At 46.4% G+C, this 57,671-nt stretch carries 48 protein-coding genes and 3 tRNA genes (2 of these 51 only partly in view); 36 read left to right on the top strand and 15 right to left on the bottom strand.

The window, feature by feature from the left end; all coding sequences use genetic code 11:
- Both dacB and EL262_RS04110 read left to right on the top strand, forming a co-directional pair.
- Positions 1 to 628, top strand: the 3' end of a protein-coding gene (gene dacB / locus EL262_RS04115; protein ID WP_025837258.1) for a D-alanyl-D-alanine carboxypeptidase/D-alanyl-D-alanine endopeptidase. Its footprint begins 851 nt before the window's first position; only the last 628 of its 1,479 coding nucleotides appear in the window; the start codon falls outside the window, past its left edge; it ends in the stop codon at positions 626 to 628.
- Positions 629 to 710: 82 nt separating this feature from the next.
- Positions 711 to 1,433 (top strand): 2-phosphosulfolactate phosphatase, encoded by a 723-nt coding sequence (locus EL262_RS04110; RefSeq protein ID WP_025837260.1) that lies wholly within the window; start codon positions 711 to 713, stop codon positions 1,431 to 1,433.
- 67 nt (positions 1,434 to 1,500) lie between these two features.
- Here EL262_RS04110 and ispG read toward each other — a convergent pair whose 3' ends face one another.
- From ispG to rsmA, 4 genes are read right to left on the bottom strand one after another with little or no spacing between them, the layout of a single operon-like run.
- Entirely contained in the window at positions 1,501 to 3,225 is a 1,725-nt protein-coding gene (ispG, locus tag EL262_RS04105; protein WP_025837262.1) for a (E)-4-hydroxy-3-methylbut-2-enyl-diphosphate synthase, read from the bottom strand.
- 18 nt (positions 3,226 to 3,243) lie between these two features.
- Positions 3,244 to 4,776 (bottom strand): glycoside hydrolase family 10-like protein, encoded by a 1,533-nt coding sequence (locus EL262_RS04100; RefSeq protein WP_078735557.1) that lies wholly within the window; start codon positions 4,774 to 4,776, stop codon positions 3,244 to 3,246.
- The gene (gene mgtE / locus EL262_RS04095) at positions 4,766 to 6,130 is read right to left on the bottom strand and encodes a magnesium transporter (protein ID WP_036845163.1); all 1,365 of its coding nucleotides are present in this window, start codon (positions 6,128 to 6,130) and stop codon (positions 4,766 to 4,768) included. Before mgtE ends, EL262_RS04100 begins: the two co-directional genes overlap by 11 nt.
- 24 nt (positions 6,131 to 6,154) lie before the next feature.
- Positions 6,155 to 6,940: a 16S rRNA (adenine(1518)-N(6)/adenine(1519)-N(6))-dimethyltransferase RsmA gene (rsmA, locus tag EL262_RS04090; RefSeq protein ID WP_025837264.1), complete on the bottom strand. Its 786-nt coding sequence runs from the start codon at positions 6,938 to 6,940 to the stop codon at positions 6,155 to 6,157.
- 218 nt (positions 6,941 to 7,158) lie between these two features.
- On the opposite strand from rsmA, the gene EL262_RS04085 reads away from it, so the two are divergent.
- The 6 genes from EL262_RS04085 (at position 7,159) to aspS (ending at position 12,201) form a co-directional block, all read left to right on the top strand.
- Entirely contained in the window at positions 7,159 to 7,944 is a 786-nt protein-coding gene (locus EL262_RS04085; RefSeq protein ID WP_244919659.1) for a lysylphosphatidylglycerol synthase transmembrane domain-containing protein, read from the top strand.
- Positions 7,941 to 8,162 (top strand): hypothetical protein, encoded by a 222-nt coding sequence (locus EL262_RS10140; protein ID WP_234394669.1) that lies wholly within the window; start codon positions 7,941 to 7,943, stop codon positions 8,160 to 8,162. Before EL262_RS04085 ends, EL262_RS10140 begins: the two co-directional genes overlap by 4 nt.
- A gap of 146 nt (positions 8,163 to 8,308) precedes the next feature.
- Positions 8,309 to 8,382: transfer RNA gene (locus tag EL262_RS04080), tRNA-Asp, on the top strand.
- A 247-nt stretch (positions 8,383 to 8,629) separates the two neighbouring features.
- Positions 8,630 to 9,760, top strand: a complete 1,131-nt coding sequence (locus EL262_RS04075; RefSeq protein WP_126464353.1) for an ISAs1 family transposase — start codon at positions 8,630 to 8,632, stop codon at positions 9,758 to 9,760.
- Between the two features lie 87 nt (positions 9,761 to 9,847).
- A tRNA-Asp gene (locus EL262_RS04070) sits at positions 9,848 to 9,921 on the top strand.
- A gap of 513 nt (positions 9,922 to 10,434) precedes the next feature.
- Positions 10,435 to 12,201, top strand: coding sequence for an aspartate--tRNA ligase (gene aspS, locus EL262_RS04065; RefSeq protein WP_078735555.1), 1,767 nt, complete (start codon positions 10,435 to 10,437; stop codon positions 12,199 to 12,201).
- Between the two features lie 88 nt (positions 12,202 to 12,289).
- Here the strand turns inward: aspS and EL262_RS04060 are convergent, their stop codons facing one another.
- Positions 12,290 to 12,748 (bottom strand): PEGA domain-containing protein, encoded by a 459-nt coding sequence (locus tag EL262_RS04060; RefSeq protein ID WP_078735554.1) that lies wholly within the window; start codon positions 12,746 to 12,748, stop codon positions 12,290 to 12,292.
- A 356-nt stretch (positions 12,749 to 13,104) separates the two neighbouring features.
- Between EL262_RS04060 and EL262_RS04055 the strand changes: the two genes are divergently transcribed.
- From EL262_RS04055 to EL262_RS03990, 14 genes are all read left to right on the top strand, one after another.
- The gene (locus tag EL262_RS04055) at positions 13,105 to 13,845 is read left to right on the top strand and encodes a tRNA threonylcarbamoyladenosine dehydratase (RefSeq protein ID WP_025838544.1); all 741 of its coding nucleotides are present in this window, start codon (positions 13,105 to 13,107) and stop codon (positions 13,843 to 13,845) included.
- A 7-nt stretch (positions 13,846 to 13,852) separates the two neighbouring features.
- Positions 13,853 to 14,521, top strand: a complete 669-nt coding sequence (locus tag EL262_RS04050; protein WP_025838546.1) for an ABC transporter ATP-binding protein — start codon at positions 13,853 to 13,855, stop codon at positions 14,519 to 14,521.
- A 22-nt stretch (positions 14,522 to 14,543) separates the two neighbouring features.
- Positions 14,544 to 15,233 carry a ComEA family DNA-binding protein gene (locus EL262_RS04045; protein ID WP_036853736.1) on the top strand — a complete coding sequence of 230 codons (690 nt, stop codon included), beginning with the start codon at positions 14,544 to 14,546 and terminating at the stop codon, positions 15,231 to 15,233.
- A gap of 305 nt (positions 15,234 to 15,538) precedes the next feature.
- Positions 15,539 to 15,871 carry a zinc ribbon domain-containing protein YjdM gene (locus EL262_RS04040; RefSeq protein WP_025838550.1) on the top strand — a complete coding sequence of 111 codons (333 nt, stop codon included), beginning with the start codon at positions 15,539 to 15,541 and terminating at the stop codon, positions 15,869 to 15,871.
- A 25-nt stretch (positions 15,872 to 15,896) separates the two neighbouring features.
- Entirely contained in the window at positions 15,897 to 16,208 is a 312-nt protein-coding gene (locus EL262_RS04035; RefSeq protein ID WP_025838553.1) for a hypothetical protein, read from the top strand.
- 6 nt (positions 16,209 to 16,214) lie between these two features.
- Positions 16,215 to 18,140 carry a DNA mismatch repair endonuclease MutL gene (gene mutL, locus EL262_RS04030; protein ID WP_078735553.1) on the top strand — a complete coding sequence of 642 codons (1,926 nt, stop codon included), beginning with the start codon at positions 16,215 to 16,217 and terminating at the stop codon, positions 18,138 to 18,140.
- 150 nt (positions 18,141 to 18,290) lie between these two features.
- On the top strand, positions 18,291 to 18,725 hold the full coding sequence (locus tag EL262_RS04025) for a copper resistance protein NlpE (protein WP_025838556.1): 435 nt from the start codon (positions 18,291 to 18,293) through the stop codon (positions 18,723 to 18,725).
- Positions 18,726 to 19,153: 428 nt separating this feature from the next.
- The gene (locus tag EL262_RS04020; RefSeq protein WP_036852223.1) at positions 19,154 to 19,795 is read left to right on the top strand and encodes a redox-sensing transcriptional repressor Rex; all 642 of its coding nucleotides are present in this window, start codon (positions 19,154 to 19,156) and stop codon (positions 19,793 to 19,795) included.
- A 47-nt stretch (positions 19,796 to 19,842) separates the two neighbouring features.
- Positions 19,843 to 20,439: a hypothetical protein gene (locus EL262_RS04015; protein ID WP_078735552.1), complete on the top strand. Its 597-nt coding sequence runs from the start codon at positions 19,843 to 19,845 to the stop codon at positions 20,437 to 20,439.
- A 42-nt stretch (positions 20,440 to 20,481) separates the two neighbouring features.
- Positions 20,482 to 21,672 carry a type IX secretion system outer membrane channel protein PorV gene (gene porV / locus EL262_RS04010; RefSeq protein ID WP_025838561.1) on the top strand — a complete coding sequence of 397 codons (1,191 nt, stop codon included), beginning with the start codon at positions 20,482 to 20,484 and terminating at the stop codon, positions 21,670 to 21,672.
- Between the two features lie 15 nt (positions 21,673 to 21,687).
- Positions 21,688 to 22,173, top strand: a complete 486-nt coding sequence (gene ispF / locus EL262_RS04005) for a 2-C-methyl-D-erythritol 2,4-cyclodiphosphate synthase (RefSeq protein ID WP_036853741.1) — start codon at positions 21,688 to 21,690, stop codon at positions 22,171 to 22,173.
- Between the two features lie 286 nt (positions 22,174 to 22,459).
- A complete protein-coding gene (trmD, locus tag EL262_RS04000) occupies positions 22,460 to 23,143 on the top strand; it encodes a tRNA (guanosine(37)-N1)-methyltransferase TrmD (protein WP_025838564.1) in 684 nt (227 codons plus the stop codon).
- Positions 23,144 to 23,202: 59 nt separating this feature from the next.
- Positions 23,203 to 24,723, top strand: a complete 1,521-nt coding sequence (gene guaA / locus EL262_RS03995; protein ID WP_078735551.1) for a glutamine-hydrolyzing GMP synthase — start codon at positions 23,203 to 23,205, stop codon at positions 24,721 to 24,723.
- 124 nt (positions 24,724 to 24,847) lie between these two features.
- A complete protein-coding gene (locus EL262_RS03990; RefSeq protein ID WP_078735550.1) occupies positions 24,848 to 25,588 on the top strand; it encodes an NADPH-dependent oxidoreductase in 741 nt (246 codons plus the stop codon).
- Positions 25,589 to 25,810: 222 nt separating this feature from the next.
- Here EL262_RS03990 and EL262_RS03985 read toward each other — a convergent pair.
- Positions 25,811 to 25,885 (bottom strand) — tRNA-Pro (locus tag EL262_RS03985).
- Between the two features lie 208 nt (positions 25,886 to 26,093).
- Between EL262_RS03985 and EL262_RS03980 the strand changes: the two genes are divergently transcribed.
- From EL262_RS03980 to EL262_RS03915, 14 genes are all read left to right on the top strand, one after another.
- Positions 26,094 to 28,244 (top strand): elongation factor G, encoded by a 2,151-nt coding sequence (locus EL262_RS03980; protein WP_025838565.1) that lies wholly within the window; start codon positions 26,094 to 26,096, stop codon positions 28,242 to 28,244.
- A gap of 474 nt (positions 28,245 to 28,718) precedes the next feature.
- Entirely contained in the window at positions 28,719 to 29,408 is a 690-nt protein-coding gene (locus tag EL262_RS03975; protein ID WP_036845110.1) for a tetratricopeptide repeat protein, read from the top strand.
- Positions 29,409 to 29,860: 452 nt separating this feature from the next.
- On the top strand, positions 29,861 to 30,967 hold the full coding sequence (locus tag EL262_RS03970) for a BACON domain-containing protein (RefSeq protein WP_025838567.1): 1,107 nt from the start codon (positions 29,861 to 29,863) through the stop codon (positions 30,965 to 30,967).
- Positions 30,968 to 31,026: 59 nt separating this feature from the next.
- A complete protein-coding gene (locus EL262_RS03965) occupies positions 31,027 to 32,703 on the top strand; it encodes a BACON domain-containing protein (protein WP_223191293.1) in 1,677 nt (558 codons plus the stop codon).
- A 95-nt stretch (positions 32,704 to 32,798) separates the two neighbouring features.
- Positions 32,799 to 35,633, top strand: a complete 2,835-nt coding sequence (locus tag EL262_RS03960) for a S8 family serine peptidase (protein WP_025838572.1) — start codon at positions 32,799 to 32,801, stop codon at positions 35,631 to 35,633.
- A 52-nt stretch (positions 35,634 to 35,685) separates the two neighbouring features.
- Positions 35,686 to 36,660 (top strand): PorV/PorQ family protein, encoded by a 975-nt coding sequence (locus EL262_RS03955; protein WP_159100528.1) that lies wholly within the window; start codon positions 35,686 to 35,688, stop codon positions 36,658 to 36,660.
- Between the two features lie 31 nt (positions 36,661 to 36,691).
- Positions 36,692 to 38,065, top strand: coding sequence for a PL29 family lyase N-terminal domain-containing protein (locus EL262_RS03950; RefSeq protein ID WP_025838576.1), 1,374 nt, complete (start codon positions 36,692 to 36,694; stop codon positions 38,063 to 38,065).
- A 284-nt stretch (positions 38,066 to 38,349) separates the two neighbouring features.
- Entirely contained in the window at positions 38,350 to 41,358 is a 3,009-nt protein-coding gene (locus EL262_RS03945) for a SusC/RagA family TonB-linked outer membrane protein (RefSeq protein WP_078735548.1), read from the top strand.
- A 23-nt stretch (positions 41,359 to 41,381) separates the two neighbouring features.
- Entirely contained in the window at positions 41,382 to 42,941 is a 1,560-nt protein-coding gene (locus EL262_RS03940; protein ID WP_078735547.1) for a RagB/SusD family nutrient uptake outer membrane protein, read from the top strand.
- A 448-nt stretch (positions 42,942 to 43,389) separates the two neighbouring features.
- Positions 43,390 to 44,310, top strand: a complete 921-nt coding sequence (locus EL262_RS03935) for a transcription antitermination protein NusB (RefSeq protein WP_025838582.1) — start codon at positions 43,390 to 43,392, stop codon at positions 44,308 to 44,310.
- Positions 44,311 to 44,344: 34 nt separating this feature from the next.
- Positions 44,345 to 44,671 carry a preprotein translocase subunit YajC gene (yajC, locus tag EL262_RS03930; RefSeq protein WP_036845088.1) on the top strand — a complete coding sequence of 109 codons (327 nt, stop codon included), beginning with the start codon at positions 44,345 to 44,347 and terminating at the stop codon, positions 44,669 to 44,671.
- Positions 44,672 to 44,704: 33 nt separating this feature from the next.
- Complete coding sequence (locus tag EL262_RS03925; protein WP_025838585.1) at positions 44,705 to 45,694, top strand: CdaR family protein; 990 nt, start codon at positions 44,705 to 44,707, stop codon at positions 45,692 to 45,694.
- A gap of 5 nt (positions 45,695 to 45,699) precedes the next feature.
- Positions 45,700 to 46,305: a dephospho-CoA kinase gene (gene coaE / locus EL262_RS03920; RefSeq protein WP_159100531.1), complete on the top strand. Its 606-nt coding sequence runs from the start codon at positions 45,700 to 45,702 to the stop codon at positions 46,303 to 46,305.
- 18 nt (positions 46,306 to 46,323) lie between these two features.
- On the top strand, positions 46,324 to 46,749 hold the full coding sequence (locus EL262_RS03915; RefSeq protein ID WP_025838588.1) for a DUF5606 family protein: 426 nt from the start codon (positions 46,324 to 46,326) through the stop codon (positions 46,747 to 46,749).
- Positions 46,750 to 46,837: 88 nt separating this feature from the next.
- Here the strand turns inward: EL262_RS03915 and EL262_RS03910 are convergent, their stop codons facing one another.
- The 9 genes from EL262_RS03910 to EL262_RS03870 form a co-directional block, all read right to left on the bottom strand.
- Positions 46,838 to 48,340 carry a fimbria major subunit gene (locus EL262_RS03910; RefSeq protein WP_078735544.1) on the bottom strand — a complete coding sequence of 501 codons (1,503 nt, stop codon included), beginning with the start codon at positions 48,338 to 48,340 and terminating at the stop codon, positions 46,838 to 46,840.
- 56 nt (positions 48,341 to 48,396) lie between these two features.
- Positions 48,397 to 49,608, bottom strand: a complete 1,212-nt coding sequence (locus EL262_RS03905) for a bifunctional 3,4-dihydroxy-2-butanone-4-phosphate synthase/GTP cyclohydrolase II (RefSeq protein WP_025838592.1) — start codon at positions 49,606 to 49,608, stop codon at positions 48,397 to 48,399.
- Positions 49,609 to 49,630: 22 nt separating this feature from the next.
- Complete coding sequence (locus EL262_RS03900; protein WP_159442720.1) at positions 49,631 to 51,643, bottom strand: LptF/LptG family permease; 2,013 nt, start codon at positions 51,641 to 51,643, stop codon at positions 49,631 to 49,633.
- Positions 51,644 to 51,743: 100 nt separating this feature from the next.
- A complete protein-coding gene (locus tag EL262_RS03895) occupies positions 51,744 to 52,142 on the bottom strand; it encodes an START-like domain-containing protein (protein WP_025838593.1) in 399 nt (132 codons plus the stop codon).
- Between the two features lie 65 nt (positions 52,143 to 52,207).
- Positions 52,208 to 53,743: an NAD(P)H-hydrate dehydratase gene (locus EL262_RS03890; RefSeq protein ID WP_025838595.1), complete on the bottom strand. Its 1,536-nt coding sequence runs from the start codon at positions 53,741 to 53,743 to the stop codon at positions 52,208 to 52,210.
- A 62-nt stretch (positions 53,744 to 53,805) separates the two neighbouring features.
- On the bottom strand, positions 53,806 to 54,858 hold the full coding sequence (locus EL262_RS03885) for a hypothetical protein (RefSeq protein WP_025838596.1): 1,053 nt from the start codon (positions 54,856 to 54,858) through the stop codon (positions 53,806 to 53,808).
- Positions 54,859 to 55,262: 404 nt separating this feature from the next.
- The gene (locus EL262_RS03880) at positions 55,263 to 56,054 is read right to left on the bottom strand and encodes an SH3 domain-containing protein (protein ID WP_159442719.1); all 792 of its coding nucleotides are present in this window, start codon (positions 56,052 to 56,054) and stop codon (positions 55,263 to 55,265) included.
- A 242-nt stretch (positions 56,055 to 56,296) separates the two neighbouring features.
- Positions 56,297 to 57,322, bottom strand: a complete 1,026-nt coding sequence (locus EL262_RS03875) for a hypothetical protein (protein WP_126464352.1) — start codon at positions 57,320 to 57,322, stop codon at positions 56,297 to 56,299.
- A 25-nt stretch (positions 57,323 to 57,347) separates the two neighbouring features.
- On the bottom strand, positions 57,348 to 57,671 hold the 3' portion of the coding sequence (locus EL262_RS03870; RefSeq protein WP_025838602.1) for a hypothetical protein. It continues 168 nt past the right edge of the window; the window shows 324 of its 492 coding nt (coding positions 169-492); its start codon lies beyond the right edge, outside the window; it ends in the stop codon at positions 57,348 to 57,350.

Here is a 57,671-nt window from a genome sequence, read left to right as displayed (position 1 = left end):
CGAAAGTCGCACCTCTGGACTCCTCCCCGACGTAGACAAGGTACTTCTTTATGAGCATCTCTCTCCTACGATGATGGAGCTTGCTCGCCTCACCAATGTGCACAGCATCAATCTCTATGCAGAATCCTTGTTGCGTTGCACTTGGGTCGGGAAGGTCGCAATCGAGGGACATAATCCTACCCAGACGGCTCTCCATCAGTCCGGGCTCTACTGGCAAGGACGAGGCTTGTCGGGCAAGGAGATCAATGTCTTCGATGGCTCCGGACTTTCGCCCGAAAATAAGGTGACCGCCAATTACCTCTCTTCACTTCTTGGGAAGGTCTACCGTGGTGACAGTACACATCTGTTTATGACGACCCTTCCGATGGCAGGCAAAGAGGGTACGGTGACGTCATTTCTCAAAGGAACACCGCTTGCCGGGCGAGCTTATCTCAAAAGTGGATCGATTAAAAATGTCATCGCCTATACGGGCTATATTATAATTCCTGATGGTAAGGTGTATACAGTAACCCTGATGGCGAACAACTTCACACTGCGTCACTCAGAGATGAGAAAGGTCTTTGAGGGTATTCTCTTGGATACCTTCGCACCTGCACTTGGTCTTGAGATGGCTCAGGTGGGACGATAAGTAGGTCTGTCGTTGAAATATATTAATTGGCGCGACTTGTAATCATCTCCGTAACTTCAGACACCAACACACCCTTGTGTATATGAATACAGTAGATATTGTCCTCTCTCCTGAACTCATTGAAACTTACTCCTCCAAGCCTGTCCTCTGCATCGTCATAGACGTGCTGAGAGCGTCGTCTACAATCATCACTGCTTTTGCCAATGGCGCAAGGAGGATCTACCCTTTGGCGGATATTAAAACGGCACAGAAAAAGGCTCATGCCGGAGCTCTGGTCGGTGCGGAGCGTAATGTGTTGAGGTGCGATTTTGCGATGTTTGGTAACGACCCCGGAGAATACACGGCAGAGAAGGTCGGTGGTCAGGATATCTATTTCACGACGACAAATGGTACAAAGACCATTCGTCGTTGTCTCGATCTTGGTCATGAGGTCATCATCGGTGGCTTCCTCAACATCGATGCCGTTGTCCGTGCATGTGGGGGTAGGGATGTGCTCTGTGTCTGTGCCGGATGGCAGGGGAAGTTTTGTCTCGAAGATGCATTCTTTGCCGGAGCTTTAGTACAGAGACTCGCACAGTCTCACTCCATCGCAAGCGATGCGGGGCGGATGATGGCAGAGCTGTGGGAGCTTCACAGAGAACGTCCGTTGGACTACATCATGGGCTCCGATCACTTCGCCCGTATGGCACGTGTGGGCAAAGAGGGTGCTGTCCCTTATTGTCTGACAGAGGGAGTTATAAACATTGTCCCCACTGTTTCGGGAAGCAATGGGGACGAGATAGTATTGAGAGGACTATCTTACTGAAAAATACCGTTCGGTGACTCGGTCAGGGATTTGTACAGCTCCGACTGTGACTGCGCAGATGTGGGATCTACTCCGGATCGACCCAGTCGCCGTGAGAGCGTATCAGATCGATGAGTCTGTCTACAGCTTCGGCCTGAGGGATCTTGCGAGCCACGCACTCTTTGCCTTTATAGAGATCGATGTCACCGGGAGAAGAGCCGACATAACCATAGTCGGCATCTGCCATCTCGCCCGGGCCATTGACGATACACCCCATCACTCCGATCTTCAGACCTTTGAGGTGGCCTGTGGCTGCCTTGACTCGTGCCACGGTCTCTTGGAGGTCGAAGAGTGTGCGACCACAGCCGGGACATGAGATGTATTCGGTCCTCGTGATCCTGCGACGGGTAGACTGTAGCAGGCCGAAGGAGAGTCGAACGAGGTCGATGGCTGTCATCGATGGAGCTTCGAGCCATAGACCTGCGCACTCGCCCCTTAGGAGCGTCCCTCCGAGATAGTATCCCATACGTACGGGTACTTCGTGGGCCGGAGCAGATGTACTCAGCTTGATGACATAAGGTCGTGGTGCAACTTCTCCGATGGATTTCAGTACATCAGGGATATTGGGATGAGTGATCTCGATGACCGGAAACTTGTCCTCAGACAAGTTTTGGACACTTGAAGGATCTGCAAGGAGATCTACATCCTTGATGATCACGAGATCTTTGAGAGAGAGACAACGATATTCAGGATATTCGTCAGGGTGGTCTTGGTCCGAAAGGATGATGAAGTCGGGACGCTCGTCCGCTTTCAGACCGTTGAGTTCGGGAGTTGCCTTTGCCATCACAATGGGAGTGGGGTGCCCATTAAAGAGTTCGACCGAGCGTGTCCCCTCTCCCGGCGAGCCGAATGTGACCGCCGGAGCGTTGGCCTGCTCCGTGACACACTCCACGAGAAGGCGACCGACGGGGATCTCTGCCTCGGGAGCTTCACTGAGAGAGACACGGATGGTATCACCCATGCCATCGGCAAGAAGTGAACCGATACCGGTCGCGCTCTTGACACGACCGTCTTCTCCATCGCCGGCCTCGGTCACGCCGAGGTGCAGTGGAAAGGTCATTCCCAACTGTGCCATACGATCACAGAGGAGGCGTACGGTTGTGGTCATGACAGTGGTGTTGGAGGCTTTTATGGAGATGACGACATCTGAAAAACTTTGTGCGACACAGACCTGAAGAAATTCCATGCAACTCTCCACCATGCCTTCGGGAGTATCTCCGTAACGGCTCATAATGCGGTCGGAGAGTGAGCCGTGATTGACACCGATGCGTATGGCGGTATCGTGTTCTTTGCAATGTGCCAAAAACTCGGCAAAGGACTTCTGAAGTCCTTCGACCTCTTGAGCATACTCAGCGTCGGTATAGTCTATGGTCTTGAACTTTCGTGCAGGGTCATAGAAGTTGCCGGGATTGATACGAACCTTTTCGATGTGCTTGGCAGCCTCATAGGCTGCTTGTGGATTGAAGTGAATATCTGCAACCAAGGGAACGTGTATCCCTTCGGTATTGAGTCCTGCTCGTACTTCGGCAAGTGCCTTGGCTTCGCGTGTGCCTTGTGCTGTGAAACGGACGATGGCTCCGCCTGCTTCGACGATTCTCTTTGTCTGTGCTATCCCGGCTTCGATGTCATTCGTATTGACATTGGTCATCGACTGTACGACGATGGGTGCATCACCGCCGATGATGACTCCTCCGACCTTGACGGGATGGGTCTTGCGACGGTGATAAGCGTAAACTTTAGTATTTCTGTTCATTGAGTTTTGTAAAGGAATTTAGATGACGGCCTTGACTCGTTTACTCATCGGACTCTCGGCATTGTACCGATTGACTTGAGTAACGAAGTAACTGACCTTTGTCTTGCCGTTGAGTACCGGCAATTTGTAGAATGGGTGTTGCGTGATGGCAACAATGTCTTCGGGCGAAGCTCCGTTGGTGTCCCTGCGACTACGATCATATGCGTAGACGACATAATACTTTGTCTCTGCTCCTCCTTCGTAGAGAGGTGTGCGCCACTTGAGGTATCTTCCGTCTTCTTCCTTTTCGATCCAAACAGATTGAACGGGCTCGGGTCTGTGGGCACCCAAGGATATGCCTTCATAAGATGGTGTAAGTGCCGGATGTGACCAATACACATCTCGGAGCTGTCTGACAATGCCCTTGAAGTCTTTAAATATCTCATCCGCAGGCCACATGGCTACACCGTGGGAGGTGTCATGGGCGATGACCAACTTAGGGTGAAGCTCATTGACTTTCATCGTGCGTTCGACACTCTGACCGATATAATAGTGTGCCTTCGTGAGGTGCTTTTGCCACCAATAGGCCAGCTCGGTATAATCTGCGGCCTTGTGCCCCATCTCCCAATAGAGCTGTGGCATGATGTAGTCGACCCAGCCCATCTTGTCCCAAAGCAGGACATCGGCAAAGAGTTCGTCATAATTCTGAAGACCGTTGGTGCGAGAGCCCTTGGACCAGTTCTTTTGGTTGCGGTAGATGCCGAAGGGGCTTATCCCAAATCGGACGTGCGGCTTGTGGGCATCGATGGTTGCTTTGATCTCTTCGATAAGTTTGTTTACGTTGTCCCGTCGCCACTCGTTGATGTCCGAAAAGCCTCTCGGATGACGTCTGAATGTCTCTGCATCAGGGAAGGGAACACCTGCCACAGGATAAGGATAAAAGTAATCATCCATGTGTATGGCATCGATGTCATAACGTCTGACAATGTCTCCGACGACAAGGCAGATGTACTCTCGACACTCCTCAAGTCCGGGGTTATACAACAACTGGTTATTGTACTTCAAGAACCATGTTGGGTGTCGATGATAAGGGTGTAGATAAGAGAGTTGGTTGTTTGCACCGGTGGCTGCTCTATAGGGATTGATCCATGCATGGAACTCCATACACCTCTTGTGGCATTCTTCGATAAGAAAAGCCATAGGATCCCATTCGGGTTGAGGAGCGTTACCTTGTACCCCTGTCAGAAAACGACTCCATGGCTCGAGATCACTCCGATACCAAGCATCGCTCTCTGGGCGGATCTGGAAGATGATAGTGTTGAATCCTATGCTTTGAAGTTGATCGAGCTTGCGCACGAAGTCGGCTTTCATCTGCTCGGGTGTCATCTGTGCATACTCACTTCGGAAGACTGTCGGAAGCCAAGCCGCTCGCATCTCGTGCTTCTTTGGGATGTATTCGGCTTTGTATGATTTGGACGCTTGGCGTTCGATAAAATCCTTTCGGCTTCGGCATGAAAAGAGTGCCAGGATCATTAAAATGACGATACCGAGGTGGGTAGCTTTAGACAACATTTAGGTACGAATTGAGCAAGGTGGTGATAAGCATATAGATGAACATCCCTATGAGGTCGTTCGTGATGGTGATAAAAGGACCTGTCGCTCGTGCAGGGTCGAGGTTGAGCTTGTCCAACATGAGTGGCACAAAGGTGCCGAAGATACTTGCGAAGAGGACAACAGAGAAGAGACTGATCGAGACGGAGGCCATCACGACAATATCTTTGACGTAGAAGTAGTTGTACACAAAGACAACAAGGCTGATGATGCTCGCATTGATGAGCGATACGGCAAGTTCTTTTGTCAAGAGTCTGAACAGCCCACCGTCTTTGATGCTGTTGTTTGCAAGTCCTTGCACAACGATAGCCGAAGACTGTATGCCTACATTGCCACCGGTGCCACCGATGAGAGGGATGAAGAGGGGGAGTGTCGGGTTGGCAGCAAACATACTCTCGTATCCACCGAGGATGACAGAGTTGCCTATCCCTCCGAGCATACCGATGAGCAACCAAGGTAGGCGAGCTGCGGTCTGACGGATGACGGTATCCGAGCTCTCGACATCTTGGGTAAGACCCGATGCGAGTTGGTAGTCTTTCTCGTGTTGTTCCCTCATCTCGTCGACGACATCATCGACAGTGATGACTCCCTCAAGACGACCTATGCTGTCGACGACAGGGATGGCGACAAGGTCGTAGCGTTCGATGGCTTGGATCACATCTTCGATGGGGTCATCGACACCGATGGATATAGGATCCTTGTCCATCACGTGCTTGACCTTGGAGACCGAAGGGTTAGTGATCACCTTTTTGATCGGCAGTACCCCTTTGAGACGGTATTCATCATCAACGACATAGATATAATAGAGCTCGTCCAACTCTTCGGCTTGGTGTCGCATCTCCTCGACACACTTAGGCATACTCCAGTTCTCGTTGATGACGACCATTTCCTTACGCATGGCACCACCGGCAGTCCCTTCGTCATAACGAAGCAGGTCGATGATCTCTCCTGCCTGCTCGACATCGGAGACATGCGACAGGATCTCATCCTGCTGGTCTTCGTCCAGTTCACGCATGAGGTCTACCGCATCGTCCGTGTCCATGTTGAGGATGAAGGTCTCTGCGATCTCTTCGTTGGTCAACTTCTCAAGGACATCACGACGCTCATCCTCGTCAAGCTCCATGATGACATCCGCGGCTGCATCGCCATCAAGGAGACGATAGAGGTAAATAGTGTCCTCGATCGAGTGTTCGTCAAAGATCTCCGCAATATCGGCTGGGTGCATCTCTGCGAGCATCCTGCGCACCGCCTCATCGTTGCGGTCTTCTATATATTGTTTCAGCTGTTCGATCTCAGCTTTTGTGAATTCAGCCATACCCTATGTTGTCTATGTCTGCTATTAGTTTTTCGAAAGCACTTCGCTCACAAGGTGAGCCAGTTGGACAAACTCCTCGACATCCAGTTGCTCAGGCCTCTTGCCCAGCAATGGATGCGTCTCCGGTAAGGGGGCATCTCCTGTGATCGGACGGATCGAATTTCGTATCGTCTTTCTGCGCCTGTTGAAGGTTGTTTTGACGATGTTCTTGAACAAACGCTCATCACAGCCCAAGTCTTGGCGTTGGTTACGTACGAGGCGAATGACACCGCTCTTGACTTTGGGAGGAGGGGTAAATACGTGCTCATCCACAGTAAACAAATACTCGATGTCGTACCAAGCACGGAGCAACACACTGAGTATGCCGTAGTCTTTATTCCCGGGGGGGGAAGCCAGACGCATGGCCACCTCTTTTTGGAGCATCCCTCCACAGGCAGGGATGAGGTCACGGTACTCCAGGATGTGGAAAAATATTTGCGAACTGATATTGTATGGATAGTTGCCGATCACCATGAACGGGCGTCCACCAAAGACTTCGCGAAGGTCCATTTTCAAAAAGTCCTTACCGATGATGTCTTTACGAAGAGACGGGAAATGCTCGTTAAGATATGTCACAGACTCTGTATCTATCTCCACCACCTTCACTTCCGGATATGCCTCGATGAGGTATTGGGTGAGCACACCCATACCAGGTCCCACCTCAAGGATGGGCAAGGATATATTGGCCAACGACATGGCTATGCGTTCAGCTATGTCGAGATCTTTGAGGAAGTGTTGTCCGAGTGCTTTCTTTGCTCTTACTAAATTCATCTGACAAGGGGTTATGGACTCGACAAGGAGGTGTGCTCACGCATCCACTCTTTGAAGAATATGTATTATATTTGCTTGTCTGAATCGAATAGAATATTCAATACACCACAAGCTACTATCAATATCAATAACAAATGTACGAAAAAAGAAGGGACCGATAAAACACTCCCGCTCACCTTTCGGACATCAACACCAAGAGCAGAAAAGCCCGCGTATCTATGAAACTCAACAAAGCACTCTCTGTCGCTCTACGTATTTTTATCCCACTGGCCTTCGGCTTACTCATCCTTTGGTTACTCTATCGCAACATGGACTTCAATGAGCTCTGGAAGACCCTCAAGTCCGATGCAGACTTCGGGATCATTGCCCTATCGCTCGTCTTCGGTTTCATTGCCAATACCGTGAGGGGACTCCGCTGGGACATACTCATCAAGGCTACGGGTGAAGCTCCTCGTCGCATCAACTCTGTGCTGACCACCCACGGCAACTATGCTGTCAATATGGCACTGCCACGTATGGGCGAGGTGTGGCGGTGTGGTGCTATGAGCCATTATTCGTGCATAGGTTTCCCCAAGCTCTTTGGCACACTTTTGATCGATAGGGCTTTTGATTTTGTTATCGTCGGGCTGTTACTTGCTTTTGCAGGGTTGTCCAATATCGGATTTTTTCAAACATTCTTTGAGAGCAACCCCTCTCTCTTTGAGACTGTCCGCAATATCTTTAGTTCGTACATCCTCTATGTCATCCTCGGGATCCTTCTTTCTGTGATATATGTTGTGTGGCGTTACTTCAGCCACCTTGCGCTGGTGCAGAAGATCAGCGGTGCAATGAAGAATGTCTGGGCCGGGCTCAAGAGTATTGCAACACTTGAGCAAAAGTGGCTCTTTATCCTCTACTCGATCCTTCTTTGGGGGGGTATTTTCTTTTCTTCTATACTACGTTCTTTGCTTTTAGTTTTACTGCGGATCTTGGGATACGTATCGGGCTCATTGCCTTCATCATGAGCAGTATCGCTGTCGCAGCTCCTGTCCAAGCCGGTATGGGGGCATGGCACTTTATGGTCATTTATACCCTTGCGACCTTCGGAGTCACCAAGGCGGATGCCGCCTCTTTTGCTCTTATCGTCCATACTATTCAGACCCTTTTTACGACACTGATCGGACTTCTTGCGATGGGAGTCCTTCCACTTGTCAATAAAAATATGATCTTGGGTAAAAAATAACGTGGGGAGAAAATGAATTGTCAATCAGTAGATTAGCGAAATTAGGGATAACTGATTTCTCTAAAAAGGTCGAAAATGTCTCCACTGCCTATTGCAGAATAAAAAATAATACCTACCTTTGCAGAGCAAACAAGCTAAGACAGTACGGTGTGGTAGTTCAGCTGGTTAGAATACCTGCCTGTCACGCAGGGGGTCGCGGGTTCGAGTCCCGTCCATACCGCAAAAGGCTGATAGTCATTGACTATCAGCCTTTTTTTTCTTTTCTGATCGAGCATTCTACCTTTGTTCCATGAGGTGGATGCTTCGACTTGGAGTCTGGTGACAAAGAGCCTCGGATGAGAAAATTTGCATCTCCAGTCATCAGGGATAGTCAAGATCCGTACTGCGCTCCATAAAAATGACCAGGGCTGACGCATTAAAAAAGGAACTTTCTAATTACTTTTATGGTCATTAAAAGGACGTTAGTTATGTATCATTCTCTATTTGAAAGCCTCTGCATGATTTCAGACCCACGGATAGACCGTAAAAAAGTTTACCCTCTTGACTTTTTACTTCTGATCGTTTTTCTCTCTACACTCTCAGGCAACACCTCTTGGTATGAGATTGAAGATTATGCCGAGGAATATGAGGAAGAATTGAAAAGCCTGTACGAAAAGCTTACCGGTGATCGCCTTACGCATACCATGCCCTCTCATGACACCCTCAACAGAAGCATCAGTCTGTTGGATGTAGAAGCCTTTGAAGGGGCCTACAAACGATGGATTGAAGGGTTTATCTCGGTGACTTCGGGTAAGCATATTTGCATTGATGGCAAGACGATGCAAGGAGTCAAGAAACTCTCTTTTGATACACAATCCCATGTCGTCTCTGCCTTTTCGCCACAAGATATGTGCAGTCTTGCCCAACTCTACATCGACCAAAAAACAAACGAAATACCGGCTATACATCAACTTCTTCATTTGCTTGACTTGAACGGATCTGTTGTCTCCATTGATGCCATAGGAACACAAACTGCCATTGCCGAAGGAATCATTGATAAGGGTGGAGACTATGTATTGTGTGTTAAAGCGAATCAAAGTTTGAGTCTGCAAGAGATAGAATCCTATTTCTGCCTTCTGTTTCAGAAATATATCCTCCTTGACGAGCAGACAGAGCTATCTCACGGACGCATAGAAACACGTCGCTATGAAAGTATCCTCAATCCCCTGGAGATAAAAGCCAACGAGGTGTTGGCTCGCTGGAAAGGCTTGAGGTCGATACACAAAGTTGTACGTAAACGAAGGGATAAAAAGAGCGATAAAAAGAGTGAAGAAGCAGCCTACTACATTTCGTCATTGACAGATCTTTCTTTATTGAAACAGACTATTCGTGGGCATTGGGCCATAGAGAACAAGTTGCATCACTGTTTGGATGTCTATTTCGGACACGATGCCTCGCACAAGAGAACAAGGAATGTGGCGCAGATTATGGATATCATTCAAAAGATTAATTTACTCATTATAGAGCGACTGAAGACGAATATGAAGTCTTCAATCCCTCGTGTTCAGAAAAAACTTGCTCGAATGAAGCCTCAACAAATAATGACAATACAATTTTAATGCGTCAGCCCTGTAAAAACGACCTTCCATCATGCAGAAATCAAAATATTTTCTTACCTTTGCAGAGCAAACAAGCTAAGACAGCACGGTGTGGTAGTTCAGCTGGTTAGAATACCTGCCTGTCACGCAGGGGGTCGCGGGTTCGAGTCCCGTCCATACCGCAAAAGGATCGATAGTCATTGACTATCGATCCTTTTCTTTTTTTATGCTTGTCTCCACGTGTGATCTATACCATTTGTCATGGGGCTGATGAGGCTTTGCTCACCACATTGTTGCTCTTTCTCTTTCGGATGATTATGTATTGGCCTTTTTTGAGATAGACTTCATCATCCTTTCTTTAAGCCCCGACACACCCACAGTACACTATCCCCCTTTTATCCAAAGATCTTTGTAGGTATTGTAGTCTATTATTTTTTGTGTTTTGTCAGTCGACAGAGTCCATTCTGTGTCGTGTCGGAATATTTTCTGTTGCGATACAGAAATCATTCTGTCCGAGGGGTGATACGATAGACGTGGCGCTCTCCATACGCCACTCGCCAAGTCGATCAAACCTCTTTGACTCAGTTCAGATACGACCTCAAATTTAAGGCCTTGAGGATAGAAGTTCAGGGTAAATTTTAATTACCTTTGTAGATATATACGAACGATTATAGTAACAAATTAAGATATATCTAATGTACAGATCCAACACATGTGGTGAGCTTAGATTGAGCGACACCAGTAAAGAAGTAACCCTTGCAGGGTGGGTGTACCGTAATCGTAAGATGGGAGGGATGACCTTCATCGACCTTAGAGACAGATACGGTGTGACACAGCTTGTGTTTAGCAACGAAAAGAGTGAAGCTCTCTGTCACCGTGCAGGCGAATTGGGACGAGAGTATGTCATTCAGGTCACTGGGACAGTGGCAGAGCGTAGCTCAAAGAATGCCAATATCCCCACCGGAGACATCGAAGTCATCGTGAGTGACCTTACTGTCCTCAACAAGGCAGAGACTCCCCCCTTCACCATCGAAGATCAGACCGATGGTGGAGATGAGCTCCGCATGAAGTATCGTTACCTTGACTTGCGTAGAGATGTGGTACGCAAAAATCTTGAGCTTCGTCATCGTATGTCCATCATCATCCGTAGATACTTGGACAGTCTCAACTTCCTCGAAGTGGAGACCCCCGTTCTTATCAAATCTACTCCCGAGGGTGCGAGAGACTTTGTCGTACCTTCTCGGATGAATGCCGGCGAATTCTATGCTCTTCCTCAGTCCCCTCAGACCTTCAAGCAACTTTTGATGGTCTCAGGCTTTGATCGCTACTTCCAGATTGTCAAGTGTTTCCGTGACGAAGACTTGAGAGCTGACCGTCAGCCGGAGTTCACACAGATCGACTGTGAGATGAGTTTTGTCGACAGAGAAGATATACTGTCCACTTTCGAAGGACTCTCCAAGCACCTTTTCAAGGAAGTCCTCGGCATTGAGCAGACCGAAGCCTATCCACGTATCTCTTGGCACGATGCTATGAAGTACTATGGTTCGGACAAGCCCGACACACGATTTGACATGAAGTTCGTTGAACTTGATGGGCTCCTCAAGGGGCATGGTTTCAGTGTCTTTGACGATGCCGCATACATCGGAGGTATATGTGTCGAGGGTGCTGCAGAATATACTCGTAAACAGCTTGACGAGCTCACTGACTATGTCAAGAAACCTCAGATCGGTGCCAAAGGTATGGTCTATGCCCGTGTGCAGGAAGATGGCGCAGTGAAGAGCAGTGTGGACAAGTTCTACTCCGATGAAGTACGTGCCGAGATGGCGAAGGTGATGGGAGCAAGGCCCGGAGACCTTATCCTCATCCTCAGTGGGGATGATGTGATGAAGACGCGCAAGCAACTTGGCGAACTTCGTCTCGAAGTGGCTCGTCGTCGTGGCCTGATGGATCCGAGCAAGTTCTCATGTCTATGGGTGGTGGACTTTCCACTGTTCGAGTGGGATGAGGATACTCAGAGATTCTATGCTATGCACCACCCATTCACTTCACCGAAGTTGGAGGATGTGGCTCTCTTGGATACCAATCCCAAAGAGGTGCGTGCCAATGCTTATGATATGGTCATCAACGGTGTTGAAGTCGGTGGCGGGTCGATCCGTATCTTTGATAGCGAACTTCAACAGAAGATGTTCTCCCTCTTAGGTTTCACTAAGGAGAAGGCTGAGGAGCAGTTCGGCTTCCTCATGAATGCTTTCAAGTACGGAGCCCCTCCTCACGGCGGTATAGCTTATGGTTTCGACCGTTGGGTCTCACTCTTCGCAGGACTTGGCAGCATCAGAGACTGTATCGCATTCCCTAAGAATAACTCCGGACGAGATGTGATGATCGATGCTCCTTCTGTGCTTGACAACGAACAGCTCGACGAGCTTTTCCTCAAGGTCGACTTGTCACAGTTGCAGAAGTAAGATAATAGGAAAGTGTATCAATAGCAAAGGGCACTGAACCAATTGGTTCAGTGCCCTTTGTCGTTTAATCACAACTCTGTCGGAATGATTATTTCACGATGTGGAAAGCAACAACCTTATTGACAGTGTCAATGTGGATTTCTTTTGGGTTGCTCTTTGCTACATTTCTGATCTTCTTTTCCAAGGTGATGTTGTAGCTCTTACGGCCGTATTGCATCATTGAACCTGTTGCAGCATCAATAGCCCAACCAATTAGACCATTTGCTACGTTGAGGACAGTAATGGGATTGAACTGTCTGTCAAGAGTGACGACTCTTGCTTGGTAGCCGTCAAGCTTGACCTCAAATTCCTTGCTACTCAATGAGCGATTTACTTCATGAGTACAAGGTGTTTTACATAGCTCTACGCCATCGATATAAACCGTTGCTCCTTGAGGTTCTGAGTCAAATCGGATGACGTCAGTAGTCCCTGTGAAGATGGTTGCACAGCTCGATGTGAGCAGGACAAAGACAAGCATGATCGCTGTCATAAACGTACTTTTCTTCATGTGAAATAATAGATTAAAGCGTGGATAATGAATAATTAATGTTTCTATTAACGATTGTAAAGGTATAAAATATTTATACACGAGAGTTTAGTCGCTGTCATTTTTTATAAATATAAGTGTGAGTTTTTGTCTTTCAAGCTGTGGAGAGATCAGAACGAATAATCAAGTCTGTGTTTGAGACGAGTATGTGGTGGATCTTAGTGTTGCACCCAAACCTTGTGAGTGATAGGGATTGTCGTTGTACTCAAATTGTCGTATCTTTCGGGGTCAAAAATACAATCTATGGCGTACGAAAATCCCAATATGATAATAGATACAGAAACGAAGCATAAGGCAAAGGAGGTGGTTGCGAGTATATGAGCGGACGACGACATCCTGAGGTCTTCAACCGGACAGAGATGCTCATCGGTGAAGAACATTTGTCACTTTTGCAGCGGAAGCACGTCCTTGTCGTGGGGCTTGGTGGTGTAGGTGGCTATGCCGTGGAATTGCTTGTGCGGTCGGGGGTGGGAGAGCTCACCATTGTGGACTCGGACACTGTACAACCGTCGAACATCAATCGACAGATCATCGCTACCCACGAGACCATCGGCAAGCCCAAGGCTCATCTGTGGGAGGAGAGACTCAGGTCGATCAATCCCGATCTTAAGCTCCATGTCCATGAGACATTCATCCGAGACGAAATTACGGAACACCTTCTTGATGCAGCACATTATGATTTTGCAGTCGATGCCATCGATACGCTCAGTCCCAAGGCTCATTTCATCAAGTCTTTGCAGGAGAGAGAAATCCCTTTTGTCTCCTCAATGGGGGCTGCGGCAAAGATCGATCCACGGGAAATCAAGATCGGACGTATCGACAAGGTCATCAACTGTACGTTGGCTCGGATGATGCGAAAAAAGTTGCGCAAGTTGGGCGTGCCGACAAAGTTCCGGGTCGTCTATTCGACCGAATTGCCCAATCGTGAGTCTACTGTCGAGACGGATGGTGAACAGAACAAGAAGTCAATCTCGGGCACCATTGCGCATATGCCTGCTGCATTCGGTTGTTTTGTGGCCTATGAAGTATTGAACAGCCTTATCAATCAACAAGAATAAAGAAGTTATGAGTGAAGTTGTCATCAGGGGTGAAAACATCTGTAAGAGTTTCGGCCCTTTGCAGATACTCAAAGGTGTCTCTTTGGAGGTTCGCAAGGGGGAGATTGTCGCCATCATCGGTGCCAGTGGGGCAGGGAAGACCACCTTGTTGCAGATCTTGGGGACTCTCGACAGTGCAGATGCCGGTACCATCGACATCCTCGGTAAGAGGGTGGGAGAGATGAATAGCAATCAACAAGCCGACTTTAGGAACCAAAACATAGGCTTTGTCTTTCAGTTTCACCAACTTCTACCCGAGTTCACGGCTCAAGAGAACGTCGCTCTGCCGGCCATGATTGCAGGTCAGAGCAAGAAGGTGGCGATGAAAAAAGCCGAGGCTTTACTTACTTCTCTCAATCTGGCCGAACGCCTCACCCACAAGCCCAATGCCCTCAGTGGCGGTGAGAAGCAACGTGTGGCCGTCGCTCGTGCACTCATCAATGATCCCGTGCTCATCTTTGCTGATGAGCCTTCGGGAGCACTCGACAGCGAGCATAAAGAGGAGTTGCACAAGATATTCAGACAACTGAGAGATGAGAGACAGCAGACCTTCGTGATCGTGACTCATGATGACACGTTGTCCGCCTTTGCCGACAAAGTCATCAGGCTCAAAGACGGTCGTATCGTACAAGCATAAGTCAACGCTGCCCCGAGGTGATATGAGAGAGTGGTTGAAGCTGAATAAGGATGACCGCAAGGTCTTGCTCATCATCATGGTATTGTACGCTTTGTTGGTGGCATTCATGTGGGTGAATAAGGACAAGGTTCGTCCGAAGTCAACCCCTCCATCCAGGATAGAACAATGCCCTGTCGACAGCCTTTCATCCAAAGAGAGTGAAGGCCCTCGCTACACATCCTCTGTCCTCGCTACTCTCGAAGCTCCCAAAGATACCCTTCCCATACGCACATCCAAGTATCCCGGCCCGCCGACCAAGCAACAAGGCTATACACCGAAGCTCAAGGTCGGAGCGACCATCGACCTCAATACTGCGGATACACTGCTCCTGCAGAGAGTCCCCGGCATAGGCCCTTCGTTTGCTCGCAGGATCGTCAAGTACAGATCCATGCTTGGTGGCTATTACTGCGTCGAGCAGTTGCAGGAGGTCTACGGTATGGATCGTGAGCGTTACGATAAGATCGCTCCATATATGATGATACGTACGGGAGTCCGATATCTGACCCTCTCCGTAGACAGTATCCCACGCCATCCCTATCTGTCTTATAGACACAAGAGGGTGTTGGAGGATATCTTGGCGCAAAATCCTCCTCTCACATGGGAGAAGATCATGTCTTCTGCGGTGTTCACCAAAGACGATAGTCTGAGGCTTGCTCCTTATCTGGACCTCTGATTTGGTCTTCTTCTCTCTTTATCCCTGTCAGGAGTTCTCAAAAAAAGTCGTTAAACTTGATGATACAAGTTTAACGACTTTCGTTATCAAGTTTAACGACTCGATTTGTCGCCTTCATGGACTTTTTTTCATGAGGTCGGGTTTTTCTTGTTACCAAGGTGGATTGAGTCGGTTTATTTGATTGATAATGAGTCTGTCTTTATCAGTCTTTGAGTAATAGTGTGACGAAGAATGTGCAGAATTGGATGTGATGCCGTATCTTTGTAACTATTAGCAATGTAACAATCAATAATCAACACAATAATATGACGGAATACCCAAAATGCCCACAGTGCAGTATGGAGAATACTTACCATGATGGTACTACTTTCGTGTGTCCTGACTGTGGACATGAGTTTGTTTCGGTGGAGAATACCACCGAGGAGGAGCCTGTCGCAAGGGATTGTAACGGTACTCCTCTTGCCGATGGTGATTCAGTGACGGTCATCAAGGATCTCAAAGTCAAGGGATCTTCCATGGTTGTCAAGCAGGGCACAAAGGTCAAGAGTATCCGCTTGACCGAGGATCCTGATCTTGTGGACTGCAAGATCGATGGATCGGCCATCGTGCTGAGGACAGAGTTTTTACGTAAGGGTTGAGCTGTCATCGAAAGGAGTTTGTCGTATGGGCATCTTTCAGTTCTATAAGCTAAAAAAGCCGAGAGGGTTTGAGTACAAACCTTTGTATATCGATGAGCGAAAAGAGGCTCTTCAGCGTAAGGTCGATAAGGCTCGTCGTGAACTCAGTGGCGATGATACCTTGACCGCCAAGGACGTCAAGGAAAATATCAAGGGCTCTTTTCATCACGCATCGAAGCACCTGCGTAAATCTGCCAACGACCCTGAGGCAAGTAAGAAGCGCAGGTCGCAAAACTGGCTTCTGATCCTCGTCGGGGTGTTGCTTGCTGTGCTTTTTGCTTATCTGTATCTCCGTTGATGTGGTATGGATAATGTTATCAATCTACTACCGGATAATATAGCCAACCAGATCGCGGCAGGTGAGGTCATCCAGCGACCGGCGTCGGTGATCAAGGAGTTGGTCGAAAACTCCATTGATGCCGGAGCGACAGATATCGTCATCGAGATCAAACAGGCCGGGAAGACCCTTATTCAGGTGATCGACAATGGTAAGGGGATGGCTCCCATGGATGCCCGTATGGCATTCGAACGTCATGCGACCTCAAAGATCAAGAGTGCCGACGACCTCTTTGCTCTCACGACGATGGGGTTCAGAGGAGAAGCACTCGCATCCATTGCCGCAGTGGCACAAATCGTCTTGCAGACTCGCCCTCATGATGCGGAGATGGGCACAAGGGTGGAGATCGAAGGCTCGAAGGTCATCGAGTCTTCGTCTGTTGTGTGTGCTCCGGGAGCCAACTTTGCGATCAAGAATCTCTTCTTCAACATCCCGGCACGTCGCAAGTTTCTCAAAGCTGACGACACCGAGTTCAAGCACATCATCACCGAGGTGCAGAGGGTGGCGACAGTCCACCCCGAGGTGCAGTTCACGCTGGTGCACAACGATCAGCTCGTCTTCAAGCTCCGAGAGACATCTCTCAAACAACGGATTATCGATCTCTTTGGGAAGCGTCTTGTGGATATCCTCCTCAGTGTCGATACTGCGACACCTCTTGTCAATATCACGGGCTTCGTCGGGCGGGCCTCGGCTTCACGTAAGCGTGGTGCTCTCCAGCACTTCTTCGTCAATGGGCGGTATATGCGCCACACGTATTTTCACCGCTCGGTAATGAATGCTTATGAGGGAATGATACCTCCAGGGGATCAGCCCGAGTACTTTATCTTCCTCGAAGTCGATCCGTCGAGTATCGATGTCAATATCCATCCGACCAAGACCGAGATCAAGTTTGAGGCCGAGGGAGATATCAGCAAGATATTGTATTCGTCCGTGCGAGAGGTCTTGATGAAGGGTGCAGCAGTCCCTTCCATCAATTTTGAAGAGGATAATCCAATCGACATCCCCACTTTCGTCCCCGTCGACATCAGAGACATGGCAGAGCCTCCGATCATCTCCTCACGGATCTCTTCCGGAGGTGCGACCTCTTCTGTCACAGCTTCTGTCGCCGGTGCAGACTATACACTTGATACTTTGGGCGAACTTCCACAAGAGTTTCAGTTGCCCGATATGTCCGACTGGGATGAGTTTTATCGCAACTTCGAAGCCAATAGGACTTCCGTCGAGCGGTCCTCATCCGCCGGTGCTCCTCGCACCATCACAGTCGGTTCATCCACACTCATCTCCTCATCGCTCACACCCGAAGTAGAAGAGATCCCCTCGTCCCTCAATGAGATCCCCGAGCTCGTCATCTTTGGCGGATATGCTTTTGTTTCGGGCGAAAAAGACTTGCGCATCATCCACCTTCGGAGGGCTCGTGCCAAGATCATTTATGAGGAGTATATGGAAGCGATAGGGCAGGAGAGCATCATATCCAATCGTCTCCTCTTTCCGCAACTTATCGATCTCGGGATCAAGGAGGCAAAGCTCCTCGAAGCGCACCAAACATCGCTCCAGTCTCTGGGCTTCGACATCTCAGAGATGGGCAAGAACTCTTATGCCATCAATGCCATCCCTTATGGTATGCCTGCCGGTAATGAGGCCGACCTCCTTTTGGAGATTTTGGAGGAATGTAATGCGATGGACAAGAGCAGTGAGGAGGTTGTCTATCACAGACTGGTGTCTGCACTCACGGCTTATCGTATGAAGCACGAAGATGGCTACTATACCCACACTGCTGTTGCACAGATGATCAGCAAGATCAATAAGTCCGTCGGCAACCTCCTTGCGCCCGGTGGTAAAGTCATTGTATCGGTGATGACTCCGAAAGAGCTGGCCAAGCGTTTCGGAGAGTGATGTGTCTTAGTTACTTATATTTTTTTGCATCACTTTGTAAGATTTGAGAGTATAATTACTCATGCAACGAATATTATTGCTAAATTTGACCCCATATTCAGAATTGGATATTTCAATTAACAACCAATAAGATCAAAAAAGAATTAAATTATGAAGAAAGGTATGTTTTTGGGCTTGAGTCTCGTAGCCCTATTGACTTTCGGAGCTTGCACAGGTGGCAAGAAGAGCGAATCTACTGAGAATACTCAGACAGAGCAGACAGAAACTGTTGCTCAAGAAAAGGTTTGGGTAGGTACTTACGAAGGTCTTCTCCCCAGCGGATCAGGTGAAGGTATCCAGAATGTCATCACACTTAACGATGACAATACTTTTGCAAGAACTATGACTTATGTCTCTGAAGGTTCTACATTCGAAAACAAGGGTACTATCGAGTGGGCAGAAGATGGTGTAACCTTCACTCTTGTCAACGAAGAAGGTGAGAAGACAATGTTCCTTCTCGGCGAAGGTACTATCACTGCACTTACTGCTGAAGGTACAGTAGTAGAAGGCGAATTGGCTGACCAATATATCCTTCGTAAGAAGTAATCAGCCGGTCGTTTCCTAATCAGGAATATCTCAGGGCAGTGTCGATACGATGTTCGACACTGCCCTGAGTGTTTTTTCGAGGCTTTCATCGAAGTCTCTCGCCTGTATGAACATCGGGGCAAACCTTCTTAATGTCTTACCTGAAAAATGTACTTTCCACCTGATGGGAGCGAAAAAGGGCTGAATATTTATTTGTTCGGCTCAATTTCTCTCGTGTGAAGTTGTTATTTATTATGCTGTTATGTTTTGTCTCGAATGTGTTTTTTGTGTCATTGGACATTTTTTTCATTAAATAATTCCTCTAATATTGTGTAGAGCCATTCAATTTCTTTATTTTTGCGCTGTGAAAGGTTTATTTACTATTGGCGAAGGCGAGTAGGGCTCGGATGTGTACCCGGAGGTCTTCGTCCTAAATTGTTATTTGAAAGATGGCAAAGAAGAAAAACAGTCAAGTGCCTGAGCCAGCCCTCAGACGATTGCCTTGGTATTTGGCATACGTGAAGTTGCTCAGCAAGCAGGGTGAGAAGGTAGTCTCTTCGACATACATAGCCAAATCTATCGGGGTGGACTCAGCTCTTGTCGCAAAGGATCTCTCATACGTCTCTCTTGCCGGCAAGACAAGGGTGGGCTATGATGTCAACAATATGGTCGAGGTCTTGGAAGACTTCTTGGGCTTCAACGACTGTCACAAGGCTTGCGTATTTGGCGTCGGCAACTTGGGGGCATCCCTCATCACGGATAGAGGTCTCAATCAGTATGGCCTGGAGATTGTGGCGGGATTCGATGTCTCGAAAGATATATGTGGGAGTTTTGTCGGCGGTCTGCCCATATACCACATGGATCAGATCTCGGAGATGCTCACCCCTGATATTACGGTGGGGATACTTACAGTCCCCATACATAATGCCCAAGAGGTCACCAACCTTATGGTGGCTCATGGGATCAAGGCGATATGGAACTTCACCCCTCTGCGTATCACAGTACCTGAGGGTGTCGTAGTTCAGAATACTTCGATGTATGCCCATTTGGCAGTGATGTTCAATCGCCTCAAGGAGAAATCTCACCTTTGAACAGAGGAGAGAATGTGATTTTGTATTAGAACGACCAACCATACAGCGTGAAGATTTTTTGTACCGACTTCGACCGACTGTCCATGTCCTTGAAGGGCAAACATAATGAGGTAGACATCCGATGTGTCTACACCAAACCGGACTCTGCACTCCTCAACTCCGGGAAGATGCTCTATTGTCCTGAGCCCGTATCCCGACTCTATGCCGGACCCTATCTCATCGTCCGTGTAGCACGAGTGGGAAAGTTTGTAGCACCACAGTTTTCAGAGCGATATTGGGAACAAGTCGGTGTGGGGGTCTCCTTCTGCGGACTTGATGAAGCCCGCCGTGCGATAGCTGATGGCTTGCCTCATGTGGTTTACTCCGGCTTCGATGGGTCGTTGGTACAGAGCGTGCTCAAGGACTATGATACTTGTGCTTCGGGTGCATTGTCGTTTATCAAAGGTACAGAGAAGCATCCTCTGGCTCTGCCTTCTCCGGCTTTCATCAACGACTATCTTTCCCTCATCAGTGAGTATTTTATGCTCAAGATCGGGGACTTGTTGACCTTCCCACTCTTGTCGGACTATATGCCTGTCGAGATAGGGGACAATCTTTATGTCTCACTGGGGGATGAAGAGCTGGCATTCGTTGGGGTCAGATGAGTGTGTTCAAAAGTTTGGCTACAGATATAGAATGAGATCAATATGAAGTACAGATACCTCCGAGTGATAATCGTCATGACATCGTTGTGTCTGAGCATGGGGACACTTTTTGGACAGTCTTCCGGGACTCAGTCATCCGAACGAGAGTATTACAATCCTCCTCAGATCGGGGGGCTCTCTACCGTCATCACCCCCGATGCACGAGGTGCCGGGATGGCCGGTATCGGTGTGGCTACCTCAGCCGATGTACATTCGCTATATCACAATGTGTCTAAGTTCGGTTTTGTGCAAAAGACCTGGGGTGTGTCGTTCTCCTATATCCCATGGCTGACAGAGATAGCAAAGGACATGGGGATCTCTTATCTCAGTGGGTACTATGCTTGGGGGGATGAGTACCGTCAAGCTGTGACCGGTGCTTTCAAGTATTTTGACATCGGTGAAGCTCTGTTCTTTCCCAAGCAACAGCAGGCCGCACCGCTGGTCATCAAGCCTTTCGAACTTTCTGCAGATTTAGGCTATGCAATAAGGCTACATCCTATGTGGAGTGTCGGTGCAGCAGTGAGGTATCTCAGATCCGATCTCAATGCGGAGACCATCATCTCAGGAGGTAAAGAGGGACCCAAAAGTGTCAAACATTTGGCTCATGTCCTGATGTTTGATATCTCGGTCAGTCATCAGAGTAAAGTCCGACTGTTCGGTGCTGACATGGATTTCAGGGCAGGTCTTGCGATCAATAATATGGGTGAGAAGTTGTCCTATGATGGAGGAAAGACTTATCTCTTCAGTCCGACGATACTTCGTCTCGGAGCGGGCTTGGATTATAAGGCAGAGGAGATGCACCAAGTGTCTTTCGGGATCGAATTAGATAAGTACCTCGCACCATCAATCCCTCTGCCCACAGATGCCGATCATGCCAAGCAGAGAGACAAACTAAGGCGAATGAGTGCCTTCAAGGGGATACTTCATTCTTTCGGTGATGCCCCCGGTGGATTTGGGGAAGAGCTCAAAGAGATCTCTCTGGCCTCGGGTGTCGAGTATGTCTATGATAAGATGTTTTTTGCTCGACTGGGGTGGCGATATCAACACCCCTCCAAAGGAAACAATTCGGGATTGTCCCTCGGTGTCGGTATCCTATTCTCCAATATCACCTTTGATGTCTCTTACTTCACAGGGTTGAGTGCACACAATCCGCTCAACAACACGATGCGACTTTCTCTCGGCTTTTCACTCTAATCATGCTATAAATCGATGAAATGTAATATAAGAGTTGGCTTCGGTTATGATGTCCATGTTTTCGCTGAAGGAAGAGCTCTCATCATAGGTGGGATCGAGATCCCTCACAAGAGGGGACTGCTCGGTCACTCGGATGCCGATGTCCTTCTTCATTCGATCTCGGATGCCCTCTTGGGAGCTGCCAATCTGAGAGATATAGGTTTTCACTTCCCTGATACCGACTCTAAGTACAAGGGAGCGGACTCAAAACTCCTGCTGAGAGGTGTTTGTGAACTTCTCAAGGATAAAGGTTATGCTGTGGGTAATGTCGACTCTACCATTGTGGCTGAGCACCCCAAGATGAACCCTCACATCCCTCAGATGCAGTCCGTTATCGCTGATCTGCTCGGTATATCGATAGAAGATGTGTCTATCAAGGCCACGACCAATGAGAAGATGGGCTTCGCAGGGCGTGAAGAAGGTATCATCGCTTATGCAACCGTGCTGATATATAAGGAGTAGGCTTACCTATGCCATGATCGATTTCCCAAAAAGAAAAGTCCATGCAAATCTCTGCATGGATTTTTTACTTGGCTTCCGTCGAGATTAGAGAAAAGTGGTATGGCTTGACAATGGGGGGCTCCATTGGTGACGCGAGAGATGCACATTGTCCATCCCTTTCTATACCTTTGGGATAGCCCCGAGCTGTGGGTGAAGATGTGACGAACTTTCCAATGGGACGGCACTATATCGTCTCTTTTTTGTATTTTTGCGGTACTTAAAACCTATATTATACCCATTTTGCCCTATGCGCATAGATATCCTAAGTGTGATCCCTGAGATGTTAGAGAGTTTTGTCAATACCTCGATCATCAAACGTGCGCAGGATAAGGGCTTGGTCGATATCGTACTGCACAACCTCAGAGACTATACTTCCGATAAATGGCGACGAGTGGACGATTATCCGTTCGGAGGTGAGGCGGGCATGGTCATTCAGGTGGAGCCGGTGCATAAGGCTATCACACATCTCAAGTCCGAAAGGCATTATGATGAGATCATCTACACCTCACCCGATGGAGAGATCCTCTCACAAGGCCTCGCAAATAATCTCTCTTTGTACGAAAACATCATCATCCTCTGTGGGCATTACAAGGGGGTCGATCATCGTATCCGCGAACATCTCATTACTCGTGAGATCTCCGTGGGCGATTATGTCTTGACAGGAGGGGAGCTGCCGGCAGCCATCATTGCAGACGCCACGGTGCGTCTCATCCCCGGTGTCATTGGGGACGAACAGAGCGCACTCTCAGATTCTTTTCAAGATAACTTGCTTTCGCACCCAGTCTATACCCGACCTGCGGTGTACAATGGCTGGGAGGTGCCTTCCGTACTGCTGTCAGGGCATGCCGCAAAGATCGATGAGTGGAAGCACAATCAAGCCGTGGAGCGCACCAAGAGATTGCGTCCTCACTTGCTCCGGATCGACGAATAACACTCGGGTCAAAGAACACAAATAGAAATATACGTATCACTATAAGCCAACCGCAAACTATGTTAGAAAAAATTCTCATTCTGGATTTTGGGTCACAGACGACACAGCTCATCGGACGTCGGGTCAGGGAGCTCGGTGTGTACTGTGAGATAGTGCCTTATCACAATCTGTCGGATGATCTCACCGGCATCAAGGGGGTGATCCTTTCCGGAAGCCCTTACTCTGTCAACCAGCCTGATGCTTTCCGTATCGACTTGGACAAGATCATCGGGAAGGTACCTGTCTTGGGTATATGCTATGGGGCACAGTTCATCGCCAACGAGCGTGGCGGACGTGTCGAGGCTTGTGCTACTCGTGAGTTCGGGCGTGCACACTTGGACATCATCGACAAGGAAGATGCCCTCCTCCGTGGGATGACCCAGGGTAACCAGATATGGATGTCTCATGGTGATACCATCACGGCACTGCCTGTAGATGCCAAGGTCATCGCAAAGACCGACTCCATCCCGACTGCGGCTTATCGACTTGAGGGGTTGCCTGTGTGGGCGGTGCAGTTTCACCCTGAGGTGTATCACTCAGAAGAGGGTACAAAGCTCTTATCCAACTTTTTGGACATCTGTAAATGTGAAAAGAACTGGACACCTGCTTCTTTTGTTGAGAGCATCGTAGCTCAGCTCAAAGAGCAGCTCGGCAATGACAAGGTTCTTCTTGCCCTCTCGGGAGGTGTAGACTCTTCGGTATGTGCGGTACTGCTCAATAAGGCTATCGGTGACCGCCTCACTTGTATCTTCGTCGATCATGGTCTTCTGCGTAAGGATGAGTTTGAGAATGTCCTTGCAGATTACGAGCACTTGGGGCTTAATGTCAAAGGTGTCAATGCTAAGGAATACTTCTACAGTCGTCTTAAAGGTGTGACTGATCCCGAACAGAAGCGTAAGATCATCGGGCAGGGCTTCATCGACGTGTTCGAAGAAGAGGCAAAGAAGATCAAGGATGTCAAGTGGCTTGGGCAGGGGACGATCTATCCCGATGTCATCGAGTCTCTGTCTATCACAGGTACGGTCATCAAGAGTCATCACAATGTGGGGGGACTACCCGAAAAGATGAATCTCAAGCTCGTCGAACCGTTACGTCTCCTCTTCAAGGACGAAGTGCGCCGAGTCGGTTTCGAGATGGGTATGCGTGAGCATCTCATTCACCGCCATCCGTTTCCCGGTCCCGGGCTTGGTATCCGTATCCTTGGGGAGATCTCCGAAGAACGTGTGCGCATCCTGCAGGAAGCAGATGCCATCTATATCTCTGCGCTTAGAGAATGGGGCTTGTATGACAAAGTCTGGCAAGCCGGAGCGATCCTTCTCCCGGTGCAGTCTGTCGGGGTGATGGGTGATGAGCGTACCTATGAGAGCGTTGTTGCTCTGCGTGCCGTCACTTCAACGGATGCAATGTCTGCAGATTGGGCACATTTACCTCACGAGTTTCTTGCTAAGGTATCCAACGATATCATAAATCGTGTGCGTGGGATCAATCGAGTGGTGTATGATGTGAGTTCGAAACCACCCGCAACCATTGAGTGGGAATAATAAATAGAAAAGGCTGTGAGGTTCTTTGCTCACAGCCTTTTTGTTGTATGCCAAACATCAAGGAGATTGAACGAATAGCAGGTTTGTTTTGTTTTCCTTGAAGAAAACCATAAAACTTACAGATATGAACGAAACAATAAATATAATGAAGGCGCACCGCAGTATACGTAATTATACGGGCGAAGCCGTAAAGGAAGAACACCTGAGAGCCATCATTGAGTCTGCCATCCATGCCCCAACCTCTATCAATGGTCAGCAGTGGAGCATCATCGTGATCGAGGATCAAGCGAAGAAAGATCGGATCGCCGAGCTCGCCGGTGGGCAGCCTTGGATCTCGAAATGTTCGGTCTTCATGGTCTTCCTCATGGACTACCATAAGGTCGCTAAGAAGATGGAGGCACAAGGCATCCCATTCGAACATGCCACATCGATAGAGTCCGTGATGGTCGGTGCGGTAGATGTTGGTATCGCATTTTCAAACGCCATGACCGCTGCAGAGTCTCTTGGCTATGGCATTGTGCCTATCGGTGCCATACGTCGTGAACCCTTCGAGATCATAGAGCTCTTGGGGTTGCCGAAGTATGTCTATCCGGTCTTGGGGATGTGTATAGGTGTTGAAGTCGGAGATCAAGGCCTCAAACCTCGCCTGCCCTATGATGCCACTGTGTCGATAGATACTTACAATACAGAAACAGATACCCTTGTCGCAGACTACGATGCCCTCTATAAGGAGTATTTGGCTCAACGCCCCGATACGACAATGGCTCCTGCTTGGACAGAGTTTGTCGGCTCTGTATACAATCGTGTCTACTTTCCCAAGGTGAAGTCCAGTCTAGAACAACAAGGATTTACAGCCGAGAAGTAATCTCAAATCCACAAAAAAAAGACACCGCCCTCAATCAGTCAATAATGCTGATTGAGGGCGGTGTCTTTTTGTCTCTCTCCGTCGCTCCCCCCCCCATACTAAGTCCTAAGAAGGCTGTCTGAGGATATGGAATAAGTTGGACAGCCTTTTTTTTCTTTGCAGGGTATAAAAAAGCACCGACACTTATCATTGTGATGCGTGTCGGTGCTTGAAAGTAGCTTGTCGGGGTGACTGGATTCGAACCAGCGACCACACGCCCCCCAGACGTGTACTCTAACCGGGCTGAGCTACACCCCGAAAATCCGATGCAAAAATACATCTTTATTTTGGAATAACAAGGGCTTCTGACCTTAAATATACGTTTAGTGAAAAATGTATATCAATCGTTGGAAATATCGAAAAATCTTCCTACTTTGTGTGGAGATAAGACTCTGTTTTATCTCTCTGCCTTAGGGTGATCTATGATATTCCTAAATAAATACTAATATAATAATTTGTGGATACTATGAAAGTGTACGAAACTAATCAAATCAAGAACATCTCGATCCTCGGGAGTTCTCGCTCAGGCAAGACCACCTTGGCTGAGTCTATGCTGTTTGAAGCCGGTGTCATTAAACGCCGTGGTACAGTAGAAGCCGGGAATACGGTGTCCGATTATTTTCCTGTTGAAAAAGAATATGGGTATTCGGTCTTTTCAACCGTATTTTCTGTACCATGGCAAGAGCGTAAATTGAACTTCATCGATTGTCCGGGAGCGGACGACTTCATCGGTGCAGCTGTATCGGCTCTTCAGGTAACAGATACTGCGCTCATGGTGGTCAATGCACAGTACGGTGTTGAGGTGGGGTTGATCAACCAATTCAGATATACAGAGCAGTTCAATAAGCCTGTCATCTTCATCATCAATCAGCTCGACAACGACAAGGCCGATTTTGAGATGGCGTACAATCAGCTTCGTGAGCGTTATGGTACCAAGGCCATCGCTGTACAGTATCCACGTAACATAGGTTCTGCTTTCAATGAGATTGTGGACGTTCTCAAGATGAAGTTGTACCGCTGGAAGCCCGAGGGTGGTGTTCCTGAGGTGCTCGACATCCCGGAGGATGAGATGCCGAGAGCCATGGAGTATCACCAAGCACTTGTTGAGGCTGCAGCGGAGAACGACGAAGGACTTATGGACATCTTCTTCGACAAGGGAACTCTTACAGAAGACGAGATGCGTGAAGGTATTCGTCAAGGTCTTCTTGCAAGGGGGATGTTCCCTGTGTTCTGTGTCAGTGCACTGAAGGATATGTGTGTACGTAGGACACTCGAATTTCTCGGCAATGTCGTTCCTTGTGCGGACAAGATGCCTTCGATGCAGGCCACAGATGGTACAGTGATCGAGACAAAGAGCGATGGGCCTACCAGTTTGTATTTCTTCAAGTCTACAGTCGAGCCTCATATCGGTCAGGTGGATTACTTCAAGGTGGTCAGCGGTACCGTGAAGGAGGGGGATGATCTCTACAACCCTCATCGTGATAGCAAAGAAAGACTCGCACAGATCTTTGTGCCGGATGGTCAGTCTCGTGAGAAGATCTCCATGATGAAAGCCGGAGATATCGGTGCTGTTGTGAAGCTCAAAGATGTCAAGCTCGGTCATTCCCTTAACGAGAAAGGGTGTGAGTGGATATACCCTCCATTGACTTTTCCGGAACCAAAGTATCGCCGTGCTATCTATCCGGTAAATGAGGCCGATGCTGAAAAACTCAGCGAAATCCTATCACGTATGCACAGCGAGGATCCGACATGGATTGTGGAGCAGTCCAAGGAACTTCGTCAGCAGATTGTTTATGGGCAAGGAGAGTTTCACTTGCGTACACTCAAGTGGCGTCTCGAAAATAACGAAAAGATACAGATCCGTTTCGAGGAGCCTCGTATCCCTTACCGTGAGACGATCACCAAGGTCGCTCGTGCAGATTATCGACATAAGAAGCAGTCCGGTGGTGCCGGTCAGTTCGGTGAGGTTCATCTGATTGTCGAACCATATACCGATGGGATGTCCATGCCATCGTCATATAAATTTGGCGGTCAAGAGTTCAAGATTACGCCAAGGGATACCCAGGAGGTTAAACTCGACTGGGGTGGCAAACTCATATTCGTCAACAGTATTGTCGGTGGAGCCATCGATACTCGTTTCTTGCCTGCAATCCTCAAGGGGGTGATGTCTCGTATGGAGCAGGGACCTCTTACCGGGTCGTATGCCCGTGATGTACGTGTCATCGTATATGACGGCAAGATGCATCCTGTTGACAGCAACGAAGTTTCCTTCATGCTTGCGGGGCGTAATGCTTTCAGTCAGGCTTTTCGTGAGGCAAGTCCCAAGGTCTTGGAGCCCGTGTATGATGTTACGGTAAGTGTCCCTGCAGAGTTTATGGGCGATGTCATGAGTGATCTCCAGGGACGTCGAGCGATGATCATGGGGATGGAGAGTGCCAAGGGGTATGAACGCATCCAAGCCAAGGTGCCTTTGAAGGAGCTCGCCTCTTACTCCACCTCACTCAGTTCTATCACGGGAGGACGTGCTTCTTTCACGATGAAGTTTGCGTCTTACGAGCTTGTTCCACAAGATGTGCAAGAAAAACTCCTTGCAGAACATGCAGAAGATGATGAGTGATCTGTCTGACAGGATATTGAATATCTAAAATCTTTATAGAGGGTGTGTCAAGATTTTCTATTTTGACACACCTTTTTTCATGTTCGTTCGGATAAAAGCGGATACCGTCGGGTAAAGAGGTTAGATGTGGGGCAAAATTTTATTTTGCGACAGAATCCATTTTGTCCCGTGCCGGCAAACATTCTGTCCTTGTACAGAGTATTTTCTCCTCTTCTCCGGAAGAGGCCGGGGTAGTTTCTATTGTCACGATTTTTTTTTTTCATCTCTCTTATGTCTTTCTTCTGAGGCATAGAGCCTCCATGTATATCTTGCTTTATTCTTCTCCGGAGTAGGCTTGCTTAGACTTGTTGAATCAGCAATCCAAACTTTTTCACTTTAAAAGCTCTCCATCTCCTTTAATTTTGTTATTTTTGCGAGCAATTGCTATTGTACCATTTGGCGAGTAAACAACAACATAAATTATAGATAGGAACCATGAGTAAAGATCCTAAACAACAAGAAAATCTCACACCTGAACAAGAAGTCGGTGTGATCGTTTCGAAATCTGAGAAGTTCATCGACGACAACAAGAAGAACATCACAGTCGCAGTCCTCGCTGTTATCATCCTTGTTGGTGCTTTTTTTGCGTACAAGCATCTCTATGCCCAACCTAAGGAAGATAAGGCAAAGGAAGCAATGTTCAGAGCTGAACACTACTTCGGGGTAGACTCTTTTGCTCTCGCTCTCAATGGCGATGGAGCCAAGACTACGGGTTTCCTTGAGATCATCAAGAAGTATGGATCGACAGAAGCAGGCAATCTGGCTCAGGCTTATGCCGGTATCTCATACTTCAAACTTGGAGAGTATGACAAGGCTTTGGAGCACCTCAAGAAGTTCTCTGCGGACGATGAAATGTTGGCTCCTACAGTCGTGGGGCTCATCGGTGATTGTCTTGTCGAAAAGGGTAATGTACAGGAGGCTGTCTCTTACTTTGAGAAGGCAGCGGCTAAGGCTGACAACTCTGTGATCTCTCCCGTCTATCTCAAGAAGGCCGGTCTGGCTTATGAATCCCTTGGGCAAAATGACAAAGCAATGACTTGCTACAAGACCATCAAGGATAAGTACTACGATTCGGAAGAAGCCGGTCTGATCGACAAGTATATCGAAAGGCTCAACTTGAAGTAATCAGGTTTACAGCGAGTTCCGTTTTCACCGACTGAAAACGGAACTTGTTTGTTTTTTATCCCCTACAAGGAGGAGGTGATTTTGTCTTTTTGATTAAATTCAAAAGAGAAAAACATTTGGACTCTTCTTTGATTCTGCTAAACAGGATAGGACTTTTCTTATTTGCTTGATTTGTTCTTTCTGTTTTTATCCTCAAGCTCTCTTCCGGAATAAATACTTTCTACAATATACAGCTTCGCCGTTTTCTTTGTTTTCTTGTAGAGATTTTTGTCTCTGAGCTGGAGAAAGTGTTTTTAATTGTTTAGATAATGCCCTATTTCCTGATGCAATTATGATTGCAGATACCTTTAGTGGATGACGCTTTGGGGATCTGTCGGAAGACTATAGCCGGAGGTCGATAAAATACTTGGTTCGCTTGATGAGAAAAATAAAATATAAGGAGATAAGTTAATATGTATAAACTTGTCTTGAGTGATTTTGCGATGTTCGTGGTGCTCAAGACGAAAATGAATTTTAAGATGAAAGGTGTGATAAAGCTGTGTGCAATAGCGTTGTTTGCTGCTGTCGTGTGTGGTGGATGTACCATGCAGGATGGCTCTAAATCAGTCACAGAACGTGCAACTTTGGAACTCTCGCAGTATGCAGTCGAACTGTCGAATGAGGCTCAGGCTGCCACTCCCCTTGTGACTGTAGAGACCAATCAAGATGTCGTAAAGGTACAGTCTCTTGCGCCTGATTGGGTTGAGGCGAAATACCTCAACAAGAAAATATACATTTCTGCAAAACCAAACCAGTCCGGAGTGAAGAGGACAACCAATCTTTTGGTGTTTGCCGGTACTGAGTTTGACATCATCAAGGTGACACAGAAGGGATCGACGCTCTTCTTGAAGGTCTCTCCGACAGAGATCTCCGTCCCTGCTAATGGTGAGACACTGTTGATCGATGTCAAGTCGAATGGTGAAGATTGGAAGTATGAGGTGGAAGAACAGTCAGAGGAGTGGCTCTCTGTAAACCGAATCAACGACTTTCTCCAAATCATGGTAGCCCCCAATACCGCCAGCCACCAAAGGCGAGGGCACATTTATGTCGAACTTCGTGGAACGAGCCCGGTGGAGATAAACGTTGCTCAGCAGGCGTTTAATAATGGGGCAAGATTTGGTTTGCCTTTGTTGGAGAAGAAACCTACCAAACACGCCATCATAGACTATGAGAAGAAACAAGGAAGCTATGTTGTCAAGTATGACGATGAAAATTACGGATCTCCATTGGATATCCCTTATATCGTTTTCCTTTATGCTTCACCCGTATTCAAGTCTGTCACATACTACATAGTAGAGGCAACAAAGAGTATTCACCAAATCGAGATGGTCTCTAATGATGCCAAGACTTTGATGTCTGATGAGTTCATTCAGACCTTGATCGATAAGGGCTTCGAAATAAAAAAGAAAAAAGGCTCTCAAAACTATGAAGGTGTCAGTCAACAACTTGGCTTCAAAGTCGTAGTTGAGATAAAGGAGTTGAAGGAGTCGAAGGTCATCTTTACGCCTCTTGGGGCATAACGTCATTATGCCGATTAAGTACGTTTCATTATACCCAAAGACCATAAAGGAAGTAAATGATGAATGTTAGAAGTGTGATTAAATTTGTCTCGATGACTTTGGCTCTGCTTGGACTTTTTCAGTCCTGTGTGCCACAAAACGAGATGAAGAGAAATCTGGATGGAGCTGTTTTGGAGCTCTCTCATGAGACGCTCGAACTTACAAGCCAGCAGATCGAAATGGGATATGTCCCCCAGATCCGGGTCAAGACCAACCAGTCCTCAGTGAAAGTTGTCTCTCTCGACCCAAGTTGGTTGAATGCAGAGTACAGGGACAATGGTATATACATATCTGCTCTCGAGAATAAGTCCGGAGTAAAGCGTAGCACCAATATCTTGGTCGTGGCAGGAGGAGCCAGAGAGTTAGTCTCTGTCACTCAGAGTAATGCACGCGTCCTTCTGGACGTGTCTCCTAAAGATGCCGAGCTGTCTCCCGAAGGAGAGGCTATCTTGGTCGATATCCGATCTAATGAGGCCGAGTGGATCTTTGAGGTCGAGGAGGGGAAAGAGTGGCTAAGGGTCAATCGTATAGACAACTTTATCCAGGTTATAGCGCAAGCCAATACGACTCTCCGGGCTCGTACAGCACAGATTTATGTGTCTGTGTCCGGAAAGGTTATGGTTGTCAACTTTACCCAACAATCGAGTAATAAAGGGGCTAAGTTTGCCCTGCCACTTTTGGAAAGAAGATCTTCTCCATACAATATCATAGCATTTGAGGAGAAGAATGGTAACTATCTGTTGGAGTACTCTTTTTCCGGTGGCTTGCTCGGACTTCCGGGCTCTGCTTCGGTCAAGTTTGTGTACGCATCACCTGTGTATCACAGTGTCCTTTACAGTGTCAATACCTTGACTGGCTTGATTACCAATATCGTAATGACTTCTTATGAACCGGAGATATTGCAATCGGATGAGTTCATGGACTTTTTGACTTATCAAGGATTTTCTATTTCGAATAATACTACGGATCCTACGGGACAGATCTTGAGTTTTTCGGGCTCAAACCTTGAAGCTGCGTATGGAGTGGATATCAGAATCAATAAGGATGCAACCAAGCCTTCTACCATTACGCTCAAGTCAAGAGGCCGACAGACAGAGTCATATAAGACCTTCAAGACGTTCCCATTCGACAAGTATGAGTACTTGTTTGAGGGTTGGACATATGCCAAGATCAAGGAAAGTGAACTTGCTGACGGCTCTACCGTCGACTATGAGACACCGAGTGAAAAGGATCCGAAGATTATAAAAGAGTCTCAGTACTCTGTCGCTCCGGAGAAGCGCCCCCTTGTGGTTCGTATCTTCGGGATGAATGAGGACAAGATAGATCCTGCTACAGGTGCCATAGCTGATCGTCTCGACCAGTTGGTCGCAGTCTTTGATGATGTGCATCTTGGTGCTTTCGTATCTGAGGGTAAGTACTATCTGACCGAAGAGTTCCAGAATCTTTTGGCAGCCTCCGGGTTCAAGTACATAAAGGAACAAAATGGAATAACTCAGTGGTATCATGACGAGAAGAAAATCTTGATCATGCCTCGCGGTACACGATTCAGTTCGGTCTTGGACTTGATGCCGGTACTGGCAATAAGTTATTTCCATCGTGATCTAAGTCATCAAACTACGGCTCAGATGAATGCAACTTTGTCGGCAATGTACGATGAAGTCGTACGCCAAGACCGGCTTTTGGGGGCACAGCGATGAATATATGTGTTTTGTTGTAGTAAGATGTAGGACCTCAGGTGACTGATACTCTTGTATCTGACACAATATGGTGCTATGAATATGAATATAGATATATGAACAGAAGAAATATAAATACTCTGATCCTTGGATGTCTCACTGCCTTGATTACACTCTATGGTTGTAAAGAAGAGAGGCAGGCAGACCTTCATGTCGCAGGGACTACCCAAAGCTCTGCTTCCGGAAGATCAGCTTCTTTGTTTGCTCCTAAGAGTGCTTATCCCGGTAAACTTATCTTCAAGGTAAGTGAGGGCCTTCTCGGAGACATCAAACTTGTGGATGCCGGAGGCGTGCAGATGTCAAGCATGCCTACGGCCATGTCTGCCGCTTTCGGGATGATGAAAGCCAATAAGGTGGAGAGGCTTGTCCTTCCATCCGGTAAATATGAGGGGGCTCTGAAGGAAGCAGGACTCGATCGTTGGTTTGTAGTGACATTTGATGAGGAAGTTGCTCTCATCGATGCTTTTGCGATCATGAATAATGTGGGCGGTATTGAGACGGTTGAATACTCTTGTCAGGCTGAAGTCTTTGAAGCACCTCAGGGGGAGTCTCCCGTCTATGATTTTATTCGTTCCGGAGAGCTTCCATTTGATGATCCAATGCTGTCACAGCAGTGGCATTACAACAATTTGGGTGATAAGTATTGGGCAAAACAGGGATGTGACATCAATCTTTTCAATGCTTGGAAAATAACCACCGGTACGCCTAATGTCATCGTCTGTGTCGTTGATGGTGGGATCGACGTTACCCACCCGGACTTGAAAGACAACCTATGGGTAAATAAAGCAGAAGAGAAGAACGGCATTGATGATGACGGTAATGGGCGTAAGGATGATATTCATGGATTCTGTTTCGTTGACCTGACCGGAGATATTCGTCCTGATCCTGACGGTCACGGTACACACGTTGCCGGTACGGTCGGAGCAAGATCCAATAACGGAATAGGGGTGAGCGGTGTAGCCGGCGGAAATCATAAAGATCTCAAAGAGACCGGTGTCCGTATCATGTCTGCAGCCATCCTTAGGGCTAATCCTGACGGTGTCACGACAAAAGGTGCATCTGCTGAAAACATTGCAAATGCGATTATATATGGAGCATTAAATGGGGCTACCATCTCTCAAAACTCCTGGGGCTATCCTTTTGCTTCCGGAGTGGAACAGACCCCTACTGTCGTAAAAGAAGCGATAGACTTCTTCATCGACAAGGCCGGAACGGTGCTTGATACCTCTGATCCAAGATATGGACAACAGAGAGAAGATGCTCCGATGAAGGGTGGAGTCGTTTTCTTTGCTGCCGGAAATGATAATGTGGACTTCCCCACACCTCCGGCTTCGTACGAGCGTGTCGTGGCTGTCGCTGCCATCGCTCCAAACTTCACTAAAGCAAGTTATTCGACATATGGAAACTGGGTAGATATTTCTGCTCCCGGTGGAGATATGCAACGATATGGCGAGAAGGCCGGTGTCCTCAGCACTATGGCTCCTGACATGAAGCCTAAAGCTCTTTATCATTATTACCACGGTACTTCCATGGCTTGCCCACACGTGTCCGGAGTCGCAGCATTGGTTCTTTCCAAATTTGGAGGCCCGGGGTTTACCAACGAGGACTTGAAGACACGCATATTGGCATCTGTTCTTCCTATTGACTTGGACAAGGTCAATCCAACTTATGCCGGTAAACTCGGCGTGGGAACCATCGATGCTTATGCCGCGGTCACTTTGGTAAACAATAAAAAGGCTCCTGAGAAGCCTGTCTTTATCGCTGAAAAGTCAACAAAAAATGCCTTTACAGAGCTTACACTCTACTGGAACGTCCCCAAGGATGAGGATGACAAACAGCCTTTGAGATATAAGTTGTACGTCTCAGATAAGGAGCTGACGAAAGATAATTATATGAGGGTAGGGGATGTCTCCGGAACGGCAAATGGATTTATCAGTGGATCCGGAACGGAGCCTGGTGATGAGATGAGCTTTACTGTCCCTTATTTGAAGCCGGGACAAGCTTATCACTTCGCACTCGTAGCGTATGACAAGTGGGGAAATATCTCTGAGCCTTCGCTTTTTGTCGGGGAGACAAAGACCAATCATGCTCCTGAGATTACGAACCTCCCCCAAGAGCCCCTTCTCGTCATAGATACTAATCATAGCTATCTACTCGAAATCGAAGAAAAAGATGGACATTCGTGGACTTATGAGATCTCAGGTGACAGAGGTGGGGTTACCCATAAGAAGACTTCGAAAGGTATCGAACTCACTATTCGTCCGGTGTTGGGAGAGGGTGAACATATCTGTAAATTGACATTAAAGGATGAGTTGGGGCTTGCCAAGACTTTTGATGTCCCATTCAGGGTCGTTCATGTTCAAACACCTGTCATGAAAACAACCATCAACTCCCTTTTGGTCGGAGTAAAGAGTGGTCCTTTGGAACTGGCTTTGCCTGATTTCTTTGAGAAGCAGTATTACTTGACCCTGAGTTTTAAGGCCGTTTCTACAAAACCTTCTGTCGCAAGCACCTTTATTGACAAGGATGGTCGCTTATTCATCATCGGAGAGAACTCAGGAAACACCTCCGTTGTCATCACCGCAAGTAATGGGTACAAGTCGATAAGCACAACGATCGAAGTGAAAGTTACCGAGGATGTTACGGATGATGTCCTCTCTGTGTGGCCATTGCCGGTGGAGAGGGTACTTAATATCTGGTTGCACCCTAAGCATAAACGTGCTGAGGTGAAGATACAGAGCATCAATGGAGAGTTGATCTTGCACGAGGCGGTCAAGGCAAATACTGTCGGTATTACCTCTGTGGATCTGCGAACATTGAATCCGGGATCCTATGTCTTGGTCATAAAGACGGGAGAGAAAGAATCTGTCCGTAGTATACTTAAAAGATGACCCGATCGTCTCTTGACTTAATAAGAACATATTGTAAGCCAAAATGAAAAATATGAAGACTGATTTATTGCGTAGGTGCTGTCTTGGCATACTGATATTGGGAGCGATAGCTACTTCCAATACCTCTCTCGCTCAGACTCGTCTATTGCCAATACTCGAATCTCCCGTGGATGCTCGAGCAGCTGCGATGGGAGGAGTTGCACTGATGAATACGGATCGAAGCTATCTATACATCAATCCCGCTTCGATTGTGTATCAAGACACCAAGTTTACGGTCTCTGCCAATGGGGTACTCTTCCCTAAATATGGGGCCGCAGACGGTCGTCTTAAAAAGGCGACCATATCTGTAGGGCAAAAGTTTTTTGATCGACATGCTTTTTATGCAGGTTTCCGTTACCAGGGAGGTTTGTCTCACAAGGTCTCGACCGGTCAATTTGATAATCAAGATCCATTGGAGTACAATCCCTTTGACTGGGTTGCTGACCTGGGATATGCTTATAGGATAAGCAAAAGATTTTCTGTGTTTGCCACCGGCTCTTTCATTCAGAGCTATACGGGTCGTGCGGCCTATGCAGGAGCTTTTGGTATTGGAGCAAACTACCTGAAAGACTTTCAAATCTCTGAGACAGATGTTTTGCTTAACATAGCAGCTCGTGTAGCGGATTTTGGGACTCCGTTGTATTACTCATCTTCCGAGTGGTACACACTTCCGAGCAAGGCTGAGTTGACAGCGGATCTGACAACATTATTTAGTAAGAATCACAAGTTGGTCACTTTGATAGGAGGACGATCATTCTTTATGCCAACAAATGTCCAAGTCTATCAGGCCAATATGGGAGCCGAGTATATCCTTTATGATTTGCTCAGTCTCAGAGCCGGTGTTCAGCTTGGCAATCGATCGACCGGGCATTGGTCATGTGGCGCCGGGCTGGGGTATAAGAGGGCGAAGATTGACTTTTCGTTTTTGAGAGGTCTCAATATAACGCATAGCGATAGGCTTGTCTTGACACTATCGTACAACTATTGATTGAATAATAACTAATTTATATAAACTGAATATGAAGAAAATAGTAAACCTTACATGGGTACTCCTACTATCACTTATTGCAGTGTCTTGTACGGATCTATCCTCGATCTATGGCAGGATTGATGAGCTGGAAGCTCGTGTGAACAAGTTGGAAGACTTGATGAAAAATGCAAGAACAAGGATCGAGGCTCTTCAAGGATTGATTGATGCTGAAGCAGGTAAGAAGTTTATCAAGGAGTGGATTGAGAAACCATACGGTTATGATCTGATCATGTCGGATGGTAGCAAGTTGAGTCTGATGAACGGTCGCAATGGAAAGACTCCTAATGTTTCTGTCACAGAAATGAATGGTACCCTTTACTGGACTATTGATGGAGAGCTTATGAGAGATGCTCAAGGCCAACCTATCAGAGCAAAAGCTGAAGATGGAAAGATGCCAAGAGTGCAGATTACAGGTGATGGATATTGGCAGATCAGCACTGATGACGGCGCTACTTGGAAGGATCTCAGAGATGAAAATGGTGAAAGAGTACGTGCTAAAGGTCTGGATGCTACTCATACCCTATCAATTACGGAGACAGATGCGGCTATTATTATTGTCTTCGGAGGTAAGACATTTACTATTTCTAAAGTCGCCGGTGGGGGTGGCAGTCAGCCTGGTGTGTTTGATCCGAACAAAATGGCTATCGAGTATGTCTCTGAGTATGGTGTAGCCAAAGATGGTAAGAGCTTTGCTTCTGCTCATACCGCGGATGTCCTTGGGGTATTTGCGTTCAATGACGCAACCGCTCTTTTTGCTGAATCTTTCTTGGTCGGAAAATATCATTTCCCTTCGGCAAGTGAATGGTTAGGTATTGTCCCTCAATCATCGAACATCTCTTTTACTTCAGAGAGTGTAAAGACCGGTGTTGTCGAAAAGATCAAGGTCGGGAAAGATCAAGTCGAAAAGGACTATACAGCAGAGTATAAATCAGTATCGAATGGTATTGCCTATGGGATCAAGTTTATAGACAAGAGTAACACCATGCGTACAGCCTATAGGTATCAAGTCGTTGGTCTTTCGAAGGATAGCAACGATGCTTATCTCAAGGTCACCGCTCGTCTGATAGGTGCAGATGCCAAAATTACTTTGGATACCATTGCTGATGAAGCTTTTTGGAATAAAGACAAAGCTAAAAACAAGGAACGCGTCTTCCCTGCTGCCGGGTATCAGAAAGGAACCAGAGTAAATCTTGGTACACAAGGATTTTATCCTGCATCTGATGCCTATGCAACATCGGGATTCAATAAGTATAAGGTGCAAGGATTGGAATTTGATCAAGCCTCAGCTAAGATCCACAGATCTGTACTGTTAGGTAACACTGATAAATATAAGTTCACCATACGTCCTTTCAGTGATTTCTGATGAGAGACTGTCGAGACATTGCTTCTCCATGAGAGCTCTCTGTAATTCGTAAAGGATAATTTAGAGAAATGTGAGTTGGAACTTAAGTTGCTCGCTGAGTCAGTTGCTTGCATTTTGTTGCCGGCAGGTAGAGCTACGTGCCAAATGGGATGCACAGACCGAGAGTGGCTTAAAACATAATTGTCCGCTACGTCAAAGAGAGTCTTGGACTACGTTTATTGGGACACGAAGGTTTATGAGAATACTCACATCAAAAAAGAATAGAAATAATTAAAAATAATGGTATGAAAAATCGATTTCTGATGCTGTTGAGTCTGTTGATGATCACAGTCGGAACAGCTTTCGGACAGGCTATCACTGTTAAGGGTCTCGTGGTGGATGAAAACAACGAGCCCTTGATGGGGGCAATGGTGCGCCTCAAGAATAATGCTGCGGTAGGCGCCCAGACCAATCTTCAAGGTGAGTTTACGTTGAAGGCCAATGTCGGTGATATTATCATCTTCAGTTATTTGGGATATGCTACTCAAGAGTTTCCCGCAACTGCGAAGATGAGAGTCCAGTTGAAGCCCACCTCGGAGCTTCTTGAGGAGGTTGTCATCGTCGGTTATGCATCTAAAAAAGTTGCAGCCACATCTGCGTCTATTGTCAAAGTTAGTTCGAAAGAACTTGCAGAAAAACCTACGGCCAACATCTTCGATGCTGTGCAAGGTAAGGTGGCGGGGCTTCAGGTGGCCACTTCTTCTGGAGAGCCAAGTGCGACAGCATCCATCAGACTTCATGGTAGGGGATCTGTCAGCTCGGGTTCATCACCCTTATACATCCTTGATGGTATGCCTGTGTCAGCCGGTGTCATCCAAGGTATGAACCCCAATGATTTTGAGAGTATGCAGTTCTTGAAGGACGCTGCTGCAACTTCTATCTATGGTGCTCGAGCGGCAAACGGTGTCATCTATATCACTACAAAGCGCGGTACCGTGGCAGATAAAGCAAAGATCACTGCCCGTGCGCAGTATGGTATCTCTTCGCTTGCAAACACGAGCTACTATGACAGATTTCAGAATACAGATGAGACCTTCAAGATGTTGGAGGAGTTCGGTATTGTGACCGGATCTGCTCTTACAGATATGAAGAATAAGTTTGGTAAGAATAATACCCAATGGTATAAATACTTCTATCGTAATGCTCCTACTTATCAGGCGGATATCAATGTCTCCGGAGGTAAAAATGAAACCAATTACTTCTTTTCTCTCGGTATATTTGATCAGCAAGGGCTCAGAGCCGGTTCTTCGTACAATAAGGTGAACACTCGTCTCAATGTCAACAGCAAGTTGAACGACTACATCAAGCTCGGGCTCAACGCCAGTTTGGCATATTCTGATACAAAGACCAGTCCCTATGGTTCGAACAGTTTGGGAGGTGGGTTATCGCCATTCATCGCTCCATATTATACCCCATACGATGAGAATGGTAATGAAATCTTCGAAGGTGTCATACCCGCCGTATTCCTCTTCTACAACCCCAAGTATGTTGTGACAAAGAATGTCTACAATACCAATGATGTCGTACTGAACACTATTGGAAATGTGACCATCAGTCCCTTCAGGAACTTTCAGATCCGCTCTCAGTTAGGGGTAACCCTCGGTTACAACATTTATAGTGACTTGTCGAAGCCTTCCTTCCTGAAGAATGCAGGTCAGGGAAGCAAGACCAGATCATTCAATGGGAGCAACTCACTATCAACCAATACCGTTGCAGACTACAAGTTTAACATAGAGGACGATCATCACTTCTCCCTTCTTGCCGGCCATGAGTATACCGCCTCTCGTGTAGATGGGTTTGGAGCTTCGGGTACCGGTCTTGTGGACGATAATCTTACGTTACTCTCTGCCGCGACAAAAGACAAAAGAATCACAGAGACCAGCTATGAGTATGCTTACTTGTCTTTCTTCGGCCAATTTGGCTACGATTATGCAGGGAAGTACTTTGTAGACTTAGTGTTACGTAATGATGCATCTTCTGTCTTTGGAGCTAATAGACGAAACGGCTTGTTTTGGTCTGCCGGACTTCTATGGAAGGCCAAGAAAGAGTCATTTTTGGCTCAAGTCGATTGGATAGATGCTCTTGATGTCCGTTTGAGCACAGGTACTCAGGGTAATGCGGACATCGACTACTACGAATCTCTCGCTCTTGTAGGGAATTATAGCCAACACAATGGTATAAAGGGTTGGGGACTTGTGAGCCCCGGAAATCCTGATCTTGGCTGGGAGAGACAGCGTAAAACAACTTTGGGTGTGACCTTTGATGTGTTCAGCAGGTTGCATATCAATGTCGAGTTGTACGATCGTTTGACTTCGGATATGTTGATGGATGTCCCTTATCCTTATACTTCAGGTCTTGAATTGACGGGTGCCTATGCCTTTATCAAACAGAATATCGGTAAGTATCAAAACAGGGGGCTTGACCTCAACATCACTGCAAACCTTCTGACCGGTAAGGACTACGAAATCTCTACTTACGCTAACTTCAACTACAATAAGGATAAGGTCCTTGAGTTATTTCAGGGTAGAGACTCTTGGATTGCACCCAAGACCGGTATAGGGTATATTGTAGGTGAGCCTATCATGTATGTGCTCCCTATCTTCAAGGATATCAATCCGAAGAATGGTTATCCACGTTGGTACTTGCCTTCTACCGACACAAATGGAGTCATCCATCCGGAGGTGAAGCATACAGATGATGGGCTCCTCACTTCCGAATATTCTGATGGACTTGAGCAAAATACGGGAGTGACTCGTTATGCTCCTATTTCGGGAGGTTTTGGTCTTGCCGGAAATTGGAAGGGCTTATCTCTACAAGCTGATTTCGCCTTTATCTTGGGTAAGCATATGATCTCGAATGACCGATACTATATCGAAAATCCGATGAAGTATGCCGGACAAGGCTTTGTACAGGACAAAGAAGTGATGGACTACTGGAAGAAGCCACTTCAGGATGCAAAATATCCAAGTCTCGAATATCAGAGAAAGTATTCAGAAGCTCTTTCGTATGACACTCGCTTCCTTGAGAACGCTTCATTCATGAGGCTTAAAAATGTCACCTTGGGATACACTTTCCAAAAGAATCTGATCGACAAACAAAAAGTCCTTACCGGAGCCAAGATATACCTGACAGGGCGCAACCTCCTTACATTTACGAAGTATAGAGGACAAGATCCGGAAGATAACAGTAATGTCTCCAGAGGTGTAAATCCTAACACGAAACAGTTTACTTTAGGGGTAGAGTTGAGTTTCTAAGTTTAATGAATGTATAAGAAAACATGAATAAGATATATTTGAAAACAATCCCTGGTGTCATCATGATGCTGTTGATGATGATGTCATCATGCAACTTGGATCGACTCCCTTCGAATGCCATACCGGAGCACATGTCCTTGAAAACTGTTGAACATGTCAAGTTTTGGGAAGCCGGATTTATGGCCGGGCTTCGTACGGTTCAGAAGGGGATCTTCGAAAATCTTCAGGATGTCCAAGCTGATCAACTCAATGCGTCTATTGGATTTGCCAACAATATGGTCGATGCTTATGCTTGGGAGTCTTTCAAGGCTGCCAATGAGGATCTCGGAAGTGTCTGGCATGCGTATTACAATCGTATCAAGAACATCAACTATGCTCTTCCTCGTTTCTCTCAGATCCCTGCCAAGACTGCAGAAGATCGAGCTATCATCGATAGAGCTACCGGTGTAGGTCACTTCTTGAGAGCGTACTACTACTTCAATCTCTCCATCAGGTACGCCAAGCCATACAATGCGGAGACTGCGGAGACAGACTTGGGTGTGCCCCTTGTATTGATATACGACCAGTATGGTATGCCTGCTCGTGCAACCAACAAGGCCGTGTATGAGCATATCCTCAACGTTGATATCAAGGAAGCCAAGAGACTTTTGGGAGCCATGGATGGACGTCCCATGGCATCCAATATTACCAAAGATGCCGTGCTTGCCTTAGAGGCTCGTATCAAGCTCTATATGTCTGATTGGAAAGGAGCTTTGGCTGCTTCCGAAGCGTTGATATCTTCCGGGACCTATACATTGTCCACACCTGTGGAGGAGAGCTTCAGACTGATGTGGCATCAGAGTCTCTCTACAGAAGAAATCTTACAACTACAGATCCAAAGGCCTGATGAGCTTCCCAATACTTCCAATTATTATGGAGCTACTACGGTTTATGAGAAGGAGCATGGACTCCGTAATAACCCCGACTATCTCCCTTCTCAATGGATGGTCAACTTGTACTCAGATGCAGATATCCGTAAGAAGGTATACTTTGAGAAGCAAAACTGCTTTTACCAAGGTGAGACTTATCTCCTCAATGTCATCTCAAAGTTCAAGGGAGATGTTGATTTTGCGACCTTGATTGGGAGTGTATACAGTGTGTGGGGGGGGTATGTCCCCAACTCATTGACCAATCCTAAAGTCTTTCGTATAGCAGAGCAATACTTGATTGCAGCAGAGGCCGCATATATGTCGGGAGATGCAGACCGTGCGGTGAAGTATCTCAATCAGTTGCGTTATAGTCGTCGATTGGGTCGAGTCAATGCAACCGGAAATAAGTTGCTTAGAGAGATCCGGGATGAGCGTACGAGAGAACTGGCATTTGAAGGCTTCCGTCTTTGGGACCTCCGTCGTTGGAATATGCCGATGAAGCGTCACTCTCCTCAGACTTTGAGCGGTGGAGCTACTCCATTCCTTTATAATGGTGCCGGACTTGATCTTGAGATTCCGGCAGGACATGATAAGTTTGTCTGGGCCATTCCAAGCAATGACATAAAGACCAACCCTAATATAGCGAATCAGCAGAATCCGGGGTGGGGGTTATGATCCCCCTCGGATGAGAGAAGGTCTCTGTCACCATAAGAGATAGGAAGCGTATATGATGAACGATGTGAGATCATATATCTTGCGAGATCAAGCTATACGACCTTCGAGATTAAATCATATGACTTGCGAGATCAAATCTTACGATCTTCGATATCGAGTTCTACGACTTTTTTTGACTTGAATCTTGCTCTCATTGCCACGTTATAGTTGTCCCCTGAAAATAAGCTCAGAGAGAGACTTTGTCAAGCAACAATTTCTCTCTCTGAGCTTATTTTTAGGGGACACGTCATTGTCTGACCTCTGTTAGGCCTTTTGTCATTAGTATTTTAGGCTCAAAATGCTTAAATTTGCACCGACACTTTTGTCTGATCATTGTGTGGCAAGGCTTTGCTCTCAGAGCTATGTAAGATCAACAAAGTTATTATCAACAATATCATATATCTCTTCGATGATAAATCGTCTACTGATACGAATAAAGGTTCTACAGATACTATACAACTTCTACCACGACTGCGGCATGACGAGCACTCAGGCTCTATCGACCTTGAGATTGGCTTTGGACAAGTCTTACCAGTTGTACATCCATATGTGTGGACTTCCGATCCAAGTGGGGCGAGTTGCGCGCAAGAGATTGGAGCGCGAGATCAGCAAGATTGCTCCCGATGCGCAGACTGTAGAGGTGTTGAGAGGGCTTGCAGACAATGCTCTCATCAGATATATCGAGTCAGATGAGGACTTCATGGGTATGTATGATACTTACGCCTTCGATCGAGACGATATGGAGGAGTATCTCAATAAAGTCATGGGGCTTGTCGTAGCGAAAGGAGTGGCACTCACAGTAGAGGAGAGGGACAATCTTGATGCTGTGCGTCAGTATTGGAAGCCTATCTATCGCACCCATATCCAAGCCTCTGAGGACTATAGGCAGTGTCTGGAGAATACATCTGTATACCTCAATGATGACATCGATATCGTTTATACATTTGTTGTCAAGGTCTTTAATGGGATGAGTGAGGACAAGCCTTTCAGTGCTTTTGTCAAGCCGAAGTATATGAGCGATGCCGAGGAGTCCTTCGGTACCGAACTCCTTGCAAAGGCGATGAAGAACAAGGACGAGTACAGGGATCTCATCAGTACTTACTTCAAGAATTGGGATCGTGAACGTGTGAGTGAGATGGACTTCATCATCCTTCAGTTGGCGATCACAGAGGCCATTGCTTTCCCAAGCATCGCAACACGTGTGACCATCAACGAGTATTTGAACTTGGCTCGTTACTATAGTTCGCCCAACAGCACAACATTTATCAATGGTATCTTGCACGAGATGATCGCCCAGCTCAAGAGAGAGGGACGTATCTTGGGAGAGTAAGGTGCTATGACAAACACTTTAATAAAATAAGACAATGAACTTTCTGAACATTCTACTTCAAGCCCCCGCATCTGCCAACTCCGGATTGATGCAAATTGGTATGATCGTCCTTATGGTGGTCATCTTTTACTTCTTCATCATTCGCCCTCAGTCAAAGAAGCAAAAAGATGTCCAAAAGGCTCGTGAAGCCCTCAAGGTCGGTGATAAGATCATCACTGCCGGGGGTATTTATGGTACAATCCGTGAACTTAACCGTGAGACAATGATCGTCGTCATCGAAGTATGGGAGGGTGTGAAGTTTAAAGTCGATCTGAACTCTGTCTATGCTGTTGCAGATAATTCTGCAAAGAAAGGTAGATAAGATCGATACTCCCTTGATATAAGAAGTCATGGTATGAAAGGTATCAGACGACTCTTCAAAGATTATAAGAAGGTTCTGCTGTTTTTTAGGAATCAGCAGACCCTTCTTTTTTTCTTGTTTTTCATGATCTCTTTGCTTCTGTGGTTCTTGCAGACCTTGCAGGATACCTATGAAGATACGATCAAGATCCCCATCGTCGTCAATGAGATACCTTCGGATATAGCCGTGTCTGAGGACTTACCTGAGTATATTTCGGTCAAGGTGAGGGACAATGGATTTGAGCTCTTCAACTACTCGATCACCAATGCCATCGCTCCCATTGAACTTTCGTTCACTCCGGATGAGAGCAGGGAGGGATATCATGAATGGACTACGGATGTCTTGGAGAACGAACTCATCAGTCGGCTCAGCATCAATGGTAAACGATCGACGATAATCACCTTCAGTCCTCAGTATATCGGATTCAGCTATTCGCCGAAAGCCAAAAGAGAAGTCCCCATCGACTTTAAGGGACAAATAATCCCATCTGCCGGAACGATCATCACAGACTTCACACTCGAACCGGATAAGGTCATCGTCTATGGTAATAAAAACGATATAGACACCCTGGAGATCATTCGTACAGATACGCTTACTTTTGCAGACTTTGATAAGTCTTCTGTATTTAAGATGCCTCTTATTGCACCTCAAGGTGTAGCTCTCACACCTTCCGAGGTCGCAGTGAGCGTCAAGGTGGAGAGACTCATACAACGTCGCTTCTCCATACCGGTGTCGTTTGAGTATGCTCATCCACAATATGCGTTACGTCTCTTCCCCTCCATGGTGGATGTTGTGTGTGTGGTGCCGGAGAGTAAGGCAGATGAATTGTTGGCATCGGATATAAAAGTTATACTCGAGGATGTCGGAGACTTCAGTGAGACGGCTAAAGGTAAGCTTAAGCTTCAGATCATCAAGTATCCGGACTATGTGCATGTCATACAGGCTGAGCCTGATCAAGTGGAGTACATCCTTGAGGAGAAATGATGTCAATGAAGCCAAGAGTGATAGGGGTCTGTGGGCTGATAGGGTCAGGGAAGAGTGTTGTGATGCGTTATTTTGCACATCTCGGATATCCTGTCTACGATTGTGATGATGTAGCGAAGGAGATGTATTATATCCCCAGAGTGCGTACACAGATTGCTGAACTGATAGGTCTTGATCCGATTGATACAGAGGGAAGACTCAGAAAGACTGAACTATCAAATGCCTTATCTTCTTCTCTCGATATAAAGACCCGTTTGGAGACGATTATACATTCTGCTCTTCTTGAGGATTTTGATCATTGGTGCAAGGCTTTCTCCGGATCGGAGGTCGTTTTCATGGAGAGTGCGATCCTTTTTTCTTCGAAGTTTAATGAGCGATGTGATGTAACGATAGCCGTGGATGCACCTGAAGAGATGCGTAGGGAGCGCGTCATACGTCGTGATGGAGATAAGGATAGTCAGAGGTTTGAGCGAGTCAAAGTGCTTCAGATGAAAGAGGCAGAACTCATCAAACATGCTGATATTCACATAATGAATGACAACAAGTGTTCGATCATAAAGCAGCTGGAGGCGGTGAGCCGATCAGTCTTTGATCAGAGCATCGAAGCATAATATTATATACAATAGAAAATGAAACTAAAAGAAGTCTTTTCAATCTCAGGAAAGCCTGGATTGTTTGTAATTGTATCGGGCAATAAGATGCCTTTCATTGTCGAACAAGTAGATGAAACGAAGAAGCGTATTCCGGTCTTTGCAAAGGATCGTATCGTCTCTCTCTCTGATATTTCGATCTACACAGAAGAGGATGACGTGCCTCTTGGTATCGTTATGGAAGCAATCAGGGAAAAGCATGCAGGCGCAGAGGTTGATGAGAAGGCAGTATGCGCAAACGCTAATACGCTCAAAGAGTTTATGATGACTGCATATCCTTCGTACGATAAAGATCGTGTCCATAATGGTGATATCAAGAAACTCGTGAAGTGGTACAATATCCTTATTAAGGCCGGTATGGAGACCTTCATCGATAAGGAAGAAGAGGTGACAGCAGAAGCATAAGACTGCACTTTCCGTATAAAAACAACCGCCGAACTCAAGTAACATGTGTTCGGCGGTTGTTTTCATATTCTCTCAGTGGAGATGTAGGCTATAGATCGACTGTATATTCGACAATATCAGGGGTAGTGATGCTCAGATTACTATCACTGACTCCCTCTGTGTCGTAGGCTGTGTCGTGTGGTATTGTCAGTGGATCTCCGAAACCAATCTGAGAGAGACTTGCAATGTGGATCATATATAGGGTATTGCGGACGACTCCGTAGCGACCGGTCTTTTTCTTTGTAGAGAGTTCGTTGTCTTTGAAATGTCGTATAGGAATGGCATAGTAGGTGACACCCTTCTTGTAAAACTGAACATCATCTGATGAATAACCGAAAATGTTGCTTCCGGTTACTCGGTCAAAATGAGGTTTGAGGGTAGTGTAGATTTTCAGTAATTCTTTTTCTTCTGACGATTGTTCTTGACTTTCCTTTTGCTTTATTTTTCTTATCAACGTTTCAAATGCTGCCTTTGAGTAATGTTTGCCACGGATTGTCAGCCAATCTTCTCCGAGAGGAATATCCTGATCCGGTGAATAAGTAATCCCAACGATCAATCTGGTCACATTTTTCGCACTGAGATCTGAGCCATCAACGGTGTTTTCGGGAATTATGAAGCCTTGAAACTTTTCTTCCACATCTCGTGTGACGATCTTCTGATAAATACCGGTGTCGCGATAATCTTTAATGTAGTCGAAATCTTCCTTTAGATCTTCCCAGGACTTATCTTGATAACCGTTGAAGTTTGCATCGACAGGGTAGTGACCTTTTAGTCCGTTGTCCAAGTCTATTTCCTGATACTCCGGAAAGAGTCGGAACTTCTTGTTTGATACATCCCTTAGAAAAATGATCTGCTGAGTCTCTATCCGGTGATTGGTTGGGACTTTGATATTGTCCCAAAAGATGGAAGCATAGGCAAAGTTTGGCTTTAGTTCTGCTTTTATTTCTAGAGGTTGACTCTCTTTAGTTTGGTCGAAGTTTTCCTTTGTTATCTTGATTAGTTGATCAGCATTAGTGTAAAACTGCATCAATAGCCTGCTGTTTTTGTCAAAGGGTTGCTTGACAAAATCTGAGCGGAGTGCACTGAAGTTCTCTCCGATGGCAGTCCTTTCTTTAACCTCATCAGTAGGATTGCATACGATTAGGACTTTATAGTTTCCGGCAGGAACTTTCAGATTTTTGAGTGTTAGAGCGAAGGCTCCATTGTTTGTCTTGGAGATGATCCCTTCCGTCCCTTGTAACACTCCTTTATCGCAACTGACCTTTTTGTCAAAGAGATGTAACACGCTTTGGGGAACTTCTGCTTCATTCATTGAATAGAAGATTATCCTGATATCGTTGAAGCTTATGCGTCTTATATCTTTAGCGATGTACTGCGCTCGTTCGCTTATATCTGAGCGCAATCCTGAGGCTTGAGATGTGAAGTGTGTTGTGATCAAGACTTCTTTCAAACTTTCAGCTGATGATGTCTCGTCCAAAACAACCCTTTTGTTGCAGGCCACTAGTACGCACAACAAAATAAGGATGGCCAGTCCTTTGATTGGTCTTTTCATGAGTATTTATGCTTTTCTATAGATATTAAAGATAACAAGCTATAAGTCCCTTGGACTTATAGCTTGTGAAGATCGTGTCCCATACGATCCTTTTTTGTTTGGAGGTATGAACGATTGTATTTGTTTGGTGTTACTTCTATTGGGATAATCTCTGTGATTTCAAGTCCATATGACTCCAATCCAACTCGTTTGGTCGGGTTGTTGGTCATGAGCTTCATCTTCTGTACACCGATGGCCCGAAGCATCTCTGCACCTATGCCATAATCTCTTTCATCCGGCTGGAAACCGAGAGCTATGTTTGCTTCTACGGTGTCCATTCCTTCATCTTGGAGTTTGTAAGCATGTATCTTATTGCAAAGTCCGATGCCACGTCCCTCTTGGTTGAGGTATATGATTGCTCCTCGGCCTTCTTCTTCAATCTTGTGCATCGCAGCGTGAAGCTGTTCGCCACATTCACAACGCTGAGAACCGAAGATATCGCCTGTCGCACACGACGAGTGAACTCGCACCAAGACCGGAGCACCATTGCTGATGTCTCCCTTTACCAAGGCAACGTGTTCCACACCATTGCTTTTTTGTTTGAATGGGATGATTCTGAAGTCTCCAAAGGTTGTAGGAAGAGCCGCCTCAACTCCTTTTATCATGATTGACTCTGACTTGAGACGATAGGCAATGAGATCTGCGATGGAGATGATCTTGAAGTCAAACCTTTTTGCAATCTCAAGAAGTTCAGGGAGACGTGCCATAGTTCCGTCTTCGTTGATAACTTCGATCAAACAAGCCACGGGTTGAAGCCCTGCAAGCTTTGCAAGATCGACTGCCGCCTCGGTGTGTCCCGCCCTACGCAAGACTCCTCTGCTGCGAGCCCTTAGGGGGTTGATGTGCCCCGGACGGGCAAGGTCTGTCGGCTTGGTGTTGGGATCGGCGAGTGCTTTGATGGTCATGGCTCTATCGTACATGGATACACCTGTAGTACAGCCATGTCCTATGAGGTCGACAGTCACAGTGAAAGGCGTTTCGTATACCGATGTGTTTTCTTGTACCTGCATTGGCAGCTCAAGCTCTGCACATCGTTCTTCGGACATCGGTGTACATAGGACTCCTCGTCCATATCTCATCATGAAGTTGATGATCTCAGGATCTACCTTCTCTGCAGCAATAATAAAGTCTCCTTCATTTTCACGATCTTCATCATCGACAACAATGATGATCTTACCATTTTTGATGTCTTCGATGGCTTCTTCGATCGTGTTAAGTATTCTTTCCATTATAATGACGGTATTGTGTTGTTTAATTGTTTTTGGGAGGAATGAGTTCCAACATTTGTTTGTTGGTGTTGATTATGTTTTCAAGCTCTCTTCTATACGCCTTGTTTCGGTACAGATAGATGCCATAGAAAGATAGACCCAATGGGAATAATATCATCAGTGTGATGTTGCCCCACTTATTGGAGAGTCTCATTGTGCGCGCCAAATCCTTTAGGTAAGGGTAATTGGCAAGTCTATTGATCAAGAGATAATCTCTGGAGTTAGACAAGTTCTCCACGATCTTTTCAGTCAGTTCAAATATCTCTTGTCGTTGTTGATGCTTTTCGTTGTCGAGGAAAAAGTCCAAGTAGGACATTGAAGGCATAGAGAGGTGCTTCTTGACTGCCTCTTCCAATATGGAGATGTCTCTGGTTGCTTGTGTGTGATTCACCTCGATCATCGTTATGTCCTTGAACTCAATCTTACGTGCAGTAGATGTGCCCAAAAGTTTGCGCATCGTGTTGATATAGTTGTCCAAGTTGAGTTTTGTTGAGTCTTTTGTGGCAATATAGCTCAACCACAGACCGATCGGAGAAAGAACGATCGATGGTAACCACATCCCTATCCACACCTCAATTTTGCCATCTCTTGCCATCTTGAGCCCCATGGTCTCCAAGACATAGTATACGATGAAGAACAGAACGGCAGTCACGATCGGTGTCCCCAGCCCCCCTTTTCGAATGATGGCCCCTAAAGGTGCTCCGATGAAGAAAAACACCAAGCAAGCAACGGGATAGGTCATCTTGCGATGGAATTCAAACTCGTTTTTACGCATTGTGCTCAGAGTGCCTTCTCTTTCTGAACGAGTGAAACTGCTTGTGGCAAGTTGTTGTGAGACCAATTCCTCAGCTTTTGTATAAAGGTCTTTTTTCTCCCTCATTCCCATAGTAGCCAATCTTTGGGTCATTGAGAAGTTTTTCTGTTCTTCGATTGATAGCTGTAAGTACTTTGAGGGATATATCTCTGCAATAGAGAGGCTGTGGGAGGATTGATTCGTTGTATTTAGTTTCTCTTCCGAAATGCTCTGTTCTGTGTCATGATCCATCGAATAGCTGTTTTCAACCCGTGACATCGGCGACTCCGGTAAGAATCTTGTCTGGTATGAGCTATTGATGATCTCTTTTGCTGAGATCACCTCCAATGAGTCTACGATAAGGCTAAGAGAATCTGAAAACTCCTTAAGCTGAACGATATTTTTTCCCACAAACTGAGATGCAATGACATCTTCATCCGGTCTATCGAGGTTCGTATCAAATAATATATGCACCTCTTTCATTTCAAATCTCTCTCTGAGGTATGGCATCAGCTCTTGTGGATTGGCATAGCTGGGAGATCTTAGGTTTTTGAAAGATTCTCCATGATACAGTTCAAGGATCAGGGCTGTATTGTCTTTTGTCGAGTACACACGCCCCGAATCGGCAACGATTACTGTTGCATCATTGATGCCGGACTTATAGTCGTATATCATGACACCTTTCAGCAGTTTTGCCTTGGAGTCTTTTTCTTTGACATAGATGCTGTATCCTCTTAACTCCTTGTAGAAGACCCCTTCAGGGATTGCAAGTTCCGGAGATTTGTTTCGGATGGCAAAATAGTATGCCCAGAATTTGACTTGAGATTTAATCATCCAGTCATTCTGAAATACAAATAATCCCACCGCTATTACGACCACAGACATAAATATCGGCTTCATGATCGTATAGAGAGGCACACCTGCAGATTTCATCGCAAGAAGTTCCAATCGCTCACCCAAGTTGCCGAAGGTCATCAGCGAAGCCACAAGGATGGCAAGGATGAGGGCCAATGGCACCACAGTCATGGCTGCATAGAACATCAACTTGATAAAAATCACCGCATCAATACCTTTACCGACAAGGTCATCCACAAAACGCCACAGCAACTGCATGATCACAACAAACCATGAGATCGCAAAGGATACCAGCAACAGAGGCAGGAAGGTCTTGATGATGTATATATAGAGCTTCTTAATACTCACGAAATACAGTTATGACATAATCTTTGGTGAAAAATATCGGTCTGTTCTACGGAGTACAAAGATAACGAAAAAGGACGTTGAAATACAATAGAGAAAGAGCCTATTCTATGCCGAGGCTATGTCGAAGTTCTTCGATATGACGTTCCCAAAGTTGTTCGAGTGTCACAGCATCCATTTCGATGTCGTGATCATCGACGAGGAGCGAGACTGTCGAGGTCAGTTCGGTCTTGACGATCTCCATGGAGAGATAAGACTTTTTGTCGTCATTCCATATCCATTTGATCAGTTTTTCATTCTCTATGTCTGTGATTGTACCCTCTCGATGATCTCCGAGCTCATCCCACTCTACACGGATGCTTTTACTGTCGATGAGGACATTCGGAGCGAACCATTCAGAGAGACCTTTCGAAGTTGTCAGTTGATTCCAGATACTGCGTACGGAGGCTCTGTTAAGTACATACTCGTTCTGATAACCAACCCCATTTCCTTTTGCATTCATGGCTATTAACTTGTCGATTAAGTATTTCTTTTGTGAGAAATACTAATGTACAAATAATTTGCGGATTACATGCCATAGAAGCTGTCCGAAGATTTAAAATATTTAAAGACTTTTGGCAGATAATCAATGATATCGCTTGCTATGAGGCTCTCTTCAGAGAAGTCATTGGCATAGAGATTCCCGGCATATCCGTTAATGAATGTGCCAAAGAGAGACGCCACCAAGGGGCTATGTCCTCTGCCCAGCAGTGCAAGCAAAGTCCCTGTCAAGACATCTCCTGTCCCCGCAGTGGCCATACCGGGGTTGCCTGAGGTGTTGAATATGATCCTACCACTCTTCGAGCACACTGCGGTATAAGCTCCCTTGAGGATGATATTTACACGGTGATCAACGGCAATTTGGGATGCTTTCATGAGCCTTTCGTAATCGTTGGATGAAGTTCCCACCAGTGCATCAAACTCTCCTACATGAGGCGTGAGGATAGAGTCTTCGGGGAGTTTGTTCAGCAGAGATTTATTGCTTGCCAGAAGGTGTATGGCATCAGCATCTATGATAATGGGCTTCTTGTAGTAGCAGAGCAAGCCTTCAAGGGCTGCAGCAGAATCAAAGTTGCGCCCCAGTCCCGGTCCTATGGCGATGGCATCATAGATGTGCGCATTGTCAAACATCGTGAAGTACTCCGAGTGTTTGTCTCTCGAAATTACGGCTTCCGGCAAGCTTGTATGTATGATATGCTCGGTCCCGTTTGGGATGTGTACGGTCAAGTGTCCTGCTCCTGAACGCATACAAGCCCTTCCGGCGAGAATCGCTGCTCCCATCATACCCTGACTACCTGCTATGAGTGCCACACGTCCATAGTCATACTTGCACGTATGCTTCTCTCTTCGAGGTAGTTCCTCCATATCTGACGAACTAAAGACATAATACTTCGTGCGCTTGTCCGGCTGACTGTCTCCGAGCCCGATATTTATGACCTTCCATTCACCCACGTAGGGAGCATTGTCAGACAGCATGAATGCCAACTTAGGTCCATGAAATGTGTACGTGTATGTCGCCTTGATAACATTCTCCATGTTGTTATTGCTGTTGTCTTCCGACATCAGACCTGAAGGGATGTCTATCGACAAGATCGTCTTTGCCATCTTGTTGACGTATCTTGCCACGTTTGCAAGATCTCCCTCGAAAGGCATGTTCATCTCTATCCCACACATTCCATCGATGACGATATCTTCAGGTTGGATCATGGGAGGGTTGAAGGAGGTGGTGACCTCCCTCACATTGACATTTGCCTGATTTTGAGACAAGCGACGCTGGTTTATGAGACAGTCGTCCGATAGCAAACCGGAGGGATTCAGCACGACAGCCTCGATGGTGTGGTTGAAGTTGGACAATATACGACCGATCGCAAGAGCCAATGCCCCATTCGCCCCCGGTCCCGCAAAAATGACAATCCTGTGAGTCCCTTTGAAATCCCTCTGAAACTGAGCACAGAAGGCATTGCTCATCTGTTCACATAGATCAAGCGAAGAGCAGTTGCCCTTGGCACTTGTTGCCGACTGTTCAAGATTGAATATCTGTTCTTGCGTATATATCTTTAACATGATGAAAAATGTCTACCTCCATGTAAATAACTTTAACCTCAAACAAAGATAAAAATATTGGATCAGATATTTTTACTTTTTTCTTTCAGAATGAGCTCATCGGTTTGCTCTTGCAGCTTCTGTTCCCATAAGGCGGTGTTGGGAAGATGTCCATGTTCGATGGCAATGTCTCTCAGAGTTCGGATCGACTGATAAGAGCGTTTCAGTGCTTCTATGTCTCTATCCGTGTAACTTTGTCGCTGATGACGGCATCCCTTGCTGTCGATGATTGTCGGAAGTGATAAAAAACAGTGTGGGAAAAGTGACGAGTTGTGATATCTCGCTGATGGGTAGGGGAATACAGCTTCATCCGAGGCAAGGAGCATCTGATAACCAAGGTAAGCCGGACTTTGGTACGCTGTATGTCCTCTCTTCTTAATGACCATTCTGCCACCATTGACAACCCTATTTTGGATCTCGTTCCAATCCTCTTCGGTCATCAACCCTTCGGAGATACACTTATCTATCGACCATCCTTTGATACGCACGGTGTCTCTCATCACTGCCATCGACATATCGTGGCTACCGAGGGTGTACACGCCGCTCATGTCCTCACGCTCTATACCGAGTACTTCTTTTATCGCTCTGATGTATCTAGTGGTGTCCAGTGCAGAGATGGAGAAGACTTGTTCGGGAGCAAGACCGCTATGGATCAACAGTGTAAGGCCGATGATGTCCGAGGGGTTTGATACACATACCACCCTGTGGATCGAGTTAGGAGCTTTTCGTATCGCCAGTCCTGTCTCTTTGGCAGTGGGGGCATTGTCGAGTAACATCTCTTCGCGTGTCTGCTTACCCGATTGTACGCTGCGAGAGTAGAAGAGGTATCCGCCTTGCCTGCAAGCCTCATCCGTGTCCGTGGTGATCGTCACTTCGATACCATCAAACCCAGCCTCGAGGATCTCAGCTTTCAGACCCTCCAGTCTTGGAAGGTGTGAGCCATGCAGGATAAGGTGTGGCGAAAATCTATCGGCACAAGCCATGAAGACGAGTTGACTACCCAACAGCCCCGTAGCTCCGAAAACAATCAACGGCCGATCCGTCTTGAAAGATTGTATGTCGTTTTTGTCTTTCATAAGTTCATCAACGGGCAGTGATAAATATGTTGTGCCCTTGTACAAAGGTAAACAATGAAAAGGACTCTAAGGTTGAACTTTTGGCACGACGTTAATGCCTGGTCGATACAAGTCTTTGTCAATATCTTCAACACACGATACCAACCAACGACCTAAAACAAGAGTAGAAAGTACCTAAAATTCATCCAAAGTGATAACAAAGATTATCTAAACATATTGCAATCTTGGACATCCTTATCTTTGGGGAGGGAAGCAATTTTGTCGTAATTGTCCGAGGGCGCTTTTGAGTCTTCAAGATGTTACATTTACCGGCTTAAATGACACTGTCCGATGGATGTAGTTTCGTAGTATCTCAAAGTAACATCCATCAGACAGCTTTCTTATTTGGGAAGAGTCACTTCCTTTTATGGGCAAGTGGTGAGCGCATTACCGCATAGCCAATAGGAGTCTATCCAGCCACGGTGCTTCTTGTCAGTTGTTTCGACCTTGATCCATCTTCCGTCTTCCTCAATAGGACGAAGTTCCAATTCTTTTTTGAATGAGTAAGTCACACGTGCCTTTTCTGATGGGGAATCTCTGAGATGCAGGGTCTCTCCTCCATAGTTGCGCGTGCTTGTACCAAGTACAGAGTAGTGTATCCAAGCCACACCTTCGGTACCGGCCGGAATTTCTCCTTCCATGTTATCCGTGTAGGCAGACACTTCGTTGCTACAGATGCGCCACCAACCGTTCGTGGCATCACATATATTCATCATGTAGGTGCCGGACTTGGGTAGTTTGCCCACTATCTTACCCTTGGGCGCATTGCGGAGGTTGGTATCACTGCCGGTATCATCAGAGACAAAAACATCGATGCTCGTTGGATGTGGCCTCGCATCCAATATCAGAGTCTTCTCTTTACCCTTCAGAGATAGTGTGATCTTGATGATGCCTTTGTCGCTCTTATCTGTCAAGATCATAGCTCGGTCGCCGGTTTGTTCGCATTTCAATCGATGACGATTTGCTTGCTCAGAGCCATCCATATAATCGAATGTCTCTATGCCGCCATTTGGGTATTTGAGTTCGAGTACGGATGCGGAAGTATTCTCTTCGTCATAGGTCAATTGTATATCAAACTGTTTGAGCCTACACGAATAGAATACTGAGGTGTTTACCTCCTCTTCTTGTGCAAATGCTGGTGCGGATACCGTAGCCATGCAAATGAGTATGGTTAAGAAACTTAGGAGTCTCATGACTAAAGTTTATTTTAATTGGTTACAAAATCTTTTATGTCCTCAGTGACAAAGTTTTTTGCTCACCCTTTTCCGGAGATTTCTTTTATGTTTATTGTTTTGTTTGTCTTTGCGGGGCTCTGTGCGAATGATGAGCCAATGTACAAGATTCAGAGCAGAATAAGACGTGTTCGTTTCATACTCGTCTCATATTTACTCGAAGGGTATTATTGTATTTTTGCCGATGGCTTGATGTCAAAATACCTGATCGACTTGAAGATGCTATAACCGGTATTGCCCATCTCCGGTCTGGTCGAGAACAAGGAGGTGGTGCAATCAGAATCGTTCTCGGGGATCAGTTCTTCATCCTCATCGATGAAAAACAAGCTGTTCCCGATCCATTTGAAGCCCTTGGAGTACGCAGCTCCATCGTCTTTCAAGATTTGTTGATTCGTTCCATCAGAGTCAGCAATACAGAGAGGACCATGTGGTAAATCGCCAAAAGAGGTGATTGCGACGAATGCAACTTTCGATCCATCCGGAGAGAGTGAAATATCCATATATTCAATTTGATCTATGGCTGAATATTCGTAGTCATCCAACTTTAGACCCAGCTTGTCGGTGAGGCTGTACCCCTGACCATTGTGTAGGTAAAAGAGTTGCCCTCCCTCTGTCTTAAATTGATTTTCAATGAGCGAAGGGGCATCTTCGAATACAGTATGATCTTCAGCTATCGAGAGGGTACCGTCGGCAATGGAATAAACGTTGATAGTGCTAAATGCATAAACTTCCCAGCTAAAATCACTTTTCATCAAAAGCATGCCATCCTTATATTTCAACGTGCTCTTGTTGCCGTAGCTTTCAGTGATACACTTCTCTTTTGGGATGTTCATATTGATAAGATCTTCGATCTTAGCTCCTTCATCTGAGAAGGTTGCCTTACGAAGCCACAAGATCCCGTCTCTAACGACGGTGTAGTAAAGTGTCTGTTCTCCCTCAGGGCCAAACGTGAAGTTGAATATTTCGTCGGGCTCATCAAGGTGGAAAGGTATCATCTCATCTTCTTCCATGTTGTACAGAAAAAGTAGGCTGTCTTGTAGTGCGATGACATTCGATGATGTAAAGTTGGCATACCTCGTAGACTTGAATGTTTTTTCATTTTCACCTGTCGTCTGACCACTTTTGCCTGAGCTACAAGACATGACTGAGCAAAGCCCGATGACCAATAGAATTTGTAAATAGATAGTTTTCATAATAAATTCGTTTTATTGTCAAGGTTTATAATCCATCTGCGAACTGCGACAACGAAGCCTTAAAGGCCAGATAAGCCTTCTTGTAGCGATTGTATGCCTCTTGATTGCGATACTTGATGCCGACGATCCATCTGGTATTTTCGAGCTTGTGGAAGGTCTCTTGGTAGCTTCGCGTATAACTGCCATCCTTGGCAGATATGGTCAGGTAAGTTATGGTTTGTGTTTTGGTCTCTTTTACCTGTCGGCCTGCTTCCCTCTCGTTGGGTTTTAGGGCAATGTCTGTCGCCTCTCCATCCCACTGAGGAGAGAAGATATAGAACTCCACATCCCCATCAGGCGAAATGAAAAA

The sequence above is a fragment of the Porphyromonas cangingivalis genome (assembly GCF_900638305.1).
Lineage (GTDB): Bacteria > Bacteroidota > Bacteroidia > Bacteroidales > Porphyromonadaceae > Porphyromonas_A > Porphyromonas_A cangingivalis.
The sequence above is the reverse complement of the archived record's forward strand: the minus strand, read 5'-3'. Positions and strand labels throughout refer to the sequence as shown.

What these genes read in the sequence shown, in the direction of transcription:
- EL262_RS04110 (WP_025837260.1), top strand. Translation starts at nt 711, where the DNA reads ATGAATACAGTAGATATTGTCCTCTCTCCTGAACTCATTGAAACTTAC.
- ispG (WP_025837262.1), bottom strand. Translation starts at nt 3,225, where the DNA reads ATGAACAGAAATACTAAAGTTTACGCTTATCACCGTCGCAAGACCCAT.
- EL262_RS04100 (WP_078735557.1), bottom strand. Translation starts at nt 4,776, where the DNA reads ATGTTGTCTAAAGCTACCCACCTCGGTATCGTCATTTTAATGATCCTG.
- mgtE (WP_036845163.1), bottom strand. Translation starts at nt 6,130, where the DNA reads ATGGCTGAATTCACAAAAGCTGAGATCGAACAGCTGAAACAATATATA.
- rsmA (WP_025837264.1), bottom strand. Translation starts at nt 6,940, where the DNA reads ATGAATTTAGTAAGAGCAAAGAAAGCACTCGGACAACACTTCCTCAAA.
- EL262_RS04085 (WP_244919659.1), top strand. Translation starts at nt 7,159, where the DNA reads ATGAAACTCAACAAAGCACTCTCTGTCGCTCTACGTATTTTTATCCCA.
- EL262_RS10140 (WP_234394669.1), top strand. Translation starts at nt 7,941, where the DNA reads ATGAGCAGTATCGCTGTCGCAGCTCCTGTCCAAGCCGGTATGGGGGCA.
- EL262_RS04075 (WP_126464353.1), top strand. Translation starts at nt 8,630, where the DNA reads ATGTATCATTCTCTATTTGAAAGCCTCTGCATGATTTCAGACCCACGG.
- aspS (WP_078735555.1), top strand. Translation starts at nt 10,435, where the DNA reads ATGTACAGATCCAACACATGTGGTGAGCTTAGATTGAGCGACACCAGT.
- EL262_RS04060 (WP_078735554.1), bottom strand. Translation starts at nt 12,748, where the DNA reads ATGAAGAAAAGTACGTTTATGACAGCGATCATGCTTGTCTTTGTCCTG.
- EL262_RS04055 (WP_025838544.1), top strand. Translation starts at nt 13,105, where the DNA reads ATGAGCGGACGACGACATCCTGAGGTCTTCAACCGGACAGAGATGCTC.
- EL262_RS04050 (WP_025838546.1), top strand. Translation starts at nt 13,853, where the DNA reads ATGAGTGAAGTTGTCATCAGGGGTGAAAACATCTGTAAGAGTTTCGGC.
- EL262_RS04045 (WP_036853736.1), top strand. Translation starts at nt 14,544, where the DNA reads ATGAGAGAGTGGTTGAAGCTGAATAAGGATGACCGCAAGGTCTTGCTC.
- EL262_RS04040 (WP_025838550.1), top strand. Translation starts at nt 15,539, where the DNA reads ATGACGGAATACCCAAAATGCCCACAGTGCAGTATGGAGAATACTTAC.
- EL262_RS04035 (WP_025838553.1), top strand. Translation starts at nt 15,897, where the DNA reads ATGGGCATCTTTCAGTTCTATAAGCTAAAAAAGCCGAGAGGGTTTGAG.
- mutL (WP_078735553.1), top strand. Translation starts at nt 16,215, where the DNA reads ATGGATAATGTTATCAATCTACTACCGGATAATATAGCCAACCAGATC.
- EL262_RS04025 (WP_025838556.1), top strand. Translation starts at nt 18,291, where the DNA reads ATGAAGAAAGGTATGTTTTTGGGCTTGAGTCTCGTAGCCCTATTGACT.
- EL262_RS04020 (WP_036852223.1), top strand. Translation starts at nt 19,154, where the DNA reads ATGGCAAAGAAGAAAAACAGTCAAGTGCCTGAGCCAGCCCTCAGACGA.
- porV (WP_025838561.1), top strand. Translation starts at nt 20,482, where the DNA reads ATGAAGTACAGATACCTCCGAGTGATAATCGTCATGACATCGTTGTGT.
- ispF (WP_036853741.1), top strand. Translation starts at nt 21,688, where the DNA reads ATGAAATGTAATATAAGAGTTGGCTTCGGTTATGATGTCCATGTTTTC.
- trmD (WP_025838564.1), top strand. Translation starts at nt 22,460, where the DNA reads ATGCGCATAGATATCCTAAGTGTGATCCCTGAGATGTTAGAGAGTTTT.
- guaA (WP_078735551.1), top strand. Translation starts at nt 23,203, where the DNA reads ATGTTAGAAAAAATTCTCATTCTGGATTTTGGGTCACAGACGACACAG.
- EL262_RS03990 (WP_078735550.1), top strand. Translation starts at nt 24,848, where the DNA reads ATGAACGAAACAATAAATATAATGAAGGCGCACCGCAGTATACGTAAT.
- EL262_RS03980 (WP_025838565.1), top strand. Translation starts at nt 26,094, where the DNA reads ATGAAAGTGTACGAAACTAATCAAATCAAGAACATCTCGATCCTCGGG.
- EL262_RS03975 (WP_036845110.1), top strand. Translation starts at nt 28,719, where the DNA reads ATGAGTAAAGATCCTAAACAACAAGAAAATCTCACACCTGAACAAGAA.
- EL262_RS03970 (WP_025838567.1), top strand. Translation starts at nt 29,861, where the DNA reads ATGTATAAACTTGTCTTGAGTGATTTTGCGATGTTCGTGGTGCTCAAG.
- EL262_RS03965 (WP_223191293.1), top strand. Translation starts at nt 31,027, where the DNA reads ATGAATGTTAGAAGTGTGATTAAATTTGTCTCGATGACTTTGGCTCTG.
- EL262_RS03960 (WP_025838572.1), top strand. Translation starts at nt 32,799, where the DNA reads ATGAACAGAAGAAATATAAATACTCTGATCCTTGGATGTCTCACTGCC.
- EL262_RS03955 (WP_159100528.1), top strand. Translation starts at nt 35,686, where the DNA reads ATGAAGACTGATTTATTGCGTAGGTGCTGTCTTGGCATACTGATATTG.
- EL262_RS03950 (WP_025838576.1), top strand. Translation starts at nt 36,692, where the DNA reads ATGAAGAAAATAGTAAACCTTACATGGGTACTCCTACTATCACTTATT.
- EL262_RS03945 (WP_078735548.1), top strand. Translation starts at nt 38,350, where the DNA reads ATGAAAAATCGATTTCTGATGCTGTTGAGTCTGTTGATGATCACAGTC.
- EL262_RS03940 (WP_078735547.1), top strand. Translation starts at nt 41,382, where the DNA reads ATGAATAAGATATATTTGAAAACAATCCCTGGTGTCATCATGATGCTG.
- EL262_RS03935 (WP_025838582.1), top strand. Translation starts at nt 43,390, where the DNA reads ATGATAAATCGTCTACTGATACGAATAAAGGTTCTACAGATACTATAC.
- yajC (WP_036845088.1), top strand. Translation starts at nt 44,345, where the DNA reads ATGAACTTTCTGAACATTCTACTTCAAGCCCCCGCATCTGCCAACTCC.
- EL262_RS03925 (WP_025838585.1), top strand. Translation starts at nt 44,705, where the DNA reads ATGAAAGGTATCAGACGACTCTTCAAAGATTATAAGAAGGTTCTGCTG.
- coaE (WP_159100531.1), top strand. Translation starts at nt 45,700, where the DNA reads ATGAAGCCAAGAGTGATAGGGGTCTGTGGGCTGATAGGGTCAGGGAAG.
- EL262_RS03915 (WP_025838588.1), top strand. Translation starts at nt 46,324, where the DNA reads ATGAAACTAAAAGAAGTCTTTTCAATCTCAGGAAAGCCTGGATTGTTT.
- EL262_RS03910 (WP_078735544.1), bottom strand. Translation starts at nt 48,340, where the DNA reads ATGAAAAGACCAATCAAAGGACTGGCCATCCTTATTTTGTTGTGCGTA.
- EL262_RS03905 (WP_025838592.1), bottom strand. Translation starts at nt 49,608, where the DNA reads ATGGAAAGAATACTTAACACGATCGAAGAAGCCATCGAAGACATCAAA.
- EL262_RS03895 (WP_025838593.1), bottom strand. Translation starts at nt 52,142, where the DNA reads ATGAATGCAAAAGGAAATGGGGTTGGTTATCAGAACGAGTATGTACTT.
- EL262_RS03890 (WP_025838595.1), bottom strand. Translation starts at nt 53,743, where the DNA reads ATGTTAAAGATATATACGCAAGAACAGATATTCAATCTTGAACAGTCG.
- EL262_RS03885 (WP_025838596.1), bottom strand. Translation starts at nt 54,858, where the DNA reads ATGAAAGACAAAAACGACATACAATCTTTCAAGACGGATCGGCCGTTG.
- EL262_RS03880 (WP_159442719.1), bottom strand. Translation starts at nt 56,054, where the DNA reads ATGGCTACGGTATCCGCACCAGCATTTGCACAAGAAGAGGAGGTAAAC.
- EL262_RS03875 (WP_126464352.1), bottom strand. Translation starts at nt 57,322, where the DNA reads ATGAAAACTATCTATTTACAAATTCTATTGGTCATCGGGCTTTGCTCA.